The organism is Verrucomicrobiota bacterium, from assembly GCA_016200005.1.
Classification (GTDB): Bacteria; Verrucomicrobiota; Verrucomicrobiia; order Limisphaerales; family PALSA-1396; genus PALSA-1396.
Window position 1 is genome coordinate 57,672 of record JACQFP010000046.1, and the last position, 57,671, is coordinate 115,342.

General features: G+C 58.8%; 46 protein-coding genes (2 of these 46 cut by a window edge). 31 read left to right on the forward strand and 15 right to left on the reverse strand.

The window, feature by feature from the left end:
- On the reverse strand, positions 1-387 hold the beginning of the coding sequence (locus tag HY298_16220) for a hypothetical protein (protein MBI3851801.1). The gene continues 762 nt to the left of window position 1, outside the view; only the first 387 of its 1,149 coding nucleotides appear in the window; the start codon lies at positions 385-387; its stop codon lies off the left edge, out of view.
- Positions 388-545: 158 nt separating this feature from the next.
- Here HY298_16220 and HY298_16225 point away from each other — a divergent pair, with 158 nt between their 5' ends.
- Entirely contained in the window at positions 546-1,361 is an 816-nt protein-coding gene (locus HY298_16225) for a type II secretion system protein (GenBank protein ID MBI3851802.1), read from the forward strand.
- Positions 1,362-1,414: 53 nt separating this feature from the next.
- On the opposite strand, the gene HY298_16230 is transcribed toward HY298_16225, so the two are convergent.
- On the reverse strand, positions 1,415-1,753 hold the full coding sequence (locus HY298_16230) for an RNA-binding protein (GenBank protein ID MBI3851803.1): 339 nt from the start codon (positions 1,751-1,753) through the stop codon (positions 1,415-1,417).
- A gap of 762 nt (positions 1,754-2,515) precedes the next feature.
- Here HY298_16230 and HY298_16235 point away from each other — a divergent pair.
- The 9 genes from HY298_16235 to HY298_16275 all read left to right on the forward strand — a co-directional run bounded on the left by HY298_16235 (position 2,516) and on the right by HY298_16275 (position 17,309).
- Positions 2,516-3,829 carry a methyltransferase gene (locus HY298_16235; protein MBI3851804.1) on the forward strand — a complete coding sequence of 438 codons (1,314 nt, stop codon included), beginning with the start codon at positions 2,516-2,518 and terminating at the stop codon, positions 3,827-3,829.
- A gap of 39 nt (positions 3,830-3,868) precedes the next feature.
- A complete protein-coding gene (locus HY298_16240; protein MBI3851805.1) occupies positions 3,869-6,205 on the forward strand; it encodes a carbohydrate-binding protein in 2,337 nt (778 codons plus the stop codon).
- Positions 6,120-7,640, forward strand: a complete 1,521-nt coding sequence (locus HY298_16245; GenBank protein MBI3851806.1) for a sugar porter family MFS transporter — start codon at positions 6,120-6,122, stop codon at positions 7,638-7,640. The genes HY298_16240 and HY298_16245 overlap by 86 nt, the downstream gene beginning before the upstream one ends.
- A gap of 61 nt (positions 7,641-7,701) precedes the next feature.
- Entirely contained in the window at positions 7,702-9,357 is a 1,656-nt protein-coding gene (locus HY298_16250; GenBank protein ID MBI3851807.1) for an alpha-L-fucosidase, read from the forward strand.
- Positions 9,358-9,370: 13 nt separating this feature from the next.
- Positions 9,371-10,396, forward strand: a complete 1,026-nt coding sequence (locus tag HY298_16255; GenBank protein ID MBI3851808.1) for an alpha-L-fucosidase — start codon at positions 9,371-9,373, stop codon at positions 10,394-10,396.
- Positions 10,397-10,415: 19 nt separating this feature from the next.
- The gene (locus HY298_16260; GenBank protein MBI3851809.1) at positions 10,416-12,122 is read left to right on the forward strand and encodes a beta-N-acetylhexosaminidase; all 1,707 of its coding nucleotides are present in this window, start codon (positions 10,416-10,418) and stop codon (positions 12,120-12,122) included.
- The gene (locus tag HY298_16265) at positions 12,119-14,275 is read left to right on the forward strand and encodes an enterotoxin (protein MBI3851810.1); all 2,157 of its coding nucleotides are present in this window, start codon (positions 12,119-12,121) and stop codon (positions 14,273-14,275) included. Before HY298_16260 ends, HY298_16265 begins: the two co-directional genes overlap by 4 nt.
- 9 nt (positions 14,276-14,284) lie before the next feature.
- Positions 14,285-15,943 (forward strand): DUF5107 domain-containing protein, encoded by a 1,659-nt coding sequence (locus tag HY298_16270; GenBank protein MBI3851811.1) that lies wholly within the window; start codon positions 14,285-14,287, stop codon positions 15,941-15,943.
- A 235-nt stretch (positions 15,944-16,178) separates the two neighbouring features.
- On the forward strand, positions 16,179-17,309 hold the full coding sequence (locus HY298_16275; GenBank protein MBI3851812.1) for a DUF362 domain-containing protein: 1,131 nt from the start codon (positions 16,179-16,181) through the stop codon (positions 17,307-17,309).
- 258 nt (positions 17,310-17,567) lie between these two features.
- Here the strand turns inward: HY298_16275 and HY298_16280 are convergent, their stop codons facing one another.
- On the reverse strand, positions 17,568-17,807 hold the full coding sequence (locus HY298_16280; GenBank protein ID MBI3851813.1) for a hypothetical protein: 240 nt from the start codon (positions 17,805-17,807) through the stop codon (positions 17,568-17,570).
- Between the two features lie 167 nt (positions 17,808-17,974).
- Here HY298_16280 and HY298_16285 point away from each other — a divergent pair, with 167 nt between their 5' ends.
- Positions 17,975-21,583, forward strand: coding sequence for a PQQ-binding-like beta-propeller repeat protein (locus tag HY298_16285; protein MBI3851814.1), 3,609 nt, complete (start codon positions 17,975-17,977; stop codon positions 21,581-21,583).
- Complete coding sequence (locus HY298_16290) at positions 21,580-22,287, forward strand: prepilin-type N-terminal cleavage/methylation domain-containing protein (protein MBI3851815.1); 708 nt, start codon at positions 21,580-21,582, stop codon at positions 22,285-22,287. Before HY298_16285 ends, HY298_16290 begins: the two co-directional genes overlap by 4 nt.
- A 439-nt stretch (positions 22,288-22,726) precedes the next feature.
- On the opposite strand, the gene HY298_16295 is transcribed toward HY298_16290, so the two are convergent.
- A complete protein-coding gene (locus HY298_16295; GenBank protein ID MBI3851816.1) occupies positions 22,727-22,963 on the reverse strand; it encodes a hypothetical protein in 237 nt (78 codons plus the stop codon).
- A 10-nt stretch (positions 22,964-22,973) separates the two neighbouring features.
- Between HY298_16295 and HY298_16300 the strand changes: the two genes are divergently transcribed.
- Positions 22,974-24,233 (forward strand): PTS sugar transporter subunit IIC, encoded by a 1,260-nt coding sequence (locus HY298_16300; GenBank protein MBI3851817.1) that lies wholly within the window; start codon positions 22,974-22,976, stop codon positions 24,231-24,233.
- Between the two features lie 337 nt (positions 24,234-24,570).
- Here HY298_16300 and HY298_16305 read toward each other — a convergent pair whose 3' ends face one another.
- Positions 24,571-25,503 carry a LysR family transcriptional regulator gene (locus tag HY298_16305; protein ID MBI3851818.1) on the reverse strand — a complete coding sequence of 311 codons (933 nt, stop codon included), beginning with the start codon at positions 25,501-25,503 and terminating at the stop codon, positions 24,571-24,573.
- Between the two features lie 276 nt (positions 25,504-25,779).
- Here HY298_16305 and HY298_16310 point away from each other — a divergent pair, with 276 nt between their 5' ends.
- The 10 genes from HY298_16310 (at position 25,780) to HY298_16355 (ending at position 40,008) form a co-directional block, all read left to right on the forward strand.
- Positions 25,780-26,895, forward strand: coding sequence for an ABC transporter substrate-binding protein (locus HY298_16310; protein MBI3851819.1), 1,116 nt, complete (start codon positions 25,780-25,782; stop codon positions 26,893-26,895).
- On the forward strand, positions 26,892-27,935 hold the full coding sequence (locus HY298_16315; GenBank protein MBI3851820.1) for an ABC transporter permease subunit: 1,044 nt from the start codon (positions 26,892-26,894) through the stop codon (positions 27,933-27,935). The genes HY298_16310 and HY298_16315 overlap by 4 nt, the downstream gene beginning before the upstream one ends.
- A 20-nt stretch (positions 27,936-27,955) precedes the next feature.
- Positions 27,956-28,816, forward strand: coding sequence for an ABC transporter ATP-binding protein (locus HY298_16320; protein ID MBI3851821.1), 861 nt, complete (start codon positions 27,956-27,958; stop codon positions 28,814-28,816).
- Between the two features lie 406 nt (positions 28,817-29,222).
- The gene (locus HY298_16325) at positions 29,223-31,199 is read left to right on the forward strand and encodes a TonB-dependent receptor (protein ID MBI3851822.1); all 1,977 of its coding nucleotides are present in this window, start codon (positions 29,223-29,225) and stop codon (positions 31,197-31,199) included.
- A 59-nt stretch (positions 31,200-31,258) separates the two neighbouring features.
- Entirely contained in the window at positions 31,259-31,786 is a 528-nt protein-coding gene (locus HY298_16330) for a YfiR family protein (protein MBI3851823.1), read from the forward strand.
- Between the two features lie 2 nt (positions 31,787-31,788).
- On the forward strand, positions 31,789-33,327 hold the full coding sequence (locus HY298_16335; GenBank protein ID MBI3851824.1) for a HAMP domain-containing protein: 1,539 nt from the start codon (positions 31,789-31,791) through the stop codon (positions 33,325-33,327).
- A 20-nt stretch (positions 33,328-33,347) separates the two neighbouring features.
- Positions 33,348-33,803, forward strand: a complete 456-nt coding sequence (locus tag HY298_16340) for a response regulator (GenBank protein ID MBI3851825.1) — start codon at positions 33,348-33,350, stop codon at positions 33,801-33,803.
- A 40-nt stretch (positions 33,804-33,843) separates the two neighbouring features.
- Positions 33,844-37,035, forward strand: a complete 3,192-nt coding sequence (locus HY298_16345; protein MBI3851826.1) for a PAS domain S-box protein — start codon at positions 33,844-33,846, stop codon at positions 37,033-37,035.
- A 517-nt stretch (positions 37,036-37,552) separates the two neighbouring features.
- A complete protein-coding gene (locus HY298_16350) occupies positions 37,553-38,410 on the forward strand; it encodes a fibronectin type III domain-containing protein (GenBank protein MBI3851827.1) in 858 nt (285 codons plus the stop codon).
- 683 nt (positions 38,411-39,093) lie between these two features.
- Positions 39,094-40,008, forward strand: a complete 915-nt coding sequence (locus HY298_16355; protein ID MBI3851828.1) for a hypothetical protein — start codon at positions 39,094-39,096, stop codon at positions 40,006-40,008.
- A 266-nt stretch (positions 40,009-40,274) separates the two neighbouring features.
- On the opposite strand, the gene HY298_16360 is transcribed toward HY298_16355, so the two are convergent.
- The 9 genes from HY298_16360 to trpD form a co-directional block, all read right to left on the reverse strand.
- Positions 40,275-41,465 carry a hypothetical protein gene (locus tag HY298_16360; GenBank protein ID MBI3851829.1) on the reverse strand — a complete coding sequence of 397 codons (1,191 nt, stop codon included), beginning with the start codon at positions 41,463-41,465 and terminating at the stop codon, positions 40,275-40,277.
- A 79-nt stretch (positions 41,466-41,544) separates the two neighbouring features.
- Positions 41,545-41,832, reverse strand: a complete 288-nt coding sequence (locus tag HY298_16365) for a 4a-hydroxytetrahydrobiopterin dehydratase (protein ID MBI3851830.1) — start codon at positions 41,830-41,832, stop codon at positions 41,545-41,547.
- Between the two features lie 46 nt (positions 41,833-41,878).
- Positions 41,879-42,214: a hypothetical protein gene (locus tag HY298_16370; GenBank protein MBI3851831.1), complete on the reverse strand. Its 336-nt coding sequence runs from the start codon at positions 42,212-42,214 to the stop codon at positions 41,879-41,881.
- A gap of 40 nt (positions 42,215-42,254) precedes the next feature.
- Positions 42,255-43,220: a DUF4339 domain-containing protein gene (locus HY298_16375; GenBank protein ID MBI3851832.1), complete on the reverse strand. Its 966-nt coding sequence runs from the start codon at positions 43,218-43,220 to the stop codon at positions 42,255-42,257.
- A 75-nt stretch (positions 43,221-43,295) separates the two neighbouring features.
- Positions 43,296-43,760 (reverse strand): DUF4339 domain-containing protein, encoded by a 465-nt coding sequence (locus HY298_16380; protein MBI3851833.1) that lies wholly within the window; start codon positions 43,758-43,760, stop codon positions 43,296-43,298.
- Positions 43,761-43,835: 75 nt separating this feature from the next.
- Complete coding sequence (locus HY298_16385) at positions 43,836-44,234, reverse strand: DUF2752 domain-containing protein (GenBank protein ID MBI3851834.1); 399 nt, start codon at positions 44,232-44,234, stop codon at positions 43,836-43,838.
- Between the two features lie 32 nt (positions 44,235-44,266).
- The gene (locus HY298_16390) at positions 44,267-44,770 is read right to left on the reverse strand and encodes a DUF4190 domain-containing protein (protein MBI3851835.1); all 504 of its coding nucleotides are present in this window, start codon (positions 44,768-44,770) and stop codon (positions 44,267-44,269) included.
- Positions 44,771-44,818: 48 nt separating this feature from the next.
- Positions 44,819-45,679, reverse strand: coding sequence for a DUF4190 domain-containing protein (locus HY298_16395; protein ID MBI3851836.1), 861 nt, complete (start codon positions 45,677-45,679; stop codon positions 44,819-44,821).
- 190 nt (positions 45,680-45,869) lie between these two features.
- Positions 45,870-46,970: an anthranilate phosphoribosyltransferase gene (gene trpD / locus HY298_16400; protein ID MBI3851837.1), complete on the reverse strand. Its 1,101-nt coding sequence runs from the start codon at positions 46,968-46,970 to the stop codon at positions 45,870-45,872.
- A 180-nt stretch (positions 46,971-47,150) separates the two neighbouring features.
- Here trpD and HY298_16405 point away from each other — a divergent pair, with 180 nt between their 5' ends.
- Complete coding sequence (locus tag HY298_16405) at positions 47,151-48,119, forward strand: threonylcarbamoyl-AMP synthase (GenBank protein MBI3851838.1); 969 nt, start codon at positions 47,151-47,153, stop codon at positions 48,117-48,119.
- A gap of 35 nt (positions 48,120-48,154) precedes the next feature.
- On the opposite strand, the gene HY298_16410 is transcribed toward HY298_16405, so the two are convergent.
- A complete protein-coding gene (locus HY298_16410) occupies positions 48,155-48,970 on the reverse strand; it encodes an SEL1-like repeat protein (protein MBI3851839.1) in 816 nt (271 codons plus the stop codon).
- Between the two features lie 399 nt (positions 48,971-49,369).
- Between HY298_16410 and HY298_16415 the strand changes: the two genes are divergently transcribed.
- From HY298_16415 to HY298_16445, 7 genes are all read left to right on the forward strand, one after another.
- Positions 49,370-50,209, forward strand: coding sequence for a prepilin-type N-terminal cleavage/methylation domain-containing protein (locus tag HY298_16415; protein MBI3851840.1), 840 nt, complete (start codon positions 49,370-49,372; stop codon positions 50,207-50,209).
- Between the two features lie 28 nt (positions 50,210-50,237).
- A complete protein-coding gene (locus tag HY298_16420) occupies positions 50,238-50,624 on the forward strand; it encodes a hypothetical protein (protein ID MBI3851841.1) in 387 nt (128 codons plus the stop codon).
- Positions 50,599-52,506 carry a hypothetical protein gene (locus HY298_16425; protein ID MBI3851842.1) on the forward strand — a complete coding sequence of 636 codons (1,908 nt, stop codon included), beginning with the start codon at positions 50,599-50,601 and terminating at the stop codon, positions 52,504-52,506. Before HY298_16420 ends, HY298_16425 begins: the two co-directional genes overlap by 26 nt.
- A 435-nt stretch (positions 52,507-52,941) precedes the next feature.
- Positions 52,942-54,471 (forward strand): efflux RND transporter periplasmic adaptor subunit, encoded by a 1,530-nt coding sequence (locus tag HY298_16430; GenBank protein ID MBI3851843.1) that lies wholly within the window; start codon positions 52,942-52,944, stop codon positions 54,469-54,471.
- A gap of 16 nt (positions 54,472-54,487) precedes the next feature.
- The gene (locus tag HY298_16435; protein ID MBI3851844.1) at positions 54,488-55,249 is read left to right on the forward strand and encodes an ABC transporter ATP-binding protein; all 762 of its coding nucleotides are present in this window, start codon (positions 54,488-54,490) and stop codon (positions 55,247-55,249) included.
- Positions 55,250-55,252: 3 nt separating this feature from the next.
- On the forward strand, positions 55,253-56,521 hold the full coding sequence (locus tag HY298_16440; protein ID MBI3851845.1) for an ABC transporter permease: 1,269 nt from the start codon (positions 55,253-55,255) through the stop codon (positions 56,519-56,521).
- A 141-nt stretch (positions 56,522-56,662) separates the two neighbouring features.
- Positions 56,663-57,671: the 5' portion of a TolC family protein gene (locus HY298_16445; GenBank protein ID MBI3851846.1), read on the forward strand. The gene runs 623 nt beyond the window's last position; the window shows 1,009 of its 1,632 coding nt (coding positions 1-1,009); its start codon is at positions 56,663-56,665; the stop codon falls past the right edge of the window.

A 57,671-nucleotide genomic window follows, 5' to 3' on the forward strand; every position in this document is an offset into this window, starting at 1 on the left:
CGCCGTGGCGGAATAAGTCGAGATGCAGAGCAGGATGTTGTAGCGCGGATAGATGTCCTTTTCAAAACTCAGCTCCCGCCCGGCCAGATCGACGACGCGATCGGGCAGATCGAGATTGCTGCCGCCGGTGATTTCGTAGGCGAACAAATCACCGCGGCGCAGTTTCAGCTCCGCCAGCCCACCGTTTTTGAGCCCTTGATAAAACACATCGTGCGCATGTCGTTGAATCGTCAGCCGGTCGTTCTTCAGGAAGGCAAAGTCCTTCACGTCTCGCGGATCCGCCAGATCAATCAGGATGGCAACGCTTTCTCCAGCCCTTGGCGCGAACACCGTGTTGAGGAGGCGAGTCAGGCTGAACGATGGAAATTGATTGGGCGACTTGTGCATGATTGATTGAGCCGATTGAGTTTGCCTGTCAACCTGTACAAATTATTCGGGAAAGCAACTGTGCAAGTCGAACATTTTTTCCAAGAGTGACCAACTGCCAGGTGGACAAGGCGTAGGACTTTGCTATGATCTGGTAAACCGAGGGAATGAACGTGGCCATGACTTCTTCTTTTAGACGTTGTCCTTGTGGCATGGGGCGCGGTTTTACCCTGATCGAGCTGTTGGTGGTTATTGCCATCATCGCCATTCTGGCGGGCCTGCTGCTGCCCGCCCTGATCCGCGCCAAAATGAAAGGGCAGGGGATTTATTGCATGAACAATTTGAAGCAATTGCAAGTCGCCTGGATTCTCTACACTGATGATCATCAAGGACGATTGCCGCCGAATGTCGGCGGCGCTTACGGCAACTGGGTGGGCGGCAGTATGGAATTGGGAACCGTCCCAGTCGGCGCCGACAGCACCAACACTGTGCTGCTGGTTGACCGGGTCAAATCGGTGATGGGGCCGTACGTCCAGAACCCGAATGTTTTTCGTTGCCCGGCGGACAAGTCCAGAGTAATTGTCGGCCGAAATGGAGTGCATCCCCGCGTGCGCAGCATGTCGATGAACAATTGGATGAACGGCAGTGATCTCGACGCTCCGGCGTTCATCATCTTCCGTCGGACTGCGGACATCATCAAGCCGGCGCCCTCAAATGCTTTTGTCTTTATCGATGAACACGAGGACAGCATCAACGATGCGATGTTTGGCGTGGACATGCGGGGCTTCGGCGCGGCGCTGACCGTCATCGATTGGCCCGCTCATTATCACAGCCATGCCGGAGGCGTTTCTTTTGCGGACGGGCACTCGGAAATTCACAAGTGGCGCGATCCCCGGACCCGGAAGCGTGTGACGGGCCGAGACCTGGGCCGGGAACCGTCGCCAAACAATCCTGATTTCGCCTGGTTGCAGGAACGCGCGACCAGCAGAAAATAAGAAAGGTGTGAGGTCCTTGCAGGCCTCACACCTTGAAATCTCTCCCAGTCGACTTAGTAACGGTTGCCGCCATCGCGACGACCACCGCGTCCACCGCCGCCACCGCCACCACCACCGTAACCGCCGGAACGTGGAGGACGTTCTTCGCGGGGACGGGCTTCATTAACGGTCAGGTCACGCCCGCCAAAGTTTTTGCCATGCAGGGCTTGAATGGCTGCGTCGGCGCCTTCCTTGGTTTCCATGGTGACAAACGCGAAGCCGCGCGGGCGGCCGCTGAATTTGTCCATGATCAGATCGACGCTGGTCACCGGACCGTGCGCGGCGAAGAGATCCTGGAGATCGTTTTCGGTGGTGTTGAAGGAAAGATTTCCTACAAACAATTTAGTGCTCATGATGATTTCACTGACTTAGACTCACTGTGTCTTTCCGGACTGTTCCCGACCATCGGGTTTCAAATCATCACTGAAAACACTTTCAACTGAAGATTTACCATGACCCTGAAATCGACCAGTTATCTAACTGGCGAGGAAGATTGCCCGATTCCGCAATGAATGCAAGGAATTTTATTGGAGCTTACGGCCAAAGAGAGTCAAACAGAACAACATGGAGCGGCGGGAAGTTTTCCATCTTCCCGCCGCTCAGTCGCGATTTGAACTCGGCACGCCAACCATAGCGTAGATGGTGCCGACGATTTTTTGAACACTGGGACAGCTTCTCGGTTACGAACACTTCTGAAAATGAAGCAAAGTTTCCCTTCATCAGACTGAACATCCAAACGCCTTGCCCGCCTCGTGGCGCTGTCCCGGTTAACCAAGGGCGTTGTGGGGGGATTTTTCACTCTCAACACCCGGATCGCCTTCGGTCATGGATGCGACTATCCCAGTTATGTCGCCCCGGTTTATTCCAGAAGTCTGCCGGGAGGTCAACAGCCTTCCCACCATTGGACAACGCAATTCCGGACTGCCGCGAAAACGGCCATTGGACTCTGCCCGCCACGACGGTTCAAAGACGCACAGTGGTCATGTTGCGCGTCCCAGCAACAAACGGTTAGCTTTGTGCAAAATCCGCCAAGACGTCCTCGGCAATTCCGGGAACAATTACCAAAACCAACCAATGAACCGCGGAGCATGAAACAGCATTGATTCCTGTAAACCATGACCTCACGCGAACGCCTCATCACCACGCTGAACCATCGCCCACCCGATCGCGTCTGTGTGGATTTCGGTGCCACTTGGATTTCCGGCATCCATACTTCCATCGTCCACCAGCTCAAGCAGCGGTTGATCGGGCCGTCCGCTTCGCCGGCGCGCGTTCACGAACCTTACCAGATGCTGGCCGAAGTGGACGCCGAACTCCGGTCCGCGCTGGGCGTGGATGTGATCGGCGTCTGGCCGCGCAAGAATATTCTCGGCTACGAAGCCTCCGGCTGGAAACCGTTCACGCTTTTCGACGGCACGCCCTGCCTGGTGCCAGGCAACTTCAATGTCACGCCCGCCTCCGACGGTGGCTGGCTGATGTATCCCGAAGGCGACCTCACCGCGCCGCCGTCAGCGCACATGCCCAAAGCCGCTTACTTCTTTGACACGCTTATCCGCCAGGAGCCGATTGACGAGGATCATTTGAATCCAGAAGACAATCTTGAAGAATTCAGCCTGCTCTCGGTGGAGGACATCGCGCATTACGAGCGACAAGTGGCGTGGCTGGATCAGAACGCCACGGACACTGGTGTCGTATTGCTCGCGCCCGGCACTGCGTTTGGCGACATCGCGCTCGTGCCGGCGCCGTTCCTCAAGCACCCGAAAGGCATCCGCGACATCAGCGAATGGTACATGACCACCGCCGCACGCCCGGACTACGTTCACGCCATTTTCGAGCGGCAGTGTGAGTATGCGTTGAAGAATTTGGAAACGCTCATCGGCATGTTTGGCGACCGGGTTCAGGCGGTGGTGACCACCGGTACCGACTTCGGAACGCAGAAAGGCCTGTTCATCTCGGCGGAATCCTACCGGAACCTGTTCAAGCCCTATCACCAAAAACTCAACGAACTCATCCACCGGCAGTCGAATTGGAAAACCTTCATCCATTCCTGCGGCGCGGTGGCGCGGCTGATCCCGGATTTTATCGCAGCCGGCTTCGACATTCTTAATCCGGTCCAGTGTTCCGCCGCCGGCATGGACGCGGCGCTGCTCAAGCGGAATTTTGGCAAGGACATCACCTTCTGGGGCGGGTGCGTGAACACCCAACACACCATGTATCAAACGCCGGATGCGGTTTATCGCGAAGTGCGCAAGCGCATAGACATTTTTAACGAAGACGGTGGCTTCGTCTGCAACGCCGTCCACAACATCCAGGGCAATTCGCCGATTGAAAATGTCCTGGCGATGTTCAAGGCCATCAAAGACAGCAGCGGCTGGAAACATGGACCGAGCTGCGGCTTGGCGAAATGCGGCCTCTCCAGATTGGTATAGAGAATGAATCACGACACGGGCTTAAGAAGGTAAAAAACTATGAAATCAATATCCGTCGCATGTTTGACCGCCCTCGCGCTCGCTAACGCTATGCAAGCCACGGAATACCACGTCACCACGAGCGGCGACGACGCCAATCGCGGAACGAAATCGGCGCCCTTTCACACGATCCAGCGAGGCGCAGAACTTGCCCAGCCGGGCGATGTGATCACCGTGCATGAAGGCGTTTACCGCGAACGCATCAACCCGCCGCGCGGAGGCGAGTCCGACAGGAAGCGCATCGTGTATCAAGCTGCGCGAGGCGAAAAGGCCGAGATCAAAGGCTCGGAAGTTGTGAAGAATTGGGTGAAGGTCCAGGACAATGTTTGGAAAGTCGAACTGCCCAATGCCTTTTTCGGAAACTTCAATCCTTACACCAACCTCATCCACGGCGATTGGTTCAATCCCAAGGGCCGCGAGCATCACACCGGCGCCGTCTATCTCAACGGCGACTGGCTGACGGAAGCAGCGAAGCTGGACGAAGTCTTGATGCCCGGCGGCGAATCTCCGGCCTGGCTGTCCGGCGCCGACGCACAGTATCTGCTCAACGTGGCGTGGCTGCGGCCGGGCAAAGGGGCGGCAGACGTAGCGCGGATCCCGGCGACGAGTTTTGCCGCCAAACGCGGCACGCAGAACGCGCCGTGCTCGGAAGGCGGCGAGTGCATCGGTTTCATTTTGCATGGCAATTGGGTGCGCTACGAACGGATCAACTTCGGTCGAGGCACCGAGGAGCTGGAGATTCGCGCGGCCTCGGCCGCGGACGGCGGGATCATTGAAGTTCGATTGGACAGCCAGGACGGCGAACTGTTGGGTGCTTGTGCGGTGCGAAGCACCGGCGATTGGCAAACGTGGTCGTCGTTCAATGCCCGTCTTAAAACCGTTAGCGGTATCAAGACCGTGTGCCTCGTGTTCAAGGATCCGAAAGCGAAAGCGTTGGAGGCGCGGGGTTTGAATCCGCAGTTGTGGTTTGCCCAAGTTGATGCCACGACCACCACGATCTGGGCGCAGTTCAAAGGGGTCAACCCGAACGAGCAACTCGTCGAGATCAACGCGCGGCGAACCGTGTTCTACCCGGACCAGCCCGGTCGGAATTACATCACCGTGCGCGGCTTCACGCTGCGCCAAGCGGCCACGCCGTGGGCGCCGCCGACGGCGGAGCAGATCGGTTTGATCGGCACGCACTGGAGCAAAGGCTGGATCATCGAGAACAACACGATCAGTCATTCGATTTGCTCGGGCATCGCGCTCGGCAAACACGGTGATCAGTTCGACAACACCTCGGCTGACACCGCCGAGGGCTACGTCAAGACCATCGAGCGCGCCCACGCTTTTGCCATCCCCTGGACCAAGGACAACATCGGTCACCACGTCGTCCGCAACAACACCATCTCGCACTGCGAGCAGGCGGGCATCGTCGGCAGCCTGGGCGCCGCGTTCAGCACCGTTACCGGCAACACGATTCACGACATCCACGTGCGGCGACTGTTCACCGGCGCGGAGATGGCAGGCATCAAGTTCCACGCGGCCATTGACGTCCAGATCAGCCGGAATCACATCTACCAAACCTGCCTCGGCCTCTGGCTCGATTGGATGGCGCAAGGCACGCGCGTCTCGGGAAACCTTTTTCACGACAACGCCGGCCAGGATTTGTTCGTCGAGGTGGACCACGGGCCGTTCGTGGTGGACAACAACCTGTTCCTCTCGCCGGTTAACCTGCTGGATATGTCCGAAGACGGCGCCTACGCGCACAATCTGTTCGCCGGGAAAATCACCAACCGGCCCGAGCCGAGCCGCGAGACGCCCTATCATCCGGCTCACTCCACGACGGTTGCCGGCCTGACCACGATCAAAGGCGGCGGCGACCGTTTCTACAACAACCTCTTCGTCGGCAATGGCGAAGCACCCTCTGCGGCGCAAATGGGGAATTTGAGCGAACTGCGCTGGATCAGCAGCCACGGATTGTGGGGATACGATGGCCGCGAATTCCCGCTCCAGACCGGCGGCAATGTGTATCTTCACGACGCGCAACCCTCCAGCAAAGAGACGAAACCGCTCAGGCTACCAGACCACGATCCTGGCCTCCGACTCGTCGAGGAAAATGGCCGGACGTACTTGCACCTCGCGCTGGGCAATTGGCAGCGGCAGGTGGAGACAACTTTCGTGACGACGAAACTGCTGGGCGAAGCGAGGATTCCGAAACTTCCCTACGTGAACCCGGATGATTCGCCGCTGAAGATTGACACGGATTACTTTGGCAAGCGCCGCAACTCATCGCAGCCCACGCCTGGCCCCTTCGAGAATCCTGGCCAGGGAAAACTCAAACTCAAAGTCTGGTGATGATCTTCACCCCATGAAAGCGGAAATCAGTTCAAGCCCCGCCGCCGCGAGAATCAACATTTCCTATTTGCTGCCCATCTGTCTGGTGGCAACCCTTGGAGGGCTTTTGTTTGGTTACGACACCGGCGTCATCTCCGGCGCCATTGAACCGCTGACGGCCCGCTTCCAGCTCAGCGATTTCATGAAAGGTTGGGCGTCGGGCAGTGTGCTCGTCGGGTGCGCGGCGGGCGTGCTGTTGGTCGGGCCGATCTCCGACCGCTTTGGCCGCCGCCTGGCGATGTTTCTGGCGGCGGCGATGTTTCTCGCCTCCGCCATCGGCACCGCTGTGCCCAATGACATCTGGATCTTCATCTGCTTCCGCTTCATCGGCGGATTGGGCATTGGCATCGCCTCCATTTCGACGCCGATGTATATCGCCGAGATTACGCCGGCGCACATCCGCGGACGGATGGTGGCCGTGAATCAGATCGCCATCGTGGGCGGCATCGCGCTGACTTCGTTCATCAACTATTTCATCGCCAAATCCGGCGATCAGGCCTGGCTCATCGCCAGCGGTTGGCGCTGGATGTTTGGCATGGGCATCGCGCCTGCCGTCCTCTTTGGCCTGCTGCTGATTCCGATTCCCGAAAGCCCGCGTTGGTTGATCGAGCGTAAGCGCGAAAACAAGGCGAGGCGGATTCTTGAAAGAGTTGGCGGACCGGGGTTCGCTGGGACGGAGTTTGACAGTATCAAGGCCGCGCTGTCGCAGGAGCGAGGCAACTGGGGCGAACTCTTCTCTGCCAGGCTGCGGCTGCCGCTCTTGATCGGCGTCTTGCTGGCGATCCTCCAGCAAGTCACTGGCATCAACGTGTTCCTGTATTTCGGGACGACCATCTTCAAAACCCTGAGCGCCTCGACCGGCGTGGATGCCGGCCTGCTCCAGCAAATCATCATCAACGGCGCCGGGGTTTTGTTCACGCTCATCGCGATTGCGGCCGTGGACAAATGGGGCCGCAAACCGCTGATGCTCATCGGTGCCGCCGGCATGGGAATCAGCCTGGTGGCGATGGGCGTCATGGCCCAGACGCTGACCGACCCGGCAGCCGCCAGCGGTTGGATGCTTTTCTTCATCGTGCTTTACATCGGCTGTTTCGGCCTGTCGGTCGGGCCAGTGACGTGGGTCATCCTCGCGGAAATCTTTCCCACCGCCGTGCGCGGTCGCGCCCTAGGACTGGCCACGTTTTTCCTGTGGACCGCGGATTATGCCGTGACGCAGACCTTCCCGATGATGGACGCAAAGGGTTCCTGGTTCGTGAAGCATTTCAATCACGCCTTTCCGTTCTACACCTACGCGGTATTTTGTGTCGCGATGGTGCTGGTGGTCTGGCGTCTGGTTCCGGAAACCAAGGGCCGATCGCTGGAGGAAATTGAACGGAGTTGGTCGCGCAAGCCCTAAACCACGGAATGCGCATCCCGAAGATCGAGACTCCAGAACCCTCAAACAAAAAGGCGCTAAAATGAAACTGAACCTCGCAAAATCAATCACACTGGCGGCGGGATTCCTCGCCACGCTTCCACTCCTGGCGGACACGGCGACAGACACGACGGCGCCGTCCGCCAACGCCCAGCGCCTCCAGTGGTGGCGCGACGCGCGCTTTGGCTTGTTCATTCATTGGGGGCCGGTTTCACTCAAAGGCACGGAGATCGGCTGGTCGCGGGGGGCGCAAATTCCCATTGAGGAATACGACCATCTCTACCAGCAGTTCAACCCCACCAACTTCAACGCTCGCCAGTGGATGAGCGTCGCCAGAACCGCCGGCATGAAATACGTCGTCTTCACCACCAAGCACCACGACGGCTTTTGCATGTGGGACACGAAGCAGACGGATTTCAACATCATGAACTCGCCGTTCCATCGCGACGTGGTGAAGGAACTGGCCGCCGCCTGCAAACGCGAAGGGCTGCAGTTCGGCACTTACCACTCGGTGTGCGACTGGCATCATCCGGATTTCCCACTCGGGAGCCCCGGTGGAACGAAGCGCAAACCCAGCCCGGACCTTGACCGCTACGAGACTTACCTCCGTGCGCAGGTGAAGGAGTTGATCCAAAACTACGGCCCGCTCCTCACCATGTGGTTCGACGTGCCGCAGGAGTTCGATCAGAAGCGCGGGCTGGATCTTGAGGCGTGGACGCGGTCGTTGCAGCCCGATATCATCATCAACAACCGCAGCGGTGCCGCGGGCGATTTCGACACGCCGGAGCAGCGCGTCGGCAAATACCAGGACCAGCGGCCGTGGGAAACCTGCATGACGATCTGCAATCAATGGGCGTGGAAACCCAACGACCCGATGAAATCGCTCGAACAATGCCTCCAGACGCTGGTGCTCTGCGCGGGCGGCGACGGAAACCTGCTCTTGAATGTTGGCCCGATGCCGGACGGGCGCATTGAGTTGAGGCAAATCGCGCGGTTGCAAGAGATCGGCGCGTGGCTCGCAGAATACGGTGACACGATTTACCGCACGCGCGGCGGGCCGTGGAAGCCGACGAAAACTCTAGCAAGCACCCGACGCGACAAGAACATCTTCCTGCACGTCTTCAAGTGGGACGGAGACAGCGTGACGCTGCCGGGCATTCCGGCCAAAGTTTTGCGTGCCGAATCCCTTGCCGGCGGCAAAGCGGAATTCCAGCAGCAAGGTGACAAACTCGTCGTGAGCGTGCCGGCTGCGAACCAGCAGAAGATTGACACGATCATCCGGCTCGATCTCGACCAATCGGCGATGGGCCTGCGGCCCGTGAGCTTCCCTTCGCTGATCAAAGCCACCGCGTCCAACGTGTATCAACACATGGACGATTACGCCGCTGAGAGCGCGTTCGATGGCGATCCAGGCACGCGCTGGGCCACCGACGGCGGCACGAAGCGGGCGTGGGTCGCGCTGGAATTTCCCCAGCCCAAGCGCATCGGCGCCGTGCGCATCAACGAAGCCCTCGCGCCGCGCGTGCAGAAATTTGAGTTTCAATACCGTGACGGCGCCGACTGGAAGACTCTCTTCACCGGCACGGAACTCGGCGCGAATTTCAAGCGCAGCTTCGAGCCCGTCACGGCCCGCGCCGTGCGACTGAACATCCTCGACGCCACGGAAGGTCCGACGATTTCTGAGATTGAACTTCCGTGAAAGTTTTGCGCCCATGAACCGTATCCTCTCCCTCCTCGCGGCCCTCACCTTCACTGCCAACACCGTCCGCCTCGCGCCCGCTGCCACCACCACCCTGCCCATCGTAAGTGATGCCCGCGTGAAGGAACTGCAGAACCTCCGCTGGGGAATGTTCATCTGCTGGTCGTTTAGCACCTTCTCGGGGAAGGAGTGGACACCCGGCGTCACCAACCTCGCCCTCTTCAACCCGACCGGTTGCGACACCGAGCAGTGGGTCAAGACGGCCAAGGAAGCCGGCATGGGCTACATCCTGTTCCTCACCAAGCACCACGACGGCTTTTGCCTTTGGGACACGAAAACAACGGATCGCAAAGTTACGAAAAGTCCGCTCAGTCGCGACGTGCTGGCCGAACTGAAAAAGTCTTGCGACCAGCAAGGCATCAAACTGGCGCTCTACTTTTCCGAGGGCGACTGGACGTGGGCTGGCTCTGTGCCGGGCGGCAAGAGCGGGCCGAACCCGGAGATGAAAAAGGCGCAACTGCGCGAACTGCTCACGCAATACGGCCCCATCGAATACATCTGGTTCGACCACGCGGTTGGCGACGGTGGCTTGAGCCACGCCGAGACCGCCGCTTTCTGTAAAGCCCTCCAGCCGGATTGTTTCATCGGTTTCAATCACGGCCCGCCTGCCGGCGACATCCGGCTGGGTGAGTTGGGCCATCCTTCGCCTCTGAGTGACGAAACCGGCTCCGGCTTCAACGCCAGCCACATCAAGGGCTACACCGGCCATCGCCTCGCGGAGTTCACTTACCCGATCCAGCCCAAACACGAGGGTGGCGCGATGTGGTTCTACTCGCTGCCGAAGCACGACCAACTCTGTCTCCCGGCGGAGAAAATTTACGCGGATTACCTCGGTGCGGTGAAGTACGGCAACCTCTTTTCCCTGGATGTCGGGCCGGATTACGCAGGCAAACTGCGCGACATTGATGCGAAAACACTCCGCAAAGTTGGCGAGATGATAAGCAGCGGTGCACCGACCCCGCCACAGACCAAGCCATGATCCTGCTGCCTCTAATTCAATGAAAACCTATCACGATAACTGTCGCTTTGGTAACTTGATCGAAACCGGAATCAGCAAGCTGACATTGGTGATCTTGTCGAGCGGCTTGCTGGTGATGATTGCCGCCGCCGCCCCAATTAGAACGGAGAATCAAATTTCGGTCGTGCCCCTGCCGGTCAAGGCAAGCTTGGTCGAGGGCGCGGCTTTTCAATTGACTTCAGCAACGGTGATCGTTTGCGAAGGAGAGGTCGCACCGCGAGCGGTGGAAGCCATGCGGCGGGTCACGGGATGGAGTTTGAAAGTCAGTTCTGCCGGCGGCATGGAGAGCAAGATCGTGCTCCGGCTCGACGCCAAACTTTTTTCCGACCTCCCGGAATGGCAACGGGCCGAAAGCTATCGGCTTTCGGTCAATGCGTCGCGCGTCGAGTTGTCAGCCAGCACGGAACACGGCCTTTTCAACGGCGTTCAAACATTGGCACAGTTGATCGCGCGAGCCGATGACGGTAAATGGCAGATCCCCGCGTGCGCCATCGAGGATTATCCCCGTTTCCAATGGCGCGGGCTGCTGCTGGATCCGGCCCGCCACTTCCTGCCGCCAGAGTTCTTGAAGAAATTCGTGGACGTCATGGCCTTCTACAAATACAACCGATTGCAACTTCACCTGACCGACGATCAGGGTTGGCGAATCGAAATCAAAAAATTTCCACGCCTCACGGAAATCGGCTCCGTTCGCAAGCAGTCCCCCAAACGCGGCGACCGCGAGCATGGCGACGGCCAGGTTTACGGTCCGTTCTTCTACACGCAGGATCAAATCCGCGAGCTTGTGGCCTACGCGAAGGCGAGACACGTGACGCTCATGCCGGAGATTGAGATACCGGGGCATTTCGGCGCGGCGATCGCATCGCACCCGGAATTCTCATGTGCGGGCAAGCTGTCTGAGGTGCGATCGGCGTGGGGCATCAACGCGGACATTCTCTGCCCCGGCAACGATGCCGCCGTGGCGTTCACCAAGGACGTCTTGGGCGAAGTTTGCGAGTTGTTCCCGAGCGAATTCATCCACATTGGCGGCGACGAAGTGCCGCGCGAGCGTTGGAAAACGTGTCCCAAATGCCAGGCTCGGATGAAAGTTGAAGGATTGAAGAACGAGGCGCAGCTTCAAACCTGGCTCAATCAGCGGCTGGAGGAGTTCCTCACCAGCAAGGGCCGGCGGATGATCGGGTGGGATGAAATTCTCGAAGGCGGCCTCACGCCCGGCGCGGTGGTGATGTCGTGGCGCGGCATCCAGGGCGGGATCGCCGCCGCGCATGCCGGCCACGATGCCGTGATGTCCCCCACTTCGCACTGCTACTTCGATTACGCGCAGGCCAAAGGCCCCGCCGAGCCGGAGTGCATCGGCGGCTTCATTCCACTCGAAACCGTTTACGCGTACGAGCCGGTGCCGGTGGAGTTGTCCGATTATCAACGGCGGCACATCCTGGGCGGACAGGGAAATCTTTGGGGTGAATACATGTGGGACGGGAAGGACGTGGAGTACTTCGGCCTCCCGCGCGCGCTGGCGTTGGCGGAAGTGCTTTGGTCTCCAGCGCAGAGCCGCAATCTCAGCAGTTTTCTCGATCGATTGGACGGGCAACTCGTCCAACTTGGCCGGTTGCAGGTGAATTACCGCAAGCCTGACAAAGCCAAGCCGGCGGGCCAAACTGCGCCGCCGAAGGCGCAGAGCAAATGATCAAAACCCTCGCCATCGCTACAGGATTCGTTTTGTCCGCCGGGAGTGTTTGGAGCGCAGGTGTGGTAAAATACCCAGGGGTTGAGCCGGGTCGTGCTCATGCTTCATTGGCCAACGGCACGGTCACTTTCAGCAACCACGTGATGGTGGCGGCGTGGGCTTTGACGGAACACGGCATGTCCCCACTTTCCTTTCGCGACGTGCCGGGCCGACGATCGCTAACGCTGACCGGTGAGGTGTTTCAAATCGTCCTGACCACGGGAACCCGCTACCCCGCGTCCCGTCTGGTCCCGGATGGCAAATCCCGTTTGCGCACGCTCATCCCCAGGCCGAAAGCCGCCCGGTTTGCCGCGCGCCTCCCCGGAAAATCCGTGGAAGTGCCGTTGCGTTCAGCGGACGGACGCCTCCGGGTGCTCTGGCGAGGAATCATGTTGGATGGCGCTCATTACTTGCGCCAGGAAATCGAACTGGCCGTAATGCGCGATGCGCTGGCGATCCAGGAAATCGTCTGGCTCGACACGACGCTCCATGAACGGGAACGCCCCCTCACCCCTTCCCTCTCCCCCGCTCCGAGCGGGGGAGAGGGTGTCCGCAGGACGGGTGAGGGGGAGATTCAAGGGTCCAAATCGCGCAGTAATGTTTCGGGAGAATTTCTCCGCAGCGCGTCAACCGCAGGGCGCGTGGACGGTTCGCCGATCGTGGCGGACAGTTTCTTCCTGGGGAGCGAAGATCCGATGGCCGAAAACCTGGCCGGCCAGGAAGGTTCGCTGCTCAGCCGCGTTCGCCGCAACACCGAGCTACGTCGTGGCGAAACGCTCACGCAGAGTTTTGTTTTGGGCGTGGCGCCGGCTGGGCAGATGCGCCGCGCCTTTCTGGGCTATTTGGAACGGGAACGCGCTCATCCGTTCCGGCCATTCCTGCATTACAATTCCTGGTACGACATCTCGTGGCCGGGCTTTTCGATGAACGAAACGAATTGCCTCGCGGCCATTCACTCGCTCGCGGAGAACCTCATTCATCCCCACAGCGTGGTGCTCGACGGCGTGGTGTTTGACGATGGATGGGATGATCCAAAATCGCTCTGGCAATTTCACGCGGGATTCCCGCGTGGGTTCGCGCCGCCCGCCAGACTTTGCCGGCAGGAGCACACGCATTTGGGTGTCTGGCTCTCGCCGTTTGGCGGTTATGGCAAGGCCAAGGAGGAACGGTTGCGATTTGGCCGAGCGCAAGATTACGAAACCAATGCCACCGGGTTCTCGCTGGCCGGCCCCAAATACTATGACGCCTTTCGGAAGGTCTGTTTGCGGATGATGCGCACCTACGGCGTGGTCCATTTCAAGTTCGACGGCATCGCCTCCGGGATGTATGCGGACGGTGCCGGCGCCGGTTACGTTGCGGACACGGAGGCGTTGCGCCGGTTGATGCTGGAACTGCGCGAGGAAGACCCGGCGGTTTACATCAACTTCACCACCGGCTCCTGGCCGTCGCCGTTCTGGCTGCGGTATGCCGATTCCCTCTGGCGTCAGGGCGATGACATGGGGTTCAGCGGCAAGGGCAACAAGCAGCAGCAATGGCTCACCTACCGCGATCAGGAAGTCCGGAAAAACATCGTCGGTAAGGGACCGCTCTTTCCGTTGAACTCACTCATGACGCAAGGCGTCGCCTGGTCGCGGCACGGATCGGCTGCGGAAAATGACTTTGATTCGACTGGCTTCAAGGATGATGTCCGCATGTTTTTCGGCAGCGGCACGAGTTTGCAGGAATTGTACATCCGGCCCCAGCGTCTCGGCGCGCAAGATTGGCAGGTGCTCGCCGAAGCCGCAAAATGGTCGCGCGCGCATGCGGACGTGCTCGTGGACACGCACTGGATCGGCGGCGACCCCGCGCAACTGGAGGTTTACGGTTACGCTGCGTGGTCCCCCCGCGCGGGAATTGTCGCGTTGCGCAACCCGGACGACCAACCACACCCCTACGAATTGGATGTTGCGAGCGCATTCGAGCTGCCGCCCGGCGCTGCGGCGAAGTTCACTCTGCACAGCCCCTGGGCCGAGGATTCTGAACGGCCAGTTTTCCGCACCGAAGCGGGAACTACTTTGCGGCTCACGCTGAAGCCGTTTGAGGTTTTGATTCTCGACGCCTCGCCGGTGAACTGATTCGCCAGCATGATTCAGATTCGCGAAACAATCCGCACGTTGCCGTTCCACCGACCGGTGCCGTTGACGCCTCTGCCGCTCCTCTACCACCGCGAGCACCTGTTTCCGTACACCAGCTATGGCGACACCAGAGCTGCCGCCGTGCCACGCGCTTTTCGGATGGTGGTTCTGGAAAATGCCGCGCTGCGTGTCGAAGTCGCGCCGGAGTTGGGCGGGCGGGTTTACAGCCTGTTCGACAAGCGACTCGGGAAGGAAATTCTCTTCAGCAATCCGGTGGTCAAGCCTGTACGGATTCTGCCGATCTGGGTGTTCATCTCCGGCGGCATCGAGTTCAACTTCCCCATCGCACACTCGCCCACCTCCATCACGGAAGTCGGCTGTGCCACGGGGCGGATGGGCGATTACGGTTTCATCCGCGTGGGCGAACGCGAGGCGCGCACCGGGATGGAATGGGTGGTGGAACTTGGCCTGATGGCGGACCAACCGTTCCTGATTCAGCGAACCGCACTGCGAAACCAAACGGGCGCGGCCCATCCGTGGATGATGTGGACGATCTGCGCGGTGCGGTCCACGAGCGAAACGGAGTTCATTCACCCGCCGCATCGAGTGCTGGTGCATGATGACCGGGTGGTGGAACTGGACTGGCCGGGCGACGGTTTGAACTGGGATCGCCATTACCGCCAGATGACCGCGCTGTTTTGGCAACCCGGGAGCGCGCCGCAGTTTGGTGCGTTTCATCACGACCTCGGATTTGGTCTCATGCACCTCGCTGATCCGGCGCAATTGCCCGGCAAGAAGCTTTGGACCTATGGGCACGGCGCGCATCGCGCGTGGGGCCAGGCCACCACCGAAGGCGGATTGGCTTACTGCGAAATCGAGAGTGGCCCGCTGCTTGATCAAAGCGAGAAATCACAGTTCCCACCGGGCGCGACGCAACGATACACGGAGTTTTGGATCCCGGTGCATTCTCGCGCCGCGTGCGATCGCGTGAAGATGCCGTCACTGAAGTTGCCCGAATGGCTCGAACCGTGGCTGGGCTGGAAACATTCCGCCTGGCAAACTGAGTGGGAAGACTTTCGCGAAAACTCCGGGCCGTTGCCATCGTCCACAGTTCCGACGGGTATCGCTCTTGAAGCCGCGTTGCGCCGCGAACTGGTGCGTAGCAACCCGAAGGCGGCTGAACCGCTGGCGCTCTGGCTCGCTTTTCACAATCGTCCGAAGGAGGCGTTGTCCCTGATGGAACATTCCAGCGCACCGACTGCTTGCCGATTGGCCGGACTCATCCTGGCGAAGGCCCTGCAAGATTCCGCCAGAGCAATTCCGTTCCTGGAAGCCGGTCCTTTGGAGGATCCGCTCGCAGTCGTGGAACTCGACGAGTTATATGCCGGACTTGGCCTGATCGACAAGCGCGTCTCCTTGCTCGCCAAATCGCGGTCTCACGGCCTTGTCATCGAGCGTCGCGCTGATCTTGCCCTGGCTCTCGGTCGACCGGAAGAAGCGCTCCAACTGCTGGCCTCGACCCAGTGGCCGCGCGAGCACCAACGGTACGTGCGCACAACGTTGTGGAAAAGAGCCCGGTCCGCGCTCGGTTTGTCGGACGCGGAAGTTCCCGAAGCGTTGAACGAAGACAATCTTGCCCAATTCGGTGCTTACTGGTCGGACCAATAAATTTGTGATAGACCGCCGAGCCAGATATCCCATGACCTCGCGCGAACGCATCCTTGCGGCCATCCGGCGCCGCCAACCCGACCGCGTGCCCGTGGACCTCGGCGCCACGAACGGTTGAGTGTTCCCAGCAACTTCGTCTTCGCATAATCCATCCTGTCGTTGAATGGTCAGGCCGGAGGAGACGCGCTAAAAATTCTGAATTGTAATCTTCCATGCCCGAGGCTAGATTTCGTTCATGAACTCGCCACGCGGATGGACGCGCAGAGAGTGGTTGTGGACCGCAGCGGCCGGATTGAGCCTTCCGCACCTGGCGCTGGGGGCAGAGGTTTCCACCAAGCCGGCCAAATCCAAATTGGGCATGCCCGGCTTGCACCCGGGCCGCGTGGTCGCGGTATCACATCCGGGGTGTATTCTCGACGGCAAGTTCCAAGCCGATCCGATCCGCCGCATGATGGACGAAGGCATGATGGAACTCACGGATGCGGATGATCCCACGGCAGCTTGGAAGCAGTTCTTCGAACGCGGCGACGTGGTGGGGATCAAGGTGTGTCCGGTGGGCGGCCCGTTGGTCATGAGTTGCGCGGAAGTGCTCCAGAAAATCGTGGCGGGACTGGAGTCAGCCGGCGTGCGCCGCAAGGACATTGTGGTGTACGACCGTTACCGGAAACAATTTTTGGAAATGGGTTTCGACCAGTGGTTGCCGGAGGGCGTGCGCTGGTCGTTCGCCGCCCAGGACGTGGACGGCATCCAGCAGGCGATTGAGGGTTACGATCCGGATCACTACATGGACATGGCGGTGACGTTGCCGGGCCAGGATGCCAGCAGTCTCACAGCCCGGCGTTCATACGCGGCCCGGTTCATCACGCACGAAGTGAACAAGCTCATCAATCTACCGGTGTTGAAGGACCACCAGTCCGCGGGAGTGACACTGGCGCTGAAAAATCTTTCCCATGGACTGGTCAACAACGTGAGCCGCAGCCATTCCTCCAGCACGTTGAACGTCTGCGGCGCCTTCATTCCTGCCGTCGTATCGCTGCCCATCATTCGAGACAAGACCGTGCTGCACATTCTCGACGGCATCAAGGGGCTGTATCACGGCGGTCCGTCTGCCCGGCCCCAGTTCGTCTGGGAACATCGCACTCTTTATTTCGCGACGGATCCGGTGGCACTGGACCGCGTTGGCTGGAAAGAAATTGACAAGAAGCGCGCTGCGTCGGGATTGAAATCCATCGCCGAGGCCAAGCCCGATGAGTTCAGCACCTTTCTCAACCGGCAGCCGGAGCACATCGAGATCGCCGCCACGCTTGGGCTGGGCACCTGGGACGAGCGCAAGATTGATGTCCGCTCACGGCCGCTTCGCGGATGATCCAGGCGCAACTTGAGTCCTGTCCGAAGCAACATTCAAAACTCGCAATCCAATGGCCGCTGGCGGTCGCGGCGAGCGACCTTTTGCGGGAGAGGGGGATTGCGCAGAGCAAGCAGGGCTTTTAGATCGCTGCCCACGTCAGTTCGGGCCTATCCGATTTCCTCCCACCCAGCACGGGTGACAACAAACACCGTGAGTCGCTGTGTTATTCGAGTTCGACCTGCGAGCCTCGGGACCGTGAACGAAAACCTCGTCAGACTACGTCGCTTCGCGTTCGCGTTGGTTGCGGCCAGGGCGCCTTAAAGTTCGTGCCGTGGCGCCTTCGATGCACGACGCCTCCAATTGCAACGTGTGGGCCGAGCTCGGCACCCCGCGTTCGTGTTCGTGGATGCTCCACGGCCCGTGCAGCGCGAGGAAGCGTCCGATGCCCAGCAGAATCTCGCGACCGCACCTCATCGAGGTCTCAATGATCAGTGCGACATGGGGCATCTGGTTCATTGGCCTCATCGAAGCGGCTGACGCCGGTTGTCGCAATTGTATGAATGAAATGCTGTTCCTTGCATTGCCTCGCGTCGCGCCGTTGCGTATAAAGTCACGTACTGGCCTGCGCCTTGCGCGACGAAAACGCTCCTGCTTTGTGGCGCGCGGACGCGACCAGTAGAAAAATGAACGCCATCCGAAAACTGATTCTCATTCTCCTCTCGCTCGCCGCTGCCGCACCGGTGCGCGCCGCCGACTACCAACTCTTCGCTCACTCGAATCTCGTGGCCTGGTGCATCGTGCCGTTCGACACGAAAAAGCGCGGGCCGGCAGCGCGCGGGCAGATGCTGGAGCAACTCGGCATCAAAAAACTGGCTTACGACTGGCGCGCCGAACACATCCCCACGTTTGACGACGAAGTGGCGGCGATGAAACGGCACAGCGTGGAGATGACGGCATGGTGGTTCCCGGGCGCGCTCAACGCTGAGGCACGTGCCATCCTGGACTGCATCAAACGTAATGACATCCATCCGCAACTGTGGGTCATGCTGGAAGGCGGGCCACATTTGCGTCTTGACCATGCTTTTGAAGACACTCCAGCCGCGCAAGCGGCGCATGTCGAGCGCCTGATCGCGGGCGTGAAACCCATCGCCGCGGAAGCGGCGAAACTCGGTTGCCAGGTGGCGTTGTATAATCATGGCGGCTGGTTTGGCGTCCCGGAGAACCAGATCCAAATCATTGCGCGGCTGCAGCAGAACGGCATCCGCAACGTCGGCATGGTCTATACCCAGCATCACGGCCACGGAGAAATTGACCGGTTCGCGGAGTTGTTCCCCAAGATGAAACCTTATCTGCTGGCCATCACGCTCAACGGGATGATCAAGGATGGCGATCTCCAAGGCCACGACCTCGGCACCGCGCCGTTGGGTCAGGGAGATCAAGACCTGCGGCTGTTGCGCATCATCAAGGAAAGTGGCTGGCACGGGCCGGTCGGCATCATCTTGGAAGTGTTCGCCGATGCCGAGACGCGCTTGCTGGACAACCTCGACGGTCTCGATTGGCTCGTGCCGCAACTGGATGGTCGTGCAGCGGGACCAAAGCCGCAGCCGCGCAGTTGGCAACCGCCCAAGGCAGCTTCGCCTTCAAGTCAAGCTGGCGGCAAGGCGAACGTAGTCGAAGGCAAGCCGGAATATCGCGCGCGGCCCATTACTGTCGAGTGCCGCGCCCGGCTCAACAGCCCGGGTAATTTCAACATCCTTGTTGCGAGCGACACCAAGAATTCGGCGGAGCATTGGGAGTTGTATTCGTATGCGGGCAGCGGGGTGCTGAGTCTTTATCAGCCCGGTCGGGGTGGCGAGTTTAAGTCGGAGGTGAACATCTGCGACGGGCAATGGCATCATCTCGCGGCGGTGATCGAACCGGAACGCGTGCGGTTGTTCGTGGACGGAAAGCTGGTCAACGACACTCCAGCAAGAACTCGCGAAGGTCAACCGATTCCGGGCGGCTTGGCCATTGGTCAACTCGTGGAAGGGACGATGGGTTGCGACGGCGTCGTGACCGACGTGCGCCTCTCGATGGGCGTGCGCGAATTCCCAGCCGGGGTGAAGCCGCCGTTCCGGTCTGATGCGCAGACCATTGGTTTGTGGCATTTCGACGAGCCGCCAGCCGGAGCGACGCCAGCGAAGGACTACTGGGCCGTGGAAGATTCCAAGGAACGCGAAAAACTCCCGCTCTACCAAACCATCCCCGCCGCGACGCCCGAGGAATTAACTCCCGCCAACGGGTTTCCGAAACGCGATACCTATCTCACTTGGCATCGCTCGCACGGCGACAACGGCGGCACGCGCTACTCGGCCCTCGACCAGATCAATCGCCTGAACGTGACCAACCTTCAGGTCGCCTGGACCTATCACTCCCAGGACGGCAGCAACTATATTCAATGTAATCCCATCATCGTGGACGGCGTGATGTTCGCACCGACGCCGGGCAAACACATCGTGGCGGTGAACGCAGCCACAGGCGTGGAACTCTGGCGATTCAAGCCCGATGGCGAAGGCAAGCCGGCGTTTCGCGGATTGATCTATTGGTCGGGCCGCGACGCTGCGAGCGAGCGCGTGATGTTTTGCGCGGGAAAATTTCTGTACGCGTTGAATCCCAAGACCGGCCAGCCGGTCGCGGTTTTTGGTGACGGCGGCAAAACGCTTTTGCCCGGCCGCGCGCAAGGCGATTTCGGCGCGGCCACGGCCGGCCCGACGATTTTCGAGCGGATCATTGTTGTGCCGGGATTTGAGAAAGACGCGTGGGGCTTTGACGTCGTGAGCGGCAAACATCTCTGGACGTTTCACACCGTCCCGCAACCCGGTGAATTTGGTTATGATACCTGGGATCGAACCGAGCCTTACGCCGCCAATTGCTGGGCCGGCATGGCGATGGATGAAGTGCGCGGCATTGCCTACATCACAACCGGTGGCCCGAAGAATAATTTCATCGGCGTGGAGCATCGCGGCGACAATCTGTTTGCGAATTGCCTCATCGCCCTTGACGCGCGCACCGGCAAACGCCTCTGGCATTTCCAGGAAATCCGCCACGACATCTGGGACCTCGACATTCCCGCGCCGCCCAATCTCGCCACCATCACGCACGATGGCAAACGCGTGGACGTGGTCACAGCCGTCACGAAGATCGGCAATACGCTGCTGCTCGATCGCGTGACGGGCAAACCGATTTTTCCCTTCCGCCTGCGCCGCGCGCCCACGAGCGAACTGCGCGGCGAGGTGACTTCACCGTATCAGCCGGATCCGGAACTGCCCGAGCATTTCTCCAAGCAGGAGTTTACCGCCGCCGATCTCACGGATCGCACGGAGGAGGCAGCCGACTTCGCCCTGACCCGCTTCAACAGCGCGACGACGGGCTGGTTTCGTCCCGGCAGCGAAGGGCGGGCCAATCTTCTCTTCAACATTGACGGTGGCGCGGAATGGACCGGCGCATGTATTGACCCGGACACCGGCCGGCTTTACGTCAGCGCCAATCACATTGGCTGGCTGATCTCCATTTTTCGCAACGATGACCCGCCCGACGATCCCAGCCTGCCCCGGACCCGCGGACAAACTGTTTTTGAGACCACCTGCGCGTCGTGTCATGCCACCAACCGGCTCGGCATCGGCGTGGCGCCGCCGTTGCGCGGATTGCGTCATCGGCTCACCGACGCGGCGGTGACAAACCAGATCCGCACCGGCAGGAACGGCATGCCCGCCATTCCGGAAGCCCAACTTAGCGACTCCGACCTCACAGCGCTGCTGGACTATCTGATGTTGCGCGACCGAGCGATGCCGGCGACGAACCCGCCGACCCAAAGACCCGTTTACAGCTTCGCGGGCTACCCGAGGTTTTTCGACAACGAGGGCTACCCCGCCAACAAACCGCCGTGGGGCACGCTCAACTGTCTGGATCTCAACACCGGAAAACTTCTTTGGAAAGTGCCGCTCGGGGAATTTCCGGAATTGACCGCGCAAGGTGTGCCGAAGACCGGCACGGAGAATTACGGCGGCGCCATCGTCACCGCGGGCGGACTTGTTTTCTGCGCCGGCACCCGCGATCGCAAGATCCGCGCGTTTGACAAGGACACGGGCGCGGAACTCTGGTCCACGACTCTGCCGTGGGTGGGCAACGCGCCGCCGGCAACCTATCAGATTGATGGCCGGCAATTCATCGTCATCGCCGCAACGGGCAGCAAACTTGAGTCCCAACGTGGCGACGCTTACGTGGCGTTCGCCCTGCCATCGGCCAAGCCATGAACCTTCACCACCAAGGCCGACGTGGTTTCACGCTGATCGAATTGCTGGTGGTCATTGCCATCATCGCCATTCTGGCGAGCCTGCTGTTGCCGGCGTTGGCGAGAGCGAAGTCCAAGGCGCGGCAAACCTCCTGCCTCTCCAACCTCCGCCAGATCGGGCTTGGCTTTACGCTTTACCTCGGAGACGACGCCGACCGCTTTCCCGACGAACGTCCGTTGAAGACCGCGCTCGGCTACCGCCCGTGGACCGACTGGCCGCCGTCCGACCCGCGCGGCGGATGGGCGGCGCTCACGCTCACCAATTATCTCGGCGGTTCGCAGGTCTGGCTTTGCCCGGAACTCGCCGCGTCCGCGCAACTGCGCAATCTGCCGCAATGCGTGCAGCTCGCCCGCACCAACGATCCCGCGTCGGCCGTCGGTTACTGGCTCTGGCGCTTCGACCGCATAGACGATCCCGTGCCGCTCGACAACTTCTGGCGCAAGACCCCGGAACAGGCGTGGCGCGATTTGCGGGAGGCGAATAATCCGGCGGCGGGCCGACCGGAATCCTTGGGCGAAGTGGAGTTCGCGGTTGATCCGTATTTTCCCAAGACCGCGCCCACTGTGGCCGCCGAACTCAAGGGCGGTGCCGTTCACCGTGGCGGGCGCAACCGGCTGCTGTTGGACCAGCACGTGGATTTTCTGCGCGACGCACGCCTCCGATGAGGACTTCCCGCGTGTTGCGTTCCGGGAACGGCGCCTAGTTACGTTCTCAAGGAAAGCAGAAACGCAACTCTCTCGAGAAGGAAGCGAGTTACTTGAATCTACTGTTTGCCAGAATTAATTTCCGACTTGCCCCTCACCCCATCCTTCTCCCCATCCGATGGGGAGAGGGTGGTCGAAGACCGGGTGAGGGAGTCTGTGTGTTGCGTTGCTATTACATTGAAACCTACGACACCAGAGTTAGGATTTTCAATCAAGGATCATTCTGAAAGGTCAAGGATTGCACGCCTTCACTTCGATTTGACGCCGTCGCGCCGGAGTCTGCGGAGGTGGAAAAGTTGAGGGCTGAGCGTTGATGTTGCGGGTGCGGTTCAGGCAAGAAGCCGCGTTTGCCGTTATCCGCTTGCGCGTTGCGCGTCGTCCGTGTTGACTGTTCGCATGATCATCGCTGCAATCCTTCAACCTGACTCACCTCCACAAAGCCCGAACGAGGGAATTGCTTTTGGGGAGCGCGCCCGCCTCGGGCGGTGCCGACGACGCCCTCGTCGCTGGCTTCGACAAGCGCTGGATCAGAGTTATTCGTTTGTTTGCCGCGCGAACGGTTCGGCGCGAGGGCGCGCCGAACGGCAGCCGGGGCGGCTGCGCTCCCCATGCGTTTCCGCTGCAGCAGTTCAGTCAAAGGAGGCCATTTGAACCAGGCAACCGCGCTCCTGAACAAACACATCGTGCCGGCACTGACGGCGCTGAGCGAGAACACTTACTTGTCCGCCATCCGCGCCGGGATGGTGTCGGTGGTGCCGATGACCATCATCGGGGGTCTCTTCATGATCGTCGCCAACTTTCCGAGCGCGCATTGGGAAAAACTGGTCGAACCTTACGTCCAACTCCTGCAAGTTCCCGTGACGGCCACTTTCGGCCTGCTCGCTGTCTTTGTGTGCTTTGCCATCGGTTATGATCTGGGGAAGCAATTGAAGCAGGAAGCCATTGTGAGCGCGACGATGGCGACGCTGATCTTCCTGATGATTCAACTCAGATTGGGCGCAAAAGCCGACGACATAGACTTTTCGATGGACGGCCTTGGTTCGAAAGGGTTGTTCACCGCGGTCATCATCGCGCTGGTGTCGGTGCGCGTGCAGAAGTTTTTCACGGACAAAAACTTTGTCATCAAGCTGCCGGAGAATGTGCCGCCCATTGTTTACGAATCGTTTCTTTCTCTGAGTCCACTGTTCTTTCTGGTGCTGGTCTTCTGGGTGATCCGTTTTGTGTTGGGAGTGGATATCGACCATATCGTGACTACCGTGTTCAAACCGGTGGTCTTCGCGCTCAATACGCTGCCTGGCATTCTGGCGTACGCGTTTCTGGTAACGATGCTGTGGTCGGTGGGCATCAATGGGGACAACGCCATGGACGCCATCGTGGCCCCGATCTTTCTCCAATATCTGGCCGCGAATGTGGAGGCGGCGGCGGCGCACCAGCCCTTGCCATACATCACGGCCTTGGGGTTCTTTACCATCTTCGTCAATGTCGGCGGGACGGGAGCAACGATTGCGCTTGCGCTGATCATGTTGAACTCAAAAGAACCGGGCTACCGCAAAGTCAGCCGGCTCTCGCTGCCGACGCAGATTTTTCAGATCAACGAGCCGATCTTCTTCGGATTCCCCATTGTGCTGAATCCGATTTTTATGATTCCGTACATCCTCAACGCGTTGATCCTAACGGCCAGCACCTATCTGCTGATTGACTGGGGCGTGATCCACAAACCGTTCATCAATGTGCCTTGGACGACGCCGCCGATCATCGGGCATTATCTGGTTTCCGGTGGAGACTGGAAGGCTGCCGTCTGGGGGGCCATGTCGATTGTGATCGCCATGATGGTTTATTATCCGTTTGCCAAGGCCGCCGAACGGCAGCGCTTGAAAGCCGAGGCGGAAGGCAAGGCACATGAATAAGGCGGCCGCCAAATTGCGTTTCCGAAAAACCCACCTCTGACCCCTCCCAGGAGGGGAACAAGGTGCGGGGGACACACGCTCTCCCTGCGAAGAACGAACGGGGAGAGAGCCGGAGAGAGGGGTGGTCCAAATACAAGCGCCTCCTCTCCCCAGCCCTCTCCTCTCTCCTTCGTCCGGAGGAGAGGGAGGTAAAACACGTTTATTCTACGGATTACCGCCGAGGTTTTGTACCAGTTCCCACATCGGAGCAGTGGTTTCGGGGATTCACTGAATTCTTTTCGGCCACCACATTCCCTCTGTTCCGGCCTCGCGTTCCATCCGCCGCCCGCAACTTGAATCAAATGTTTTTTCTGCGCGCGCGGGTTTCGTTCCAAAGCCGCTTCGCTTGTTGCCATTCAAAAACCAGATTGCGAAAAGCGTTGGCGGACGGCGAATCATTGTCGTCTGACCAAACCATGACGAGGTCCACGGTGTGTGTCGGCGTCAACGGTCGGAAAACCAGAGGCCGTCCTGCGCCAAGCGAAACGATACTGTCAGAAACGATTCCCAATCCCGAACCCGCTTCGACGTAACTGAGCACGGTGCTGATGAGGCTGGGCGTATGCGCGAGCCGGGGCCTGAACCGCGCGCGCCGGCAAGCGGCCAGAACAGCGTCGTGCAAACCAACGCCTTCGCGGCGAGCTAGGACGATCAAGGGTTCGTTCTTGAGGGCGCGCCACGGTATGGAACAGGCTTTGGCGAGCGGATGTCCTTTCGCCAGCACGCCCCAAAGCGGTTCGCGCCGCAGCAGCACCGTGCGCAATCCAAGCGCATGATGCGCGAACACCGGCCGCGTCAACCCGACGGCCAACCGCCCGCGCGCCACCATTTCCCAGACGCGTTCGGGAGTCCGCTCTTCCAGCACGATCGAAACACGCGGGTAACGCCGGCGAAATTCGCGCAGGATTCGTCCGAGAAATAACTGCACGGGCGGGCCGATGTAGCCGAGCCGCAGTTCGCCTTCTTCACCGGCTGCCGTTCGTTGGACACGCCGCAGGGTTTCGTCCAACCGCTGAAGCAGAAGTCCGGTTTCGCTCAAAAGCACGGCGCCGGCCGGGGTGAGCGTGACGGAGCGGCGATTGCGCGCGAGTAAAACCACGCCGAGCTGTTCCTCCAATTCCTTCACGGTGCGGCTGAGGGCGGGTTGTGCGACGTGGAGACGGCGCGCCGCCTTGGAGAAGCTCAGTTCTTCCGCCACGGCCTGGAAGTATCGGAGATGCCGCAGTTCCATGCTGTCCTTATACCATGACGGCATAACTGCCATAGCAAAAAGTGATTTCCATTATTGGCCGACCAAGGCCAAGATTTGGCAGGTAAAACGAGCGGCGCCGGTTCATGGCCGGACTCGACGATTTCAAAATCCCGCATCGGGACCATGAAACGGAAAACGGAAATCGGTCGGAGCGCGGACAGCCATGTCCGCAAGTTCCGAGGTTGTGGTCCGCGCGGACATGGCTGTCCGCGCTCCGGGTGTTGGTTTATGGCTGGAGTTACGAAAGCACAGATTATGACTATCACGAAACTGATCACGACCGCAGTGTTGGGCGCATTGTTCCTGACCGGCTGCAACCAAGGCCCGGACAAGGCGACGGATGCTTCGAACAAAGTCCGCGTCGGCTACATCGGCCTGACTTGCGAAGCGCCGATTTTCACCGCGGTCGAAAAAGGCTTCTTCAAAGAGGAGGGCCTCGACGTCTCGCTCGTGAAATGCGAGTGGAAGAATTACAAGGACGTGCTGGCGCTCGGCGGGTTCGACGTGACGCATCACCTGGTCATGTATTTTCTCAAGCCCATTGAACAGGGACTGGACGTGAAGTTCACGGCGGGAATCCATCGCGGTTGTTTGCGCGTCCAGGCGTCCACCAAGGGCGACATCCGTTCGATAAAAGATTTGCGGGGCAAACGCATCGGTGTGCCGGGGATGGGAACGCCGCCGTTCATCTTCGCCAATCGCGTCCTTGGTGCGAATGGGATTGATCCAAGCAAAGAAATCACCTGGCTCGTCTTTCCCGCCGGTGAACTGGGACTGGCGTTGGACAAGGGCGAAGTGGATGCGGTAGCGGACTCCGAACCGATTGGCAGCATGCTTGTCGCGCAAGGAAAGGTCCGCAACATCGCCGATCAGGCGGCGGATCTTCCTTACAGTGAAGAATATTGCTGCGCTGTGTTGGTGAACGGGAAATTTCTCGCCCGCAACCCGAAAGCCACCGCTGCGGCAACCCGCGCGTTACTCAAAGCCGCCAAGTGGGTGGAGACCAATCCCGCCGCCGCGGCAAAATTGTCGGTCGAAGGGAAGTATCTCGCTTCGACCGTGGACATGAACACGGTCGCGATTTCACATCTGCGCTACGTGCCGAGCGTTTCCGGCGCGGAGATTGCCGTCAAACTGGCATCGGCTGAAATGAAGACCGCCGGCATGCTCAGTCCAACCACCGATGTCGAAGATTTGGCCAAACGTGCGTTCGTGCATCTGGAAGGCGTTTCGGATGAATGGTTGAAGTCGCTACAGGCTGAAAAAGTGGCCGGGGCGCAGGTGACGCCGGAATGGGTTCATCGCCAATATGCGAAGTATAATCCAGCCGAGGTCTTTTGCGGGCCTTGCGCTCTTCCTACCGTTCAATGAATACTTCGTTGGTGCAGGTCAAAGAGACAGTCCCGATCCCGGTGCCGGCGGAAAAAACGGCGCGCGAGGTCAATCGCATGTCGGCTTTATCGCCCAAGCCGCGTGTGCGAACTCTGCTGGCCGTGCCGGCGGCGACGTTGATTGCTCTGGCGGTTCATTTTTTTGTTTCAAACAACGAACCAGTCGTGGACACGCGTACGTATTCTGTGTTTCTCGGCATTGTGCTGGGCGTGTTCCTGGCGGCGGCGGCAGTGCAATCATTCTGGCTGGGCCTGCGACGCTGGATGACGCATATCTGTCCGATTCTGGCCGCCGCAGTTTTGTCGTTGTGCTTGTGGGAAGTCATCACATCTGGTTTTCGCTGGTTGCCGCTGCCGTATTTTCCCAGTCCAGCCAGCGTGTTGCAAAGCATGGTCAATGATCGCGCGCTGCTGTTCGACAGCACCTGGCATTCGCTCCTCCTTCTGCTTTCGGGATACGCTTTGGGGGTGGTTATCGCCTTGATCACGGGCATTTGCATCGGCTGGTTTCCGCACGCCCGCTACTGGGGCATGCCGCTGCTGAAAGTGGTCGGTCCCATTCCCGCGACGGCCTGGGTGCCGCTGGCGATGGTTCTCTCTCCGTCGGGAACTTATTCATCGGTTGGGCTGGTTGCGTTGGCCGTCTGGTTTCCGGTCGCGATGCTCACCATCTCCGGCATTGCCAACACCCGCGCGTCCTACCTCGACGTCGCGCGCACGCTGGGCGCGGACCAGAAATACCTCATCTTCCGCGTCGCCATTCCGGCGGCGATGCCGAGCATCTTCATCGGGTTGTTCATGGGCTTGGGCACGTCGTTTCTGACACTGATCGTGGCGGAGACCGTGGGTGTCAAATCCGGGTTGGGTTGGTATGTCGCCTGGGCGCAGGGTTGGGCGGAATATGGAAAGGTCTTTGCCGCCTTGATCATCATGGCCGCGTTCTTCTCGACGATCATGACGGCGCTGTTCAAGGTGCGCGACCGCGTGCTGGTCTGGCAGAAGGGAGTGATCAAGTGGTGACCGAGGCCGCGCACAGGGCGATGTCCGAAGGTTCCTCGCTCCGCCTCGTGGACGTGAGAAAGGAGTTTCCGGCGCCGGATGGCATGGAGTTTCGCACCGTGGCTTTGGACGGTGTGACCTTGTCGGTGGTGGCCGGTGAATTGGTTTCGCTCGTCGGCCCCAGTGGTTGCGGCAAATCCACGTTGCTGCGGCTCATTGCGGGCCTCGATACTCCGAACTCCGGTGAGCTTTGGGTCGGGAGCGAACCGATCAACAGTCCAAGTGCCGAACGCGGTCTGGTGTTTCAGGATCCCAACCTTTTTCCCTGGCTCACGGTGCGCCGCAACATTCAAGCGGGCCTGGTCGCGCGCGGTTTGCTGCATCAAAAGCGTCACGAGGTGGACGAATATGCGCGCCTCGTCGGTTTGGAAGGATTCGCCAACGCGTATCCGCACCATCTCTCCGGCGGCATGGCACAGCGCGCGGCTCTGGCGCGGGCGTTGATCAACCATCCTAAAATTCTGCTGCTCGACGAGCCGCTGGGCGCGCTCGACGCCTTCACGCGGATGCGCATGCAGGACGAAGTGCTGCGGCTCTGGCAGGCGCGCCGCACGACGATGCTTCTGGTCACGCACGACATTGACGAAGCGATTTACATGAGCGACCGCATCGTCATCATGACGCCGCGCCCCGGCCGCATCGAACGGACGATTCCGGTGACCCTCGCGCGGCCGCGTCTGCGCAGCAGTGCGGAATTCCTCCGCCTGCGGGGCGAGATTCTGGAGTTGCTCCATTTCTCCGGCAGTGCGGCGAGCGATGGCGACTTGAGCCTGAGCCTGCGACTGGACAACGGTGGGGCTGCCTCCAGCAATCCCGAGTTCAATTCTGAATCCGCTTCCTAACCGAATACGTTTCCTTCAGATCAACGCGTGTTCCATCGCAGACCGCGAGGGACTTCTGGCTGACACGAAAGGTGTGGGCCGGGGCGGGCACGGTCCGGCGAACAAACTTTGCACTCGCACAGTTCAAACCCCTTGCACAGTGGAAGTTCGTTCGATTATGCTCCCTCCGAAACACGACACGGTGAAGGAATACGACTGCCTTCGAATCGCGAACGGCTGATTTTATGAAAGGTGATTCCACGACCCAACGGTGGGGAGAATTTTGCCATGCCGAGATCGCGATTTCTCCCGCAGGCCCAGGGGGCCTTGGCCCTGCGCCGCTGGCGCGATTTTTGGCGACGTCCGGCAGGAGGTTGGCGGCGGTTCGTGGTTGTTCAAAGCTCAAAATCATTCACCCCAGGAACCCATGAAATCTCGCGCGACCCAACGCTGTACGACCCGGCGGAAGTCCCGGCGTGCCTGGTCACCGGCCCACGCCTTCATGGTTTTGGGCTTGGTCATTTTCGCGAGCGACGCCCCCGGCCAAACCCAGGAGACCCTGCCGCCGCCCAGCGTGATGAAGAAGTTGAGCGTGGATGAGTTGATGGACATTGACGTGACCTCGGTTTCCAAGCGGCCGGAAAAATTATCCGGCACGGCTTCCGCCATCCAGGTCATCACGCAGGAAGACATTCGTCGTTCCGGCGCGGCGAGTCTTCCCGAAGCCTTGCGGTTGGCGTCGAATCTGGAGGTGGCGCAGGTGGATTCACGGCAGTGGGCCATCAGCGCGCGCGGATTCAGCAGCACGACCGCCAACAAATTGCTGGTGCTGGTGGATGGGCGCACGGTTTATACGCCGCTGTTCTCGGGCGTGTTTTGGGACGCGCAGGACACGTTGCTGGAGGACGTTGACCGGATTGAAGTGATCAGCGGACCCGGCGCCACGTTGTGGGGTGCGAATGCGGTGAATGGGGTGGTCAACATCATCACCAAGTCGGCGAAGGACACGCAAGGATTGCTCGTGCTCGGTGGCGGCGGCACGGAACTGCGCGACTTCGGTGGCATTCGTTACGGCGGGACCTTGAGCTCCAATCTGTACTATCGGGTCTATGGCAAATATTTTGACCGGGACAGTGCGGTGGTTCCCAGCGGTCGGGATGCGACCAATGATTGGTACAAGGGGCAGGGCGGTTTTCGCCTGGATTGGGACGCGACCGAGGCCAACCTGCTCACCTTGCAAGGGGATATTTACGATGGCCGGATCGCGCAGCCGGGGACCGCCGGCGACATAGCCGTGGCGGGCGGCAATGTGCTGGGCCGTTGGTCGCACACAGTTTCGGAAGCGTCCGATTTCAAATTGCAATTGTACTACGACCGGACGCACCGCGATATTCCGGGCACGTTTGCCGAGGACCTGGACACCTACGACCTGGATTTTCAACACCGGTTCCCCATTGGCGAGCGCAATGACATCGTTTGGGGACTTGGCTACCGGCTGATCGAGGATGACGTCGGCAACACGGCCGCGCTGGCGTTTCTCCCGGCCCGCCTCTCGCGGCAGTGGTTCAGCGGATTTGTGCAGGATGAAATTGCGTTGGTGAGGGACCGGCTGCACTTGACGCTGGGCACGAAGCTCGAACACAACGATTACACCGGCTTTGAAGTCCAGCCCAGCGGCCGCCTGGCGTGGAACGTCACCCAACATCAGACCGTGTGGGGCGCCGTTTCACGCGCCGTCCGGACGCCGTCGCGCATTGACAACGATTTTTTTGCGCCGGGCAACCCGCCTTTCACCTTACTGCAAGGCGGCACTAATTTTGTTTCCGAGGAACTGCTGGCCTACGAGCTGGGCTACCGCATTCAACCGCACCCGCGGCTTTCCCTGTCGCTGGCGGCTTATTACAACGACTATGACAACCTGCGCAGCGTGGAAAAAGTCAACCCGCCGGCGCCGTTTCCCATCGTGATTGCAAATGGACAGGAAGGCGAATCCTACGGCGCGGAGTTGACGGCGGAATACCGGGTCACGGACTGGTGGCGGTTGCGGGCGGGCTATACCGAGTTGCGAATTCATGTGCGGGCCAAGCCCGGCAGCACGGACACCAGCAACGGCAGCGGTGAATCGCATGACCCGAATCACCAGGTCACCGTGCGCTCGTCGTGGGATTTGCCCGGGCATTTGGAGTTCGACGCGGGTTTTCGTTACGTGTCGCAGATTGAGAATCAGAAGGTCCCGGCGTATGAGGAGTTGGAAGCGCGCCTGGCCTGGCGACCGATTCCCAAGCTGGAATTGTCCATCGTCGGCCAGAACCTTTTGCACAATCATCATCCTGAGTTTGGCGCCCTGGCGTCGCGCCAGGAGATCGAACGCAGCGTTTACGGAAAGGTGACATGGCGATTTTGAAGGTAGCAACATGCCGACGCGCAATCCGGCGCCTGAAGGGCTGGTCTTGGATCTGGCTTGTGATATTCACCGGGCTGATCTTGGGCGGGTTGAATCTGACCGCGCAGACAGACATCTCCAAGGAATACAAAGTCAAAGCCGCGTTTCTGTATAACTTTTCCCAGTTCGTGGACTGGCCGGCGGAAGCCTTTCCCGAAGTGCGCGCGCCGCTGGTCATCGGCGTGCTTGGGGAAGACCCGTTTGGCGCCTATCTGGACGAGATTGTGCGCGGCGAAAAAGTGAACAACCACCCCTTGGTCGTCCAACGGTATCGGCGCGTCGAGGAAATCAAGACCTGCCACATTCTCTACGTCAGCCAGTCGGAAACCAACCAGTTGGAGCAGATTTTCACGAGCTTGAAAGGCCGCAATATTCTCATGGTGGGGGACGTCGATGGTTTTACCCTGCGCGGCGGCATGATCCGATTCGTCACGGAAAAAAACAAAATCCGGTTTCGGATCAATGTCGAGGCCGCCAAAGCCGCCAAGCTGACGATCAGTTCCAAACTGTTAAGGCCGGCGGAGATTGTCGCTCCCGGAAAGGATTGACCATGTTGCTCCAAGACATGCCGATTCGGCGCAAGCTCATGCTGATCATTTTGCTGACCAGCGTGGCGGTCTTGCTGTTGATGCGCTCGGTGTTCTTCGTTTACGAATTTCTGACGTTCCGGCAGACGACGCTCCGGCAACTTTCCACAGTTGGAGAAGTCATCGCCGCCAACAGCACCGCTGCGCTCGCCTTCGACAACCAGGACGATGCGAAGGAAATCCTGGCGGCGCTCAAGGCGGAACGCCACATTGTGGCCGCCGCTCTGTACGACCAGGAGGGAAAACTCTTTTCGAAATATCCCGCTGACTTGCCTGCCAGCGCCTTTCCCCGCGCGCCGGGAAGGGAAGGGTATGGGTTCGCACACTCGTCGCTGGCCGGCTTTCAGTCGGTGGTGCAGGGCGACAACCGGCGTTTGGGCACGCTCTACCTGCAACTGGACACGGGCGCCATCATGCACCAGTGGTTCCGCAATTCCATTGGGATCGCCGTCGCCGTGATCGCCATCACCATCATCGTCGCCTACCTGATTTCCGAAGTGCTCCAAAAACGAATCTCTCAGCCCATCCTGTCCCTGGCGGAAACCGCCCGGGCCATCTCCGATCATCGCGATTATTCGGTTCGGGCCAAAAAACTGGGCGCGGACGAATTGGGGCTGCTCACGGATGCGTTCAACCAGATGCTCGCGCAAATCCAGGCGCAAAACCTCGCCTTGCGCGACAGTGAGGCCCGCCTGCGCAGCGCTTTGCAAACAGCGCAAGACGCCGAGGAAGAGGTGCGCCAATCCAACCTCGAACTGGAGACCCGGGTGGCCCAGCGCACCGCGCAACTGGAAACCGCCAACAAGGAGCTGGAGGCCTTTTCCTATTCCGTGTCGCACGACTTGCGCGCGCCGCTGCGCCACATCAGTGGCTTCATCACCCTGTTGCAGAAGCGGGTTGAAGGGACGCTGGATGGCAAGAGCCAGGAATATTTCAAGACCATTTCCGAGTCGTCCAAGCGGATGAATTGCCTGATCGACGACCTGCTGTCCTTTTCCCGAATGGGGCGCGCGGAATGTCGCGCGGCCCCCGTCAACCTCGATCAATTGGTCCAGGATACGATCAACAGTTTGCGGCCCGAAACTGAAGGACGCGACATCGTTTGGAAGATCAGGCCGCTCCCCACGGTGCAGGCGGACCTTGCCCTCCTGCGCCAGGCGATGGCCAATCTGATTTCCAACGCGCTCAAATACACCCGGACCCGCCCCCGTGCCGAGATTGAAATCGGCGCCCAGTCCGACGCCAAGGAAAATGTCTTGTTCATTCGCGATAACGGGGTCGGTTTTGACATGCAATATGCGCACAAACTGTTTGGGGTGTTTCAACGCCTTCATCGAGCCGAAGAGTTTGAAGGCACAGGCATTGGCCTGGCCAACGTGCACCGGATCATCCTGCGGCACGGCGGGCGCACCTGGGCCGAAGGCAAAGAGGGCGCCGGCGCCACGTTTTATTTTTCCCTCCCCCGGCAGCCGGGTTTAACCAGCGAAGCCCGCAACCAATGACCCGCAACCAGCCATCCACCATGAATTCACTCAAACGCATTCTCCTGGTCGAGGACAGCAAGGAAGACATCGAACTCACGCTGACCGCCTTGGAGGAGCACCATCTGGCCAACGCGGTCGTCGTGGCTCACGACGGCGGTCTCGCGCTGGACTATTTGAAGCGGCGCGGAAAATTCAGCGGCCGGACCCAGGGCGAACCCGCCGTCGTGTTTCTGGACCTGAAACTGCCCAAAGTGGATGGCCTGGAAGTGCTCCGCCAGATGAAGGCGGACGAACACCTGCGCCTCATCCCCGTGGTCGTCCTCACTTCCTCGCGCGAAGAACAGGACCTGGCCAGAGGGTATCAGCTCGGCGCCAATGCCTACGTCGTCAAGCCGATTGATTTCGAAGTGTTCATCCAGACGATCAAAGAATTGGGTCGCTTCTGGGCCTTGCTCAACGAGCCACCGCCGGGCAGCCTGCGACAAGTCGAGTGAGACTTGCGCTCAGGAAATAAGCAGCCGGCGACGGAATGATATGAAGCAGACATTAAAGATTCTTCATTTGGAAGACAACGCAGTGGATGCTGCGCTGGCGCAGGAGATGTTGGACGAAGCCGGTGTGGCTTGTGAGGTGAAGCGGATTCAGACGCGGGAAGGTTTTCACGCCGCGCTGGAGCAGGGCGACTTTGACTTGGTCATTTCGGATTTCGCGCTACCCAACTTCGACGGATTATCGGCTTTAAAACTGGTTCAGCAAAAGTACCCCGGGAAACCATTCCTCTTCCTTTCCGGCACGATGGGCGAAGAAGCGGCAGTGGAATCGTTGAAACAGGGCGCCACCGATTATGTGCTCAAAGATCGCTTGCCGCGTTTGGCTGCGTCGGTGCAACGAGCGGTGCAAGAGGCGGCGGAACGGACCGAGCGCCAGCGAGCGGAGGAGGCGTTGCGGCAATCGGAGGAGCGCTTCGCCAAGGCCTTTCGCGCGCTCTCTGTGGGTCTCAGCCTTGCCCGGCTGTCCGACGGGTGCTTCCTCGAAGTCAATGACGCTTTCCTGCGGTTGTTTGGTTTTCAGCGGGAAGAAGTGCTGGGCCACACCGCCTTGGAATTGGGCCTGTGGCCGAATTCCCATCGGCGACAGGAATTGACCGCGCGGCTGCAGGCAGAGGGTTCATTGAAGAACGTGGAGGCAAAGGCCCGCAAGAAATCGGGGAAGTTGGGCGACATGCTCATGTCCATGGAGCTGGTCGAGATGGCGGGAGATCAATGTATTCTGGCGTTGTTTGAGGACATCACCGAGCGCAAGCGCGCGGAGGAAGCGCTGGCCACGGAGACGGTTCGCTACAAAACCCTCATGGAACTTTCTGGCGATTCGATTCACGTGCTGGATGCGAACGGTGATCTGGTGGAAGCCAACGCCGCATTTTACCGCGGACTGGGCTACACCGCCGAGGACATGAAGGGCCTGAACGTGGCGGACTGGGAGGCCCGCTTCACGCGCGAAGAACTGCAGGATCGATTGCGCGAGTTGGTAAAGGGCAGCGCCGCGTTTGAATCGCAGCACCGACGCAAGGACGGCACGCTCTTCGACGTGGAGGTCGGGGTGACGGGTGTCCGGCTGGAAGGGAAACCATTGTTGTTCTGCATCAGCCGCGACATTACCGGGCGGAAGCAGGCGGAACGGGCCGTGCGCGCGAGCCAGCAACGCATGGAGCTCTTGCTGCAATCCACCGGCGAAGGCATCTACGGCATGGACGGGGAAGGCCGGTGCACGCTCATCAACCGCGCCGGCGCGGCAATGTTCGGCTGGAAACCCGACGCCATGCTGGGCCAGAAAATCCACGCGCTGATGCATCACCACAAGGCGGACGGCTCGCCTTATCCGGCGGAGGACTGCGCCATCATTCGCGCATTTCAGAAAGGTGAAAGCGTGCGCGTGAGCACGGAGGTTTTCTGGCGCCAGGATGGCTCGTCGTTTCCGGTGGAATACGCCTCGTTCCCGATTTTTGACGACGGAAAAATCACCGGCACGGTGGTCAGTTTCGCGGACATCACCGAGCGCAAGCGGGCCGAACAACGGCTGGCCACGCACCATGCCGTCACGCGCATTCTCGCGGAATCGCCTACGCTGGCCGAAGCCGCCAATAAAATCCTGCACACCATCTGCCAGAACCTGCAGTGGGACTTGGGCGGACTCTGGGCCGTGGACCGCCCGGCCAAAGTGCTGCGTTGCGTGGAACTGTGGCATCCACCTTCGACCGAATTTGAAGAGTTCGTCGCGTTGACTCGCAAGACAGTATTGGCGCCGGGCGAATGTCTGCCGGGCCGCGTTTGGGCGGGTGGCCGGTCCGCCTGGATTTCGGATATAACCAAAGAAACCAATTTCCCCCGACGGTTCGTGGCGGAACGGTTGAATTTGCGCGGCGCGATTGGTTTTCCCATCCGGCGGCGGGACGAAGTCATCGGCGTGATCGATTTGTTCAGCGGCCAGACCCGCGAGCCGGATGCCGAAATACTGGCGATGTTCGCGACCATCGGCAGCCAGATCGGGCAATTCATCGAGCGCAAAGAGGTCGAAGACAAATTCCGGCAGTCGCAAAAGATGGAGGCCATCGGGCAACTGGCCGGTGGCGTGGCGCACGACTTTAACAACATCCTCACCATCATCCAGGGCTACACGCAGATGTTGTTGGAGGAAAAAGAATTTGCCGGCGAGACGAAGGAACAGTTGCAAGAGGTGCTCACCGCGGCGCAACGGGCTGCCAATCTGACGCGCCAGTTGCTGACCTTCAGCCGTAAACAGGTCATGCAGTCCCGTACGCTGAGTCTGAACGAGGTGATCGAAAATCTGAGCAAGATGCTCCGGCGCATTATCGGCGAGGACGTGCGCTTTCAGACGGAACTGGCGCCGCAGTTGCCGACCCTCCAGGCCGATGCCGGGATGTTGGAACAGGTGCTGATGAATCTCTCGGTCAATGCGCGCGACGCCATGCGCAAAGGCGGCCAGTTGACCCTCGCTACGGAGTTGTTCCTCGCGGACAGCGCCTACGTGCGCCAGCGGCCCGAGGCGCGCGAAGGAGAATTCGTCTGCCTGTCGGTACGGGACACCGGTTGCGGGATGCCGCCTGAAATCTTGGAGCACATCTTCGAACCGTTCTTCACCACCAAAGCCGTGGGCGAAGGGACCGGCCTCGGTCTGGCGACGGTGTTCGGGATAGTGCAACAGCACCGAGGTTGGATCGAAGTGAGCAGCCAGTCCGGTCGCGGCAGCACCTTCAAGGTCTTCCTGCCGACGGCCAAAGCGGAGATCGCGTTGGAAGAACCAGTCATTGCGCCGAAGGAACTGGAGGGCACGGAAACCATCCTGCTGGTGGAAGATGAGGTGGCGTTGCGCGGCTTGACCAAAAAGGTATTGGAACGGCGCGGCTATCAGGTTCTGGAGGCCGCTTCGGGGATCGCGGCGCTGGCGGTGTGGGACCAGCACCGGGCGCAGATTGATCTGTTGTTGACCGACCTGGTGATGCCGGGGGGCTTGAACGGACGTGAACTGGCGCAAAAGTTGACGGCGCAAAAACCCGCGTTGCGTGTGCTCTACACCAGCGGCTACAGCGAGAAACCGGGTGACACCGAGTTTTTGCTGAAGGCGGGCCGGCATTTTCTGCACAAGCCTTATCATCCGGACAAACTCCTCCAAGCCATCCGTAGTTGTCTGGATGAAGCTCGGACGTAACTCATGTCCTGAACATCCAATCGACCGCGCCGCTCACCCCGGCCCTCTCTGAGATCGGCGCGAGTCCTGCCGCGCGGCGATGCCTGCTCCGGTCTATGCGTGCCCCGCGCAGGAATCACGTCCGTCTTTTTGACAACGATTTCAAGGTTTGTCCCGATTGCTTGTAGGAGAATCCTCGCCGGACGTGTCAGACAATTACCGACACGTTGTAGGACAAAGGCGGAGGCGCGTCTCCGTACTGGAAGGGAGGGCCGCCTCCGTTCCTTTCGAAAAAAGTGCGGCCCGAATTCGCGCTGAAACTCCCGACCCCGTTTTTTTGCAATGCCGAGGGCAGGAAGAACACGGACTTCATTGTCGCGCGCACTCACTCGTTCAGAAATGCACCGGCGAAAAAGTTTCCACCGCGGTGTAGGACAACTTCGCTCCGTCGCGCATCCACCGCTGTGCGCAGTGCCGGTAAAATTCCGGTGGCACCTCCGCTGCTCAGCGTCCTCACGTGATTCGAAATTTTATTTTTATGGATGCAGCCCAGAGCAAAGCGAAAGTCTTCTCTCACAAACTTCCCGGGATGGTCGCCGGACTGTTTCTCTGGACGCTTACGGTCAGCGGTGCGGGCGTCACGCTGGAATGGGGACCCAGTCCGGACCCCTACGTGGCCGGCTACGCGCTCTACTATGGCACTGCGAGCGGCAACTATTCCCAACGCCTCGACGTCGGTAACCAAACCACGGCCACCGTCACAAACCTGACTCCGGGGGAGCGATATTATTTTGTGGTGACGGCCTACAACATTTTGGGCCTGGAAAGCGAGCCCTCAAACGAAGTTGCGTACGACGTGCCTGCCACCGTGCCAACGAACGAACCGCCAAGGGTGATTGCCGGGCCGGATCAGACCGTGTTTGGTCCGGCCACGGCCAATTTGCAGGGCACTGTGACTGACGACGGATTGCCGATTATTCCGGGTTCCGTCGCCACGACGTGGTTTGTGCTCAGTGGCCCGGGCACAGTGACCTTTGCCAATAGCAACGCCGTCGCCACGACCGCCACCTTTTCTACCCCGGGGGCTTATGTGGTATGCCTCAAGGCCTTTGATGGCGAGTTGATTTCCACCAACGACCTGACTGTGACCGTCTTGGCCAGCTCGGACCCGGCACCGTTCATTTCGAGCTTCAACGTCACCGCGCAAGGTGCAGCACTGGCATGGACGAGCCTGCCGGGCCGGCTGTACCGCGTGGTTTACAAGGATGATCTCAAAGCTGCCCAGTGGAGCGTGGCTTCGCCGGACTTAAGCTCCACGGGCAGCTCGATGAATTGGGTGGATGCGAGCGCCGTCCCGAGCGGTCAACGATTTTATTCGGTGGTTCTGCTGCCTTAGAGCGGTTGCCAAAATAAATTTCCGAATAGAAACACCCGGACCCCTCACCCGGTTTTCGACCACCCTCCCCATGAACCCTGTAGCGCAGTGTCCGTCCCGGCTGCGAGTTGCGGCAGCGTCCCGCTGTCAGCGCGAACGCCCGGCGGGACGCCTGGCCAACTCGCAGGCCAAGACGCCCGCGCTACGTCGTCGCCCGTCTGGTTCAGGGGTTTAATGCGCGATATTTCCTTTCGTGGAATTCTCTCACCATCCGATGGGGAAGAGGGACGGGGTGAGGGGCAATTCGGAAACTAATTCAGGCAGACAGTATGGACGGTGGGAGCACGGTTGGCGGCAACCTTGCCTGCCTCTCGCACTGCTCCAGGTTCCGGTGAAATCGAAGTTCGAAACTCGAAGGTCGAAACCCGAAATAAATTCGAAGCCCGAACGTCGTCACGCTCAAAGGCATGGTGTGGCTTGGGATTTCGGACTTCGGAACGCTTTCGGGATTCGGCTCCCGGAATTCGGACTTGCCCTTGATCCGCCGCTGACGCGAATGCTTGGGGCAACCCTGGCGGCTCAACCGCCCACTTTTCGTGCGTGACATTCTCGATGGCATCTTCTAACTTACTTCCGTATGCGTTCGCTGAACTGATACCTCTCCTGCCCCGAGCACGAACTGTCTCCATTCTCCTCCCGCTTCTATGCCTGAAAAAAACCTGGTTCATCTCACGGATGCGGAGGGCACCACGGCCATGATTGCGCCGGAACTGGGCGGCTGGCTTTTGCGTTACGCCCGGCCACTGCCCAAGCATGGACTCGTTGAGGCGCTGCACTTCTCCCAGGCGGTGATCGACCGTTACCCGCGCGAGATGTACGCGGGCAACCCGGTTCTTTTTCCGCTGGCCAGCAAGAACATCGCCGGCGGCAAGGACCATCACTACGAATGGAACGGCCGGCTTTTTCCCATGCCGCAGCACGGTTTCGCGCGCCGGTTGAAATGGGCGATCGTGGAGCAAACCGCCACGGCGTTGACGATGGAACTGACGGACAATGAACAGACGCGCGCCAGTTATCCCTTCGCCTTCCGGCATCGCTTGAGTTATCGGCTCGACCAGGGACGGTTGCGTTGGGAACAGGTGGTGGAGAATCGCGGCGCTGAGCCGATGCCCTTCAGCACCGGTTTCCATCCTTACTTTCGAGTGCCGCTGACACCCAGGAGTGAACGCGCGGTGTGTTTCGTGGAAATCCCGGAAGGCCGGCGGCTCACGCCCCAGGGCAACTGGGAACGCTTCCCGGGGAAATCCTTTCCCGCTCAGAACTGGAGCGTGCAGGAGGATGTTTCCGCGACGATGTTTCTGACCGACCTGAAAAAACCGGAGTTGATCTTGATCGACCCGGTCAGCGAACTGGAGGTGGCGCTGAATTTCGAGGAAGCCCCGCGCCATCGCTTCGTTGCGTTTTGGGCCAGATCACCCGAAGAACCGTTTTACTGTCTGGAGCCGTGGACGGCGTTGCCCAATTGTTTCAGCCGGCCGAAGGATCGCGAGCTGATCGTCCTCGCCTCAAACGAGACCTTTCGTGCGGCCATGTGGATGCAATTGCGCCCGATGGCGTGATCCTGGCATGGCGTCGAAGACCCGCATGCGGACTTTCCACGATCTCAAAATCGCGCAGCGTAACCCTGAACCACGAAAGCCAAATATTTGTCGCATATGAGACAAAAAGCTGGCTTTCATGGTTTGGCGCTTCATGGGGTGAACCACGGACCAGCCACCGGCAGCACTTAAAAGTGCATCGGGACGGTGAATTTGGCCCTCCCAAACTTTGTCGCATATACGACAAAGTTTGGGAGTTGCTTCCGGGAAGGTTCATGGCATTCACTCTATGCTGCGCCATCCACAATCTGACAGACGACGGGTTGAAGTGTTCTTCCGGTGCGCTCTTCGTATTTGCGCGTGATGTGTTCCATGAAACTTTCCGCCTGATGATAGGCCACGAGGTTGATGGTCGCCCCGCCGAAGCCGCCGCCCGTCAATCGCGCCCCATGACAACCCGGATGAGCGCGAGCCAGCTCCACCAAAAGATCGAGTTCAGGGCAACTGTTCTGCAAAAAATCGCGCGAGCTTTCGTGGCTCTGAAACATGTACTGCCCGAGCTGCCTCAGGTCCTCGCCGCGCAACGCTCGTTCCGCCGCCACCACGCGCTGGATTTCCCCAACGACATGATAGGCGCATTGGTATTCGCGTTCGTTCAGCCGCTCTTTGTTGGCTGCCAGAAGTTTTGGCTCCACCGAACGAAGAGATTTGACCCCGAGCGCGTGCGCCGCGGATTCACACAGCCGGCGCAGCTCGTTGTAACGGCCTTCAACCAGTTCCCGTTTCACGCCGCTGTGGCAAACAATGATCGCCTCGCCAATGAGCGGCGTGGTTTCGACAGTAGAAAACCGGCAATCGATGCTCATGATGTTCCACGCCTTGCCAAACAGTACGGAGATTTGATCGAGCAGGCCGCAATTCACGCCGACGAATTGCGTTTCCGCCGCGTGGCACAATCGGGCGAGGCGCATTCTTTCATCGGCTGTTGGCGACGGCAATTCGCCTTTGCCATTTCGTTTGGGCGGCAAGGTGTCGCCGGTTTCTCCCAGGCTGAAGGAATGGAGCGCGCGAATCGTCAGCGCCGTTGCCACTTCCAACGCCGCCGAACTGCTCATACCCGCGCCGAGCGGCAGCGTGCCGTGCACGGCCGCGTTGAAGCCGGTGAAGTGCACGCCACGTTTGCGGAGTTGATCGAGCACGCCCTTGATGTAATCCGCCCAAGGTGCAGCGGGATTCCTTTTGAATTCACTCGACCAAAAAAGTTCACGACCTGGAAACGCGGAGGAGACGAGTTCAATCTTGCCGTCGTTGCGCGGCGCGGAAGCAAGGTAAATGTATTTGTCGATGGCCAGCGACAGGACCAAGCCTTCGTTGTAATCGGTATGGTTGCCGAGCAGTTCGAGCCGGCCCGGCGCGTGGACGACGTGCACCGGCGGATAGCCAAAGTGGCGTTTGAAAAGTGTCTTGACGTCAACCATGAGGCGGAGACGTGATTCGTGATGCGTGATTCGTAACTGGTGAAGCTGGTGCGAACCGGCCAGAGTCACGCATCACGCATCACGCATTCGTTTCGAGCCGGTCAAACTTCTTTGCGAGATCGAAATCCTTCTCCGTCAGGCCGCCCTGATCGTGGGTGCTCAGGGTGAGCGTGACCTTGTTCCAGCGGATGTCGATGTCGGGGTGGTGATTCGCTCTTTCCGCCATGTCGGCGACGGCATTGACGAATTGGATCGCTGCGGGAAAATCCTTGAATTGGCGGGTTCGGGTGATGGCGTCGCCATTTCTTTTCCAATCCGGCACGGACGGAAGCACGGCTTCGATTTGAGCAGGAGTATATTTTGGCATGACCAACCCATGCCACAGAGATTCGTTCAGGTCACGCGAAAATCAGCTATTTTGGACTAGGGAGAAATGGAGGGGCATTTGATTTGTCGCTTCCTTCTTCGCGGCGCGCTTCGCTAAGGATGCTCAGGCTCGTGACCAGCGACCAAAGCAACGAAAACAAATAAACTGCGATTCCGAATAAAGCCCAGCGCAACATTTGCCAAAGCTCACGAAAATAAGCGCCAATGTCCTCGTGCGGTTGATGCAAACGGTCCCAGTTGCCGATGTACCAAGCGATGAATCGTATTCCAAAGTACACCGTTAGTATCAAACCCAGCAGCCCGATGAACACTTGCACATAACCTATAACCCGGCCTGCCAACAAAGACCCGAAGCCCGGCATTGCCAAATTAGTCGTCAGGCAACCCCAAGCTGTTTGCCGACTAAGGGGCTGCCGTGGTCCGAGCGCCAAAGATATCTTCATAGGCATACATCAATGCACCCAGAGCAAACGGCAGATTCAAGAACAAGACAAGTTGAGAAAACAACGTCATCGACGCGCTGACCTTGACCAGTTCCATGATCCGCGTGAAATCGAATCCGCCAGTTGTCGAACTGGAGAACATGGAAAATATCGCCATGGAGGTTTTCGCCGCAGCGTAGGCCTCAAACAAAACAAATGGCAAAAAGGCGACCAGCATCAAAACAAAGACTTGAAACCAAATCCGTGTAACAACCTTTCGGCTCAATTCCATCGCGGGCCAAAATTCCAGTCGCTTGTCCGCTACTAAAGGCACGCTGAACTTCCATGCAATCAAGAGATAAACTCCTGGCACCAAACAAAGCATCCAGCCAATTCCCGTTAGTATGGCGGTCAGCAAACCAGCCAGCATCAGTTGGGCAAAACCCGGGCCAAATCCGGCGAACACGTCGCTCGCGCTTGCAGGCTGATTACGAATTCGTTTCAAAAAGATCAGATAAAGCCCACCCAGAAGTGCACCGGTCAACAGCAAGTAAATAATACTGCCGATGATCGGAATAAACCTTGTGACTAAATTCATTAACCAAGTCAAAAAACTTGCACCAAAAAGCAAGCCCGTGTTGTCTGTCATCAATCGCCACGAACGGGTCAAGCAACTGCCTATCTGAAGATCAGGTTGACGAGCTAGGATTTGATCGACAAAGACTTCTGGATTCGACACGGTGGACGGCGGGACCGGCAAGCGAGACGCTTGCGTACCCAACGCGGATGCAAACTCTGGGAATTGGGAGAGTGGTTTCCATTCCGTGCGGCCTTCTGATTGCGCCGGGGATTGTCCGCTCAGTCGCCCCTCAGCAATCCATTGGCGGATTTGTTCGGCGTCGATAGGGCCATACTCTTTATGATCTCCTCCGATGATCTTATACATGCGCGGAATGTGCCCGGAAATCGGAAAGCCCGTCAAGGTGACACTTCACTCTGCTTCGACTCACCGCCGCACGGTTCAAAACCATTCCTTGCGACCGTCAACATAGGTCCTGACAAACTCTTCGTCCGACTTCGCGAGATAGATGATGCCCTCGATCAGGCCAATGATGTGCGTCACCACGCCGGCCAAACCGCACGTCAACACCGTGACCAGCAGCATGATCAGGCCTGCGCCAGTGTAACCCAGGATGAATTTGTGAATCCCCAGCGAGCCGAGCAATATGCCGCAAACTCCAGCCGGGATCTTGTTCGAAGCGCGCGACGCAATTGGGGAGGTTGGCGAAGCGGCTGCGATGGGCGGCGGAGTGGGTTGGATGTCACCGGCGAATTCCGGGAACGAACCGAGGGCCCGCCACTCAGCGGCTCCCTCCGGCTGAATCAAGGTGTGCGCGTTGGCGCGGTTCTCGGCGATCCAGCGCCGCAGTTGCTCCGCAGTGACCGGCCCATACTGCTGACCGTCCGCTCCGATGATTTTGAACATAGACTTTTTTTGGTTTGGCGACCGGACAGCTTGTAGTCGATCGACCGTGCCAAGGCAAGCACAGTTGCGACACGCTTACGGCGCGAGCCAGATTAAAGGCGCAAACGGCAGATTGCGCAGAATTCCAAACGAGATCACAACTGCGAGTAGCCAACAAATCCAAACAGGGCGGCGAACAACGAAGGGCGATTGAGGTTCCGGTTTGCGCGCAAGGAAACGAATGGCCATCCAAATCAAAAACGGCAGCGACAAAACCCACAGAGGATTGAAACGGAATGCCGCAGCCAGGTTGCCGTGCAGCAATTCGTGCGTGGCACGCAACGCACCGCAACTGGGGCAGAACAAGCCGGTCGAACTATGCAACAAACACCTTGGATAAAGCGCGTACTGAGCCGGATCGAAGAGAAACAAGATTACAAGTCCAGCCGCCAAGCCAAACGCAACGAATCCGAATTGAACACGTGACCTTTCCATGAGTGGGTAGTTAGATTTCAAAAATCATGGCCTTAATGCTTGTTCAACTCCCGCATGATTTCCGGCATGTTCAACGTCACTCCAACAACCAACAGGACAACGATTAAAACGATGCTTAAAATGGACAGAATCAATCCCGCGAGGGCCAAACCTTTCCCTTGTTGAATTTCCGGTTGCTTTTTGATCTGACCAAGTGCGATGGATGAAAAGATAATGCCAAGGATGTTGAACGGGAGTCCATAGCAGCAACAGCCCAAAACGATGGAGCAAATGCCCATCACCAGACCGGCGACCGCCATGCTATTCGTTTTGGGCGCAAGGTGCATGACCTGGAAAGCGGGTGGAGCAGGAGATGACGACGTAACTGTCAATGTAGCGGCGAACTCGGGAAATTCTGCGAGCGGCTTCCACTCCGTCGTGCCTTCCAGCAGGACTTTGGTGCGTGGGTTGGCCCGACCTTCCGCGATCCATTGCCGCAATTGATCCGCCGTGATTGGCCCGTACTCTTTCCCGTCTGCACCGATGATTTTATACATGGAGTGCCTTTCTAATTTGACGTCTCAATGCTCCTTCCGAAAAACCCGTCAGGGTTCCCAGCGCTGCGAGCTGAGTTGCGAACGTGGCCATTGTGCCACCGAGCCGTCCGCGAACGCAACATTGACAGTGCGCGTCGAATGTTGGTGCGCGACCAGTTGTTCGGAGCCGCCCGTGCCGTTCCAGCCGCCGTCGCTTTCAAACAGCAGCACTGTGCGCGGGTTGATTTCCCCTTCCTTTTTGCCGTCGAGATTCCGGTTAAACGCGTAGGCGGAACGTCGCTCGGGATGGGACGGGCACTGAAAAACTTTGGCTGAGCCGACGGTGCTTTGAATGGCGTCGCACCAGGTTGCAGCCGGTGGATACTGGTCTGTATTATCGCCGGCGTAAATTCGCACCGCCAGCGCCAGTTGCTTCATGTTGTTAGCGCAGTTGATTGTCTGAGCTTTCTGCTTTGCTTTGGCTAGTGCGGGCAAGGTCAGCCCCGCCATAAACGGAATGGAGAATAAAAGCATGAAGCCGGACACGCAAATCCCCGCGATGGCGATTCCGTTGCCCGTCAATCGTCCCTGACTGCGGTTGATTTTGGTCAGCGCAATAATTCCCAAAATCAAGCCGACCAGCGCCGTGATACCACAAAATCCCAGTACCCCAAGCACGAGCGAGGCGATGGCCATGCCGCTGGTTTTGGTTTCGACGGAACCAGTCGTGATGGGCGGTGGCGTGGCGCCTGGTTTTGCCGACAAGTCGGCGTCGAACTCAGGCAACGATCCCAGGAGTTGCCAGTCGGCAGCATTTTCAACCTTGATCTTCGATTGCGCGTTGGCGCGGCCTTCGATGATCCATTGGCGCAACTGCTCGGCGGTGACCGGCCCGTACTCCTTTTGGTCCGTCCCCAGGATTTTGTACATGGGCAACCTCTCTACCCCGATGACCAGATTTACGCAAGACGGGAAGCGAGCGGGAAGCAAACCCCAACCCCTCCAAGGAGGGGAGCGGCGCACCGTGGATTGTTCCCCTCTTGGGAGGGGTCAGGGGTGGGTTTGGTTGGCAGCAGGTTCATGGTGGGACCCGGGGTAAGTCCACTCGCATCGTTCTGGTTTAACCCGCCTGCAATTCTTTTAACTTGGCTTCCGCCTTGCCACTGTCGATCACGTCCACGGCCAGATCCCATCCGGCAATCATCGATTTCGTTTTGCCCGCCACAAACAAGGCCGCCGCGGCATTGAGCAAGACCGCACCCCGCTTTGGCCCGCGTTCTTCACCGCTCAAAATATTGCGCACGATTAACGCGTTGTGCTTGCGATCACCGCCCGCCAGATCCGCGAGCGTCGCCGATTGCAACGGGAATTGTTCCGGCGAAAGTTCGGACACGGTGAAGCCACGGTCTTGATAAAACTCGGCGACGGTGTTGCTGCCCAGCGTGGAAAACTCATCGAGATAGGCGGTGGCGTGAGGCGTGAGGCGTGAGGCGTGAGCCGGGGTTCGAGACTCTGGACTCTCGACGGTAAAGGGGACAGTGCCGCACACCACCATCCCGCGTCGGACTTGAAGTGATTGCAACACATGCGCAATCGGCTCGCAAAGCTCGGGCTGCGGCACGCCGATGAGTTGCGCCGTGGGCCGCGCCGGATTGAGCAGCGGGCCGAGGAAATTAAAAATCGTGCGTTGGCCGCGCCCGGCACAGAGCTTGCGCGCGGGGGTGATGTGTTTGAACGCCGGATGATATTTTGGCGCGAAGAAAAAAGCGAACCGATGCTCACGCAACGACTCCGCGGCCCGTTCCGGTGAAAGCTCAATCGGAATGCCCAGTGCTTCGAGCACGTCCGCGCTGCCCGCCTGCGAAGTGATGGCGCGATTGCCGTGTTTGGCCACCGTGATCCCGGCCGCCGCGCAGACCAGTGCGACCGTGGTGGAGATATTGAACGTGTTTAGCCGATCGCCGCCTGTGCCGCAAACATCCAGGATTTCGCGCGTGCGAGTTTCCAAATCGAGCGGCGGCTTGATGGATTTGGCGCGAAGTTCGCGCGCGAAGGCGGCGATCTCATCCGTCGTTTCTCCCTTTTCCGCCAGCGCCGTTAGAAATTCCGCCTTTGACTCGGTTGAAACCGCCTCGTCGATGAGCTGTGCCACGGCGTCGGTCACTTGTTCAGCCGTGAGGGATCTCGCTTGCGTGAGTTGTTCCGTCAAAGTTTTCAGCACGGCCGAAGATTAGGTTCAAAGCTGGAAGTTCAAAGTTCAAAGTTGAGCGCGAAACGTCGCGGGATTTTTCTTGTGTCCTTCGGCGGCTTCTCTGTGCAGATTTCCGGCGTGGGTGCACAAAGTCACGCCAACGCAGAAGTGTTGCCGACGCACACGAAGGAATTGTTTCAGGCGGCCGTGATGCGCGCCACCGAACTGCTCAAGGCCGGCGAGGTCGTCGCCTTGCCGACGGAAACAGTGTACGGGTTGGCCGCCAATGCGTTCAACCGAAAAGCCGTCGAACGTCTCTTCGAAATCAAGGGCCGCCCCGCCCACAATCCAATCATTGTCCATGTGGCCAGTGTGGTAATGGCCCGGCGCTGTGTGGCCGAATGGCCCGCGTTGGCGGATAAGCTGGCCAAGTCATTCTGGCCGGGACCGTTGACACTGGTTCTGCCGTGCGCAAAGGAGATTCCTGAGATCGTCACGGCACACGGACCAACGGTGGGTGTGCGCTGGCCGAGTCATCCATTCATCCAGGCGGTGATCCGCGCCTGTGATTTTCCCTTGGCGGCGCCGAGCGCGAACTTGTCAGGCGCCATTTCACCGACCAACGCCGGCCACGTTCAAAAACATCTGGGCGATAAAATCCCCTTGATTGTCGATGGCGGTCAGGCGCAGGTCGGAATCGAATCGACCGTGCTCGACCTGTCCGTTTCTCCGCCGCGCGTGTTGCGTCCCGGAATGATTCGCGCCGAATCGTTGAAGGCGGTGGCGGAGAATCTCGAATTGCAGATTTCGGATTTCAAATCGTCCGATGTCACGGGCGAACCGCTGCGCAGTCCCGGACAACTCCCGAAACATTATTCGCCGAGAGCCAGATTGGTCATCTGGTCGTGGGCCGACGAAGCCGACCTCAACTCTCAACTCTCAACTCTCAACCCTCAACTCCGCAGCGTTCATGTCATTGCCCACACGCGCATTCCTTCCGGGGCGGGTCTGGGTCGGGTGAGCGTGATTCCGCACGACGCGGAAGCCTTTGCGCGGGCGATTTACGCGGAGTTGCATCAGTGCGATGAAACCGGGGCGGAGTTGATCGTAATGGAGACGTTGCCTTCCGGCGCCGAATGGCAGGCCATCGCCGACCGCCTGCACAGGGCGGCGCGGTGAAAATGGCTGATGTCACACTTAATGAAACTCGGGAATCAATTCGTCGCCTTGATTGATTTCGTTGGGACAAATGCAGCGACGCGACGCTTGGCTTCGTTGAGTTGTTCACCGGTCATGCTGCCTTTAAGTTCGTCGCGAACGCTCATCGCATCGGGAAGCCCTTGCGCGGCCGCGAGGCTCAACCATTTGAACGCCTCGACATGATCCTGCGGCACGCTCTTGCCGTTGAGATAGCGCTGGCCAAGATTGTATTGGGCGAACTTATCCCCGCGCTCGGCCGCCATCCGGTACCATCGAACCGCTTCCACGTCATTTCGGGTAACGCCCCGGCCCGTCACATACAACACCGCGAGGCTGTATTGCGCGTCCGCAAATCCCTGCTCCGCGGACCGCTGATACCACTTGGCCGCCTCTGCTTCATCACGGGGTACGCCTTGGCCAGCTTCGTAAAGCTCACCAAGACGTTTTTGCGCGATCGCGTGGCCCTGGTTGGCGGCGAGGCGATACCACTTGCCGGCTTCCTTGTAATCCTGGGAAGCGCCCGCGCCTTTGGAATACATCTCTCCGAGGAGAGTTTGGGCGACGGCATCACCGCCATCGGCCTTGGCTTTTGTTTCCTGAAAATCGGCCACTGGAACGATCGGAGTGCTTGATGCAACTGAGAGGGAAGGTTCGCGGCTTTGGATGAAGGTTGCCAAAGTAAAACCCACCAACGCAAAGAACAGGACAATCGCAAAGAGTTTGGCCACCTTCGTCGGCTTGCGGCGAGAAACTGGTGTGCCGCAATCGGGGCAGACGACGGCTCCGTTATTGACCTTGTTGCCGCATTTAAGGCAGGTAGTTGAGGCCATAGTTTTTTACTTCGCAGTCGTTTTAACCCCTTGCGGTTTATCGTCCAGACAATTCGCTTTGCTACACGAAGCCGGAGTATTGGAGGCCGGGCCGCAAATGGCAGGCCGAATGTCATCGCCGATCGACCTTACCGGAGTGCAGATCTTTCGAACTGTGGCGTGAACGAATGGTTTCAACGGTCAAACTTGAATTTGGAACCAGCTCAAGAAACACGACTCCATGATCAATTCATCGTTAGTTCACTATGACACAAATTCTGCTTGCCATCGCTCGATGGGTTGGGCTATACACAACCAGTCAGCAACCCGATCTACCGTTGACGAGGCCTGAGCCGCGCAAATTATTTGAGCAATCGGCTGAATATCATGAAACCCAGGACAAGACCAATGCTGTTGCAGATGATAGGTTCACTCCGCCCTCGCCGGCCGGCTCCTTCGCCAAATGGATTTACTTTGATTGAACTCCTGGTGGTGATCGCGATCATCGCCATCCTTGCAGGTTTGCTGCTTCCGGCGCTGGCCAAAGCCAAGGACAAAGCGAAGGCTGCGCAGTGTTTGAGCAACCTGAAACAAATCGGCGTCACCGGCACCATGTATGCCGATGACTTTAACAATACCTACTTTTGTTTGAACAAAAGCGGAGATTTGCCCAACTATGGCCAGTGGACGTTGTTTGGGTCCGACGTCCTCCTTACTCCAAACGACGGGCGCGCGTATTGGGCGTTGGGCTATCTGAAATATTTCGGAAGCAATAGAAGAGTTTTCCGCTGCCCGAGTTGCATACACCCGGACGAATGGCATGATGATGGTTTGAATTACCCCAGCGAATTCTGGCGCGATTCAACTTACGGAATGCATGTTACCCTCCTGCAGGATGGAGCGACTGCAAAAAAGACCACGAGCTACAAGAATCCGGTGATAACAATTTTTTCCCAGGACGCCGCCGAGCAAAGGATGGATGGGGGTGACGATAGTCTTAGCACTTTCTCGGATGCCGGCGGTGCAATTCTAACACAATGGATAGGAGGCAGTGCCCCCAACTCTTACGGCGGCTTATCAGGACTATACAAAGGGTACCATTTTGAGAACGAATGGTATCGTCACACCAAAGGGTGTCAGACCGTCTGGGTTGATGGCCATGCCAGTCGAATTAAATTTACCGGATATTCCGGACCAAAAGCTGGCATCGACTACCGCTACTATACCGGCGCGGCTCCTCTAAGAGTGCTTTCAGATTAAGAGGTAACCTCCTAACACTTTACTCCTAATGCGACATCTTCAGGTTAAGCAATTTGGTTTGGGCTTGGGTTTGGGTTGTTTTTTGCTGCTCGGAGTGGGCTGCAAGCAGGACGTGACACCACCAGTTCCAATACCGGTTGATCAGTTGCCGTCCGCCTTCGAGAAAGCATTTGGCAAAGCCAAACCTGAAATCAAAAGCATGTCAGCGGAGATTATTTCATCCTTGCAGTCTCAAGATTACGCGAAAGCCTACTCGGAACTTCAGAATCTTTCGGCCCAGTCCGGCCTAAACAAAGAGCAGCAGAATATTGCGCAGCGGGGAATGCTCTCTGTGCACGAACTTTTGCAGACCGCTGAAGCCAAAGGCGACGAAAAGGCGGCCACGACACTTGAAAATTATCGATCCACGAAATAAACAACCAGAACAAGCAGGCTCAAAAGCGAATTTCCCCAACCGTTCCTCTGTAACAAAAAAACCCTCAAATAAAAAAAGTATGATACTAATACCCAATCATCAGGTCCTCGCAAGGCTGAGACACGGCCTCATCGGTGCATTATTTGCCACACTGCTGATCTCCGGCAGCCTGGTTCATGGTGCAACTTACTTCTCGGAAAACTTCGATGCCACCAATACCGACGGCTATATTTCGTTCGGGTGGGATTTCGGCAAAAACGGCAGCGCGGCCGAGGTGGGCACAGACTTTTGGGTCGCCCAGTATCCGTATGCTGATGCGGATTATCAGCCCCTCGAGCCGGCACCCAGACAACCGGACTCAAGCTTCTTCTGGGACTCTTATGTAACGAACTTGGATAAAATAGTCACTCCTCCCACCGTTGATGGGACAGGTTCGTCGCGGACCAACGGCGGTTACTTGATTTCGGATTCCGATGCCGCAGGTGGTTCGGATAACATTGGTTCCCTCTCGGAGTTTTGGGCGATCACGCCGAGTTTCAGCACCGTCGGCGCCACGGATGTCTGGTGGCATGCCGATGTGGACATTGACAACAACAACAACGGCGAGTGCATTGTCGATCTGGGTTTTTCGGTGGATGGCGGGACGACATGGACCCAGGTGTGGGCAACGGCAGAGCCGCAGCGCCCGATCAAAAGTTTCGGCTTCAACCAGAATGTGGACAACACTTTCGAAGGTGGAACACCAATCGATGGGTATCCCGTGTTGGGCAGTTACTCGCAGACCAAGACCTGGAGCGGTATTCATGGACGGTGGCATGTGCACTTGCCCGCCCAAGCCAATAACCAGGCCAGCGTCAAGATGCGCATCCGCTACGTTGAGCCGGCGGACGCCTGGTGGATTGCTCTGGACAACATTCTCGTGGACAACAATCCGCCGCCGAAGGGTAGTCAGGTGGTGCTGTTCGAACAGTTTGAGAGCGGAATTCCGGGTACCTGGGCAAATACCGGAGTCACCCGTACGAACGGCCTTCCGATGAAGTGGGCGACGGAACCATTAAGGGAAACCGATGGCACCCTTTCCAAAAAACTCTCAGCGACAGATACGAACGAGGTGAACGTTGACTTGGTGCGCTATCTGCAATTTCTTCGGGACAGGGGGACCAATATTGCGCCGACCGCCGTTCTGAACTGGAGTGTGACGAACTTTATCGATTACCCGGACTTGCAAACTTATCATCCGAACAATCCCACCGACGGTCGGTTGATGATGATGCTCGCCGGAGGCAACTATGCCATGTGGCAGCCGGACACCAGCAACTATACCAATGACCTGGATACCCCTTCTCTGAACCTCACCGGCAAATCGGAAGTCTTCCTGGATTTCGACTCGGAGTGGCTGCATGGAGTTTACAATTCACTTGATCCGACGCTCTCGCAAATTTTCCTGGTAGAGGTGAGCTTGGATGGAGGTGCGACCTTCAATACGATCTTCGATTACCAGAAAGGGCTGTCGAACATTGGTGAGGCTTCCTATTTCATGCACCATTATATTCCGGTGCCCCAAGCAGCTGGAAAATCGAGCGTGATTTTCCGCTTCCATGCGCAGGGGCTGGATACCGGGAATGCGGGCACGCGCCATCAAGGATTCTGGGTCATTGACAACGTCCGCGTCACGGCCAACGTTCTGGCGATCACAAGCATCTCGACCTCCGGTGGCAACGTCACCGTGAATTGGCCGGGTGGCCCGGGAATCCGCCTGCAGAAGTCCACCAACTTGACCAATCCATTGAGTTGGGCAGACATCGGTACCACGCTGGGCAACAGCACTCATAGTGAGGCGCTAACCTCAACGCCAACCTTCTTCCGACTCTCCAAGCCGTAGCAAGGCTTGTTGGCTCATCGACGAGATCCGGCTGCCTCGGCAGCCGGATCCTTTCTTCTGAGATGAACTTTTTGTTTTGTATCATCTGATTTACGAGCCTCGGCCAAAATGTTGGCCAACCAATCTCTTTCGTGGTTCTCGCAGCGGGTATCCCGATTTCTCGCTAGTTGGGTTTCGTGGGTTGGCCGTATCACCCAATGACTGGCCGCCCACCGGAATGCTTGGCGCGAGGGCGCGCTGAACTGCGATTTTGCCAGCACGGCACGCTCCCACCCTCCCCATCAGAAACGCGACGTTTCCGCACGAGAGTTTGGCGCAGGGGTAACTTTTTAAAGTGACCCACGTTTTAACTTGCGTCCGCACCGGTTTGACATTTAGCAGGTTTCATTCATCGTCGAAGCTTGCGCTTTGCAAATGCAATAATTCTTCAGGACTATGGCAGACAATAAAATGTCGGGCGGGTTGAAGTGGCTCATCATCGGCGCGCTGGTCGTCGTCGGCCTGGCTGTTGTGGTCTGGAATGCGAATCGGCGCGGCAACCACGAGGTGGAGTATAAGACCAGCACCGTCACGCGCGGGGATCTGACGCAGGTTGTCACCGCCAGCGGCACTTTGAACCCCGTGGTCAACGTCCAGGTCGGCAGCCAGATTTCCGGCATCATCCAAAAGCTCTACGCCGACTTCAATTCGCGGGTCAAATCCAACCAGGTCGTGGCGCAATTGGATGCCGCGACGTTTCAGGCGACGGTGCACCAGGCCGAGGGCGACCTTGCCAACGCGCGGGCCGGCCTCGAACTGGCTCAAGTCAACGCCCGCCGCTCCGCTGAACTTTTCAAGAACAATCTCCTCTCGCCCTCGGACAACGACAAAGTCACGGCTGATTTGCACCAGGCGGAAGCCCAGGTGAAAATCAAGGAAGCCGCCTTGGAACGCGCGAAAGTCGATCTGGCGCGCTGCACGATTTATGCGCCCGTGGACGGCATCGTCATCTCACGCAACGTCGATGTCGGCCAGACCGTGGCGGCGAGCATGAACGCGCCGACGCTTTTTGTCATCGCGAACGATCTGTCGAAAATGCAGATCGATGCCAATGTCTCCGAGGCGGACGTCGGCACCGTGGAAGAGAGGCAGAGCGTAAACTTCACAGTGGACGCGTTTCCGAGCCGCACGTTTAACGGCAAGGTCACGCAAATCCGCAACTCGCCAATCACCGTTCAGAACGTGGTGGTGTACGACACCGTGGTTGAAGTGAGCAACCCGGATTTGAAGCTCAAGCCCGGGATGACGGCGAACGTGTCCATCATCACCGCCCAGCGCAACGGGGTGCTGAAAATTCCCAACGCAGCGCTCCGGTTCAAACCGCCCGAGCCGTCCACCAATCAGACTTTTGTGGCGCGCTGGCTCGGGAAGATTGGTTTGGGTCAGTCAGCCAAAACGGAGGCGACGAACGCGGTACTGGTTGCGAAGTCAGGTGACACCAACAAGATCCAGGAAACGGCGTCCGCAGCCGGGGCGCTGACCGGCAACGAACCGCCGGAGGAGTTGATGCGGCGCGTGCGTGAAATGCGCGAGCGTGGCGAGGAGGTGCCGCCGGAGATTCGCGCAAAGTTGCGCGAACTGTTTCAGAGTGGCGCCTTGCAACGGCCCGGCGGTGGCGCTCCTGGCGAAGGTGGTTTGCGTGGCGGTGCGGGAGGAGGTGCGCGTCCGCGTCCCCTCCAGCCGGCTGCGCGCACCATTTACGTGCTGGCGACAAATACGCCGGCCGGTGGCGGCGAGCCGGTAATCGAGCCTCAGCCGGTGCGCGTGAAGACCGGCATCAGCGACGGCGCTTTCACCGAGGTCATTGATGGAGTGAAAGAAGGCGACGATGTCGTCACCGCAGTCAAGCTGCCCCAAGCCGAGGCCGCCGCGCCACCCGCTGGGACGAGTCCGTTCGGCGGCGGTGGTTTTCGCGGTCGCCGGTAATTGGGACGAGATTCACATGAAGCCTGTCATCAAACTGGAGGACATCCACAAGACCTACCAGACTGGCGAAGTGGAGGTGAAAGCCGTGCGCGGTGTGACACTGGAAATTCACCCGGGTGAATTTGTGGCGCTGATGGGTGCGAGCGGTTCCGGCAAATCCACCATGATGAACATCATCGGCTGTCTCGACCGGCCCACGGGCGGAAAGTATTTTCTGGACGGCATCGATGTTTCACAACTCAATCGCGATGCCCTGGCCGACATCCGCAATCAGAAGATCGGCTTCGTTTTTCAGGGCTTCAATCTGCTGCCGCGCACGTCCGCCTTGGAAAACGTCGAGCTGCCCATGCTTTACATGCGCCGGCGCTTGAACGGAGAGAGCCAGCGTGAGCGGGCCTTGAAGGCGCTGGCGAGCGTCGGCCTGGGCGACCGCGCCGATCACACGCCCAACCAGTTGTCCGGCGGCCAGCAACAGCGCGTCGCCGTCGCCCGCGCGCTTGCCAATCACCCGTCGCTCCTGCTCGCCGATGAACCGACCGGCAACCTCGATACCCGCACGAGCGTGGATATCATGGGCGTGTTTCAGAAGCTAAATGACGAGGGCATGACCATCGTCATGGTGACGCACGAACTGGACATCGCTCATTACACGAAGCGGATGGTGGTGATGCGGGATGGCAAAGTAGTGAGCGATACCACGGTGGCCAATAGGTTGAACGCGGGGGACGAACTGAGCCGGTTGCAACAAGCGGAAAAGGCAGCGCAATTGACGAGTTAAATCATGCGTTATCTGGCCACCATCAAAATTGCCTTTCGTGCGCTGCGGCGAAACAAAATGCGCACGATTCTGACGATGCTTGGCATCATCATCGGTGTGGGCGCGGTGATCGCCATGGTCGGCATCGGCAACGGTGCCAAGGCACAGGTGCAGGCCCGCATTGCCGCGCTGGGTCAGAATGTGATTTTGATTTTCTCCGGCAGCATCAATCGTAGCGGCGTTTTCAGCGGCTTCGGCGGTGCCGGCACGCTCACGGTCGAGGACGCACTGGCGATTCAGAACGAGGTGCCCGGTGTCGCCGCGGTCAGTCCGGAGGTGCGGAGCGGTGGCCAACTGATGGCTGGCAATAACAATTGGAGCACCCAGGTCATGGGCGAAGGCGTGGATTATTTCAACATCCGCCAATGGGAATTCGCTGAAGGCACGATGTTCACGGAAGCCGATGTGCGGGCGGCGGCCAAGGTGTGCGTGCTGGGCAAGACCACGGCGGAAAAGCTTTTCCCCGGCGAAGAACCGGTGGGTCAAATCATGCGCATCAAAAACGTGCCCGTGCGGGTTGTCGGTGTGCTCCATCCCAAGGGCGTTTCCATGATGGGTTCAGACCAGGACGACACAGTGATCGTGCCGTACACAACCTGCATGAAACGACTTGCCGGAGTCACCACCTTGCGCGCCATCAACGTGCAAGCTACGAGCACCGACCAGATTGCCGACGTGCAGAATGGTATCACCGAACTGCTCCGCCAACGGCACCGCATCCTGCCCGGACGCGACGACGATTTCATCATCCGCAACCAACAGGAGATTTCCGAAGCCGCCAGCGCCACCACCGAAACCATGACCGCGTTGCTCGCGGGTGTGGCGGTCATCTCGCTCATTGTCGGTGGCATCGGCATCATGAACATCATGCTGGTGAGCGTGACCGAGCGGACGCGCGAGATCGGCATCCGCATGGCCGTGGGTGCGCGTGGGCGCGACATCCTCTCGCAGTTTTTGATCGAAGCGGTAACGCTCAGTTCCATCGGGGGCGCAATCGGGATTTCTCTGGGCGTCAGCGCCCCGAAGATCGTGAAGTTGCTCGCGACGCTAAGTTCCGCGACTGGAATTAAGAGCGATTTTCTGTCTTCAGCCGCCGGCTGGCCCACGCTCGTTTCCGCCGATTCGATCATCATCGCCTTTCTTTTCAGCGCCGCCGTGGGAATCTTTTTTGGGTTTTATCCCGCGCGCAAAGCTTCAAAACTCGACCCAATTGATGCATTGCGGTATGAATGAACTGCGCCAGAGGACAGGTAAACGACCCGATCAACGGCATGGCGTCAACCAACTCGCGTCGAATTTCGCGCCATCCGCTAACGTCTGAGACGGACAGGAACAATCATGCTCGCCATTTTACGAAACACGTTTGACGAAATTATGCAAATCAAGCAATCTTCGCGGCCAATGCGTATCATTCATTACTTTGCCATTGCGTCCCTCGGTCTGGCCGTCACAGTTGGCGCGCAATCAACCAACGAGACGCTCCGTCCAATGTCGCTCCAGGAATGTGTCCTGCAGGCGGTGCAACACAATCTGGACGTGCAGATCAAACGCTTCAGCCCGGACATCTCTCGTTACACACTGGCCGCGTCGTATGGCGGTTATGATCCTTTTGCCACTTTCTCGGGCGAGCATGATTATAGCTTGTCACCCGGAGGACTCGATCCGCAAGGACGGCCTTTTGCCGGTAACGAAATTGACACTGACCGTTTCAGCACTGGACTTCAGGGGTTGCTTCCGTGGGGACTGACTTACAACGTGGGCGGAACGCTGTCAGACCAATACGGAACACGACCGAGCACTGCAATCGATCCGAGCAAACAAACAGTCGTTACGAACAGCTTCTTTGACATCAATTCCAGTAACACCGTCAGTTTTCTCAGCACGAACTTCGGCACGATGCCGACCCGCGACCCGTTTGAGACCACGTCCGGCAATGCCGGCCTTCTCCAACTGCGACAGCCGCTCTTGAAAAATTTCTGGATCGATTCCACCCGATTGCAGATTTTCCTCAACAAGCGAAACGTCCAGCTTTCCGAACTGGATCTCCGGTTTCAAATCATGAACACCGTCACCGCGGTGGAACAAGCCTACTACGATCTCATCTTTGCCCTGGAAAACGTCAAGGTGCAGGAAAAGGCGCTCGAACTGGCGGAACGGCTGGCGGCGGAAAACAAGAAGCGGGTCGAAGTCGGCGCGCTGGCGCCGCTCGATGAAAAACAATCGGAATCCCAGGTGGCCTCCAGCCGGGCGGATTTGCTGGCCGCATTGGGCAACCGGGACACGCAACAAAGAGTGTTGAAGAATCTGTTGAGTGATGATTATTCAAAATGGGAGGACGTGGTCGTGCAACCCAAAGAAACTCTGCTGGCCATGCCTCAATCTT

What these genes read in the sequence shown, in the direction of transcription:
- HY298_16265 (MBI3851810.1), top strand. Translation starts at nt 12,119, where the DNA reads ATGATCAAAACCCTCGCCATCGCTACAGGATTCGTTTTGTCCGCCGGG.
- HY298_16320 (MBI3851821.1), top strand. Translation starts at nt 27,956, where the DNA reads ATGTCCGAAGGTTCCTCGCTCCGCCTCGTGGACGTGAGAAAGGAGTTT.
- HY298_16235 (MBI3851804.1), top strand. Translation starts at nt 2,516, where the DNA reads ATGACCTCACGCGAACGCCTCATCACCACGCTGAACCATCGCCCACCC.
- HY298_16225 (MBI3851802.1), top strand. Translation starts at nt 546, where the DNA reads ATGACTTCTTCTTTTAGACGTTGTCCTTGTGGCATGGGGCGCGGTTTT.
- HY298_16240 (MBI3851805.1), top strand. Translation starts at nt 3,869, where the DNA reads ATGAAATCAATATCCGTCGCATGTTTGACCGCCCTCGCGCTCGCTAAC.
- HY298_16340 (MBI3851825.1), top strand. Translation starts at nt 33,348, where the DNA reads ATGAATTCACTCAAACGCATTCTCCTGGTCGAGGACAGCAAGGAAGAC.
- HY298_16390 (MBI3851835.1), bottom strand. Translation starts at nt 44,770, where the DNA reads ATGTATAAAATCATCGGTGCAGACGGGAAAGAGTACGGGCCAATCACG.
- HY298_16350 (MBI3851827.1), top strand. Translation starts at nt 37,553, where the DNA reads ATGGATGCAGCCCAGAGCAAAGCGAAAGTCTTCTCTCACAAACTTCCC.
- HY298_16345 (MBI3851826.1), top strand. Translation starts at nt 33,844, where the DNA reads ATGAAGCAGACATTAAAGATTCTTCATTTGGAAGACAACGCAGTGGAT.
- HY298_16270 (MBI3851811.1), top strand. Translation starts at nt 14,285, where the DNA reads ATGATTCAGATTCGCGAAACAATCCGCACGTTGCCGTTCCACCGACCG.
- HY298_16370 (MBI3851831.1), bottom strand. Translation starts at nt 42,214, where the DNA reads ATGCCGGGCTTCGGGTCTTTGTTGGCAGGCCGGGTTATAGGTTATGTG.
- HY298_16260 (MBI3851809.1), top strand. Translation starts at nt 10,416, where the DNA reads ATGAAAACCTATCACGATAACTGTCGCTTTGGTAACTTGATCGAAACC.
- HY298_16275 (MBI3851812.1), top strand. Translation starts at nt 16,179, where the DNA reads ATGAACTCGCCACGCGGATGGACGCGCAGAGAGTGGTTGTGGACCGCA.
- HY298_16380 (MBI3851833.1), bottom strand. Translation starts at nt 43,760, where the DNA reads ATGTTCAAAATCATCGGAGCGGACGGTCAGCAGTATGGGCCGGTCACT.
- HY298_16365 (MBI3851830.1), bottom strand. Translation starts at nt 41,832, where the DNA reads ATGCCAAAATATACTCCTGCTCAAATCGAAGCCGTGCTTCCGTCCGTG.
- HY298_16405 (MBI3851838.1), top strand. Translation starts at nt 47,151, where the DNA reads ATGCGCGCCACCGAACTGCTCAAGGCCGGCGAGGTCGTCGCCTTGCCG.
- HY298_16420 (MBI3851841.1), top strand. Translation starts at nt 50,238, where the DNA reads ATGCGACATCTTCAGGTTAAGCAATTTGGTTTGGGCTTGGGTTTGGGT.
- HY298_16395 (MBI3851836.1), bottom strand. Translation starts at nt 45,679, where the DNA reads ATGTACAAAATCCTGGGGACGGACCAAAAGGAGTACGGGCCGGTCACC.
- HY298_16305 (MBI3851818.1), bottom strand. Translation starts at nt 25,503, where the DNA reads ATGGAACTGCGGCATCTCCGATACTTCCAGGCCGTGGCGGAAGAACTG.
- HY298_16310 (MBI3851819.1), top strand. Translation starts at nt 25,780, where the DNA reads ATGACTATCACGAAACTGATCACGACCGCAGTGTTGGGCGCATTGTTC.
- HY298_16325 (MBI3851822.1), top strand. Translation starts at nt 29,223, where the DNA reads ATGAAATCTCGCGCGACCCAACGCTGTACGACCCGGCGGAAGTCCCGG.
- HY298_16255 (MBI3851808.1), top strand. Translation starts at nt 9,371, where the DNA reads ATGAACCGTATCCTCTCCCTCCTCGCGGCCCTCACCTTCACTGCCAAC.
- HY298_16385 (MBI3851834.1), bottom strand. Translation starts at nt 44,234, where the DNA reads ATGGAAAGGTCACGTGTTCAATTCGGATTCGTTGCGTTTGGCTTGGCG.
- HY298_16355 (MBI3851828.1), top strand. Translation starts at nt 39,094, where the DNA reads ATGCCTGAAAAAAACCTGGTTCATCTCACGGATGCGGAGGGCACCACG.
- HY298_16360 (MBI3851829.1), bottom strand. Translation starts at nt 41,465, where the DNA reads ATGGTTGACGTCAAGACACTTTTCAAACGCCACTTTGGCTATCCGCCG.
- HY298_16415 (MBI3851840.1), top strand. Translation starts at nt 49,370, where the DNA reads ATGATAGGTTCACTCCGCCCTCGCCGGCCGGCTCCTTCGCCAAATGGA.
- HY298_16440 (MBI3851845.1), top strand. Translation starts at nt 55,253, where the DNA reads ATGCGTTATCTGGCCACCATCAAAATTGCCTTTCGTGCGCTGCGGCGA.
- HY298_16410 (MBI3851839.1), bottom strand. Translation starts at nt 48,970, where the DNA reads ATGGCCTCAACTACCTGCCTTAAATGCGGCAACAAGGTCAATAACGGA.
- HY298_16285 (MBI3851814.1), top strand. Translation starts at nt 17,975, where the DNA reads ATGAACGCCATCCGAAAACTGATTCTCATTCTCCTCTCGCTCGCCGCT.
- HY298_16250 (MBI3851807.1), top strand. Translation starts at nt 7,702, where the DNA reads ATGAAACTGAACCTCGCAAAATCAATCACACTGGCGGCGGGATTCCTC.
- HY298_16280 (MBI3851813.1), bottom strand. Translation starts at nt 17,807, where the DNA reads ATGAACCAGATGCCCCATGTCGCACTGATCATTGAGACCTCGATGAGG.
- HY298_16315 (MBI3851820.1), top strand. Translation starts at nt 26,892, where the DNA reads ATGAATACTTCGTTGGTGCAGGTCAAAGAGACAGTCCCGATCCCGGTG.
- HY298_16230 (MBI3851803.1), bottom strand. Translation starts at nt 1,753, where the DNA reads ATGAGCACTAAATTGTTTGTAGGAAATCTTTCCTTCAACACCACCGAA.
- HY298_16375 (MBI3851832.1), bottom strand. Translation starts at nt 43,220, where the DNA reads ATGTATAAGATCATCGGAGGAGATCATAAAGAGTATGGCCCTATCGAC.
- HY298_16430 (MBI3851843.1), top strand. Translation starts at nt 52,942, where the DNA reads ATGGCAGACAATAAAATGTCGGGCGGGTTGAAGTGGCTCATCATCGGC.
- HY298_16335 (MBI3851824.1), top strand. Translation starts at nt 31,789, where the DNA reads ATGTTGCTCCAAGACATGCCGATTCGGCGCAAGCTCATGCTGATCATT.
- HY298_16435 (MBI3851844.1), top strand. Translation starts at nt 54,488, where the DNA reads ATGAAGCCTGTCATCAAACTGGAGGACATCCACAAGACCTACCAGACT.
- HY298_16290 (MBI3851815.1), top strand. Translation starts at nt 21,580, where the DNA reads ATGAACCTTCACCACCAAGGCCGACGTGGTTTCACGCTGATCGAATTG.